Annotated in this window: 46 protein-coding genes (2 of these 46 only partly in view); 24 read left to right on the forward strand and 22 right to left on the reverse strand. The window is 63.3% G+C overall.

The features are described 5' to 3' along the window. Positions 1-28, forward strand: the final stretch of a protein-coding gene (locus tag SC318_RS10685) for an alkene reductase (protein WP_320430751.1). The gene continues 1,100 nt to the left of window position 1, outside the view; the window shows 28 of its 1,128 coding nt (coding positions 1,101-1,128); its start codon lies off the left edge, out of view; its stop codon occupies positions 26-28. Positions 29-113: 85 nt separating this feature from the next. Here SC318_RS10685 and SC318_RS10690 read toward each other — a convergent pair whose 3' ends face one another. Further along, complete coding sequence (locus SC318_RS10690; protein WP_320430752.1) at positions 114-1,112, reverse strand: NAD(P)H-quinone oxidoreductase; 999 nt, start codon at positions 1,110-1,112, stop codon at positions 114-116. Continuing rightward, positions 1,109-2,338: a YbfB/YjiJ family MFS transporter gene (locus tag SC318_RS10695; protein ID WP_320430753.1), complete on the reverse strand. Its 1,230-nt coding sequence runs from the start codon at positions 2,336-2,338 to the stop codon at positions 1,109-1,111. Before SC318_RS10695 ends, SC318_RS10690 begins: the two co-directional genes overlap by 4 nt. 111 nt (positions 2,339-2,449) lie before the next feature. Between SC318_RS10695 and SC318_RS10700 the strand changes: the two genes are divergently transcribed. After that, positions 2,450-3,325 (forward strand): LysR family transcriptional regulator, encoded by an 876-nt coding sequence (locus SC318_RS10700; RefSeq protein WP_320431214.1) that lies wholly within the window; start codon positions 2,450-2,452, stop codon positions 3,323-3,325. Between the two features lie 80 nt (positions 3,326-3,405). Then, a complete protein-coding gene (locus tag SC318_RS10705) occupies positions 3,406-3,792 on the forward strand; it encodes a DoxX family protein (protein ID WP_320430754.1) in 387 nt (128 codons plus the stop codon). Between the two features lie 154 nt (positions 3,793-3,946). Here SC318_RS10705 and SC318_RS10710 read toward each other — a convergent pair whose 3' ends face one another. The 3 genes from SC318_RS10710 to SC318_RS10720 all read right to left on the reverse strand — a co-directional run bounded on the left by SC318_RS10710 (position 3,947) and on the right by SC318_RS10720 (position 7,159). Further along, complete coding sequence (locus SC318_RS10710; protein WP_320430755.1) at positions 3,947-4,765, reverse strand: alpha/beta fold hydrolase; 819 nt, start codon at positions 4,763-4,765, stop codon at positions 3,947-3,949. Between the two features lie 109 nt (positions 4,766-4,874). Beyond that, the gene (locus tag SC318_RS10715) at positions 4,875-6,266 is read right to left on the reverse strand and encodes an alginate export family protein (protein ID WP_320430756.1); all 1,392 of its coding nucleotides are present in this window, start codon (positions 6,264-6,266) and stop codon (positions 4,875-4,877) included. Then, positions 6,263-7,159 carry a VOC family protein gene (locus SC318_RS10720; protein ID WP_320430757.1) on the reverse strand — a complete coding sequence of 299 codons (897 nt, stop codon included), beginning with the start codon at positions 7,157-7,159 and terminating at the stop codon, positions 6,263-6,265. The genes SC318_RS10715 and SC318_RS10720 overlap by 4 nt, the downstream gene beginning before the upstream one ends. 147 nt (positions 7,160-7,306) lie before the next feature. Between SC318_RS10720 and SC318_RS10725 the strand changes: the two genes are divergently transcribed. After that, positions 7,307-8,374, forward strand: a complete 1,068-nt coding sequence (locus SC318_RS10725; protein ID WP_320431215.1) for an NAD(P)-dependent alcohol dehydrogenase — start codon at positions 7,307-7,309, stop codon at positions 8,372-8,374. 810 nt (positions 8,375-9,184) lie between these two features. Here SC318_RS10725 and SC318_RS10730 read toward each other — a convergent pair. Continuing rightward, positions 9,185-9,757 carry a LuxR C-terminal-related transcriptional regulator gene (locus SC318_RS10730; RefSeq protein ID WP_320430758.1) on the reverse strand — a complete coding sequence of 191 codons (573 nt, stop codon included), beginning with the start codon at positions 9,755-9,757 and terminating at the stop codon, positions 9,185-9,187. Between the two features lie 130 nt (positions 9,758-9,887). On the opposite strand from SC318_RS10730, the gene SC318_RS10735 reads away from it, so the two are divergent. The 6 genes from SC318_RS10735 to SC318_RS10760 all read left to right on the forward strand — a co-directional run bounded on the left by SC318_RS10735 (position 9,888) and on the right by SC318_RS10760 (position 16,110). Then, positions 9,888-11,066: an acetyl-CoA acetyltransferase gene (locus SC318_RS10735; RefSeq protein ID WP_320430759.1), complete on the forward strand. Its 1,179-nt coding sequence runs from the start codon at positions 9,888-9,890 to the stop codon at positions 11,064-11,066. 3 nt (positions 11,067-11,069) lie between these two features. Then, positions 11,070-12,599, forward strand: a complete 1,530-nt coding sequence (locus tag SC318_RS10740; protein ID WP_320430760.1) for a class I adenylate-forming enzyme family protein — start codon at positions 11,070-11,072, stop codon at positions 12,597-12,599. Positions 12,600-12,632: 33 nt separating this feature from the next. After that, positions 12,633-13,952, forward strand: a complete 1,320-nt coding sequence (locus tag SC318_RS10745; protein WP_320430761.1) for an MFS transporter — start codon at positions 12,633-12,635, stop codon at positions 13,950-13,952. 70 nt (positions 13,953-14,022) lie between these two features. Further along, positions 14,023-14,613: a histidine phosphatase family protein gene (locus tag SC318_RS10750; protein WP_320430762.1), complete on the forward strand. Its 591-nt coding sequence runs from the start codon at positions 14,023-14,025 to the stop codon at positions 14,611-14,613. Positions 14,614-14,622: 9 nt separating this feature from the next. Then, positions 14,623-15,378, forward strand: coding sequence for a precorrin-6A synthase (deacetylating) (gene cobF / locus SC318_RS10755; RefSeq protein WP_320430763.1), 756 nt, complete (start codon positions 14,623-14,625; stop codon positions 15,376-15,378). Positions 15,379-15,390: 12 nt separating this feature from the next. Next, complete coding sequence (locus SC318_RS10760) at positions 15,391-16,110, forward strand: alpha/beta hydrolase (protein ID WP_320430764.1); 720 nt, start codon at positions 15,391-15,393, stop codon at positions 16,108-16,110. Between the two features lie 131 nt (positions 16,111-16,241). Here the strand turns inward: SC318_RS10760 and SC318_RS10765 are convergent, their stop codons facing one another. After that, positions 16,242-16,796, reverse strand: coding sequence for a DcrB/PsbP domain-containing protein (locus tag SC318_RS10765; RefSeq protein WP_320430765.1), 555 nt, complete (start codon positions 16,794-16,796; stop codon positions 16,242-16,244). Between the two features lie 72 nt (positions 16,797-16,868). Beyond that, positions 16,869-18,677, reverse strand: coding sequence for a monovalent cation:proton antiporter-2 (CPA2) family protein (locus tag SC318_RS10770; protein WP_320430766.1), 1,809 nt, complete (start codon positions 18,675-18,677; stop codon positions 16,869-16,871). 267 nt (positions 18,678-18,944) lie between these two features. On the opposite strand from SC318_RS10770, the gene SC318_RS10775 reads away from it, so the two are divergent. Further along, positions 18,945-20,501 (forward strand): DUF726 domain-containing protein, encoded by a 1,557-nt coding sequence (locus tag SC318_RS10775; protein ID WP_320430767.1) that lies wholly within the window; start codon positions 18,945-18,947, stop codon positions 20,499-20,501. Positions 20,502-20,537: 36 nt separating this feature from the next. Beyond that, positions 20,538-21,857: an Nramp family divalent metal transporter gene (locus SC318_RS10780; RefSeq protein ID WP_320430768.1), complete on the forward strand. Its 1,320-nt coding sequence runs from the start codon at positions 20,538-20,540 to the stop codon at positions 21,855-21,857. A 1-nt stretch (position 21,858) separates the two neighbouring features. Here SC318_RS10780 and SC318_RS10785 read toward each other — a convergent pair whose 3' ends face one another. After that, positions 21,859-22,791 (reverse strand): LysR family transcriptional regulator, encoded by a 933-nt coding sequence (locus SC318_RS10785; RefSeq protein ID WP_320430769.1) that lies wholly within the window; start codon positions 22,789-22,791, stop codon positions 21,859-21,861. 115 nt (positions 22,792-22,906) lie between these two features. Here SC318_RS10785 and SC318_RS10790 point away from each other — a divergent pair, with 115 nt between their 5' ends. From SC318_RS10790 to SC318_RS10800, 3 genes are all read left to right on the forward strand, one after another. Then, entirely contained in the window at positions 22,907-23,395 is a 489-nt protein-coding gene (locus SC318_RS10790; protein WP_320430770.1) for a DMT family transporter, read from the forward strand. 4 nt (positions 23,396-23,399) lie between these two features. Further along, positions 23,400-23,855, forward strand: coding sequence for a DMT family transporter (locus SC318_RS10795; RefSeq protein ID WP_320430771.1), 456 nt, complete (start codon positions 23,400-23,402; stop codon positions 23,853-23,855). An 89-nt stretch (positions 23,856-23,944) separates the two neighbouring features. Next, positions 23,945-24,121, forward strand: coding sequence for a metallothionein (locus SC318_RS10800; RefSeq protein WP_320430772.1), 177 nt, complete (start codon positions 23,945-23,947; stop codon positions 24,119-24,121). Between the two features lie 505 nt (positions 24,122-24,626). Here the strand turns inward: SC318_RS10800 and SC318_RS10805 are convergent. The 3 genes from SC318_RS10805 to SC318_RS10815 all read right to left on the reverse strand — a co-directional run bounded on the left by SC318_RS10805 (position 24,627) and on the right by SC318_RS10815 (position 27,698). Further along, positions 24,627-25,655: a purine-nucleoside phosphorylase gene (locus tag SC318_RS10805; protein ID WP_320430773.1), complete on the reverse strand. Its 1,029-nt coding sequence runs from the start codon at positions 25,653-25,655 to the stop codon at positions 24,627-24,629. A 14-nt stretch (positions 25,656-25,669) separates the two neighbouring features. Beyond that, on the reverse strand, positions 25,670-26,620 hold the full coding sequence (locus SC318_RS10810; RefSeq protein WP_320430774.1) for a nucleoside-specific channel-forming protein Tsx: 951 nt from the start codon (positions 26,618-26,620) through the stop codon (positions 25,670-25,672). 154 nt (positions 26,621-26,774) lie between these two features. After that, a complete protein-coding gene (locus SC318_RS10815) occupies positions 26,775-27,698 on the reverse strand; it encodes a helix-turn-helix domain-containing protein (RefSeq protein WP_320430775.1) in 924 nt (307 codons plus the stop codon). A gap of 209 nt (positions 27,699-27,907) precedes the next feature. Here SC318_RS10815 and SC318_RS10820 point away from each other — a divergent pair, with 209 nt between their 5' ends. Together SC318_RS10820 and SC318_RS10825 are read left to right on the forward strand one after the other, a co-directional pair. After that, positions 27,908-29,230, forward strand: coding sequence for an ABC transporter substrate-binding protein (locus SC318_RS10820; RefSeq protein ID WP_320430776.1), 1,323 nt, complete (start codon positions 27,908-27,910; stop codon positions 29,228-29,230). Positions 29,231-29,247: 17 nt separating this feature from the next. Then, positions 29,248-30,021: an L-iditol 2-dehydrogenase gene (locus tag SC318_RS10825; RefSeq protein WP_320430777.1), complete on the forward strand. Its 774-nt coding sequence runs from the start codon at positions 29,248-29,250 to the stop codon at positions 30,019-30,021. A gap of 103 nt (positions 30,022-30,124) precedes the next feature. On the opposite strand, the gene SC318_RS10830 is transcribed toward SC318_RS10825, so the two are convergent. Continuing rightward, the gene (locus SC318_RS10830) at positions 30,125-30,817 is read right to left on the reverse strand and encodes an NUDIX hydrolase (RefSeq protein WP_320430778.1); all 693 of its coding nucleotides are present in this window, start codon (positions 30,815-30,817) and stop codon (positions 30,125-30,127) included. Between the two features lie 144 nt (positions 30,818-30,961). On the opposite strand from SC318_RS10830, the gene SC318_RS10835 reads away from it, so the two are divergent. From SC318_RS10835 to nadE, 3 genes are read left to right on the forward strand one after another with little or no spacing between them, the layout of a single operon-like run. After that, positions 30,962-31,609, forward strand: coding sequence for a nicotinamidase (locus SC318_RS10835; RefSeq protein WP_320430779.1), 648 nt, complete (start codon positions 30,962-30,964; stop codon positions 31,607-31,609). Between the two features lie 11 nt (positions 31,610-31,620). Beyond that, entirely contained in the window at positions 31,621-32,838 is a 1,218-nt protein-coding gene (gene pncB / locus SC318_RS10840; protein WP_320430780.1) for a nicotinate phosphoribosyltransferase, read from the forward strand. Between the two features lies 1 nt (position 32,839). After that, the gene (gene nadE / locus SC318_RS10845) at positions 32,840-33,655 is read left to right on the forward strand and encodes an NAD(+) synthase (protein WP_320430781.1); all 816 of its coding nucleotides are present in this window, start codon (positions 32,840-32,842) and stop codon (positions 33,653-33,655) included. On the opposite strand, the gene SC318_RS10850 is transcribed toward nadE, so the two are convergent. Genes SC318_RS10850 through SC318_RS10880 form a run of 7 tightly spaced genes read right to left on the reverse strand, consistent with a single transcriptional unit; the run spans position 33,656 to position 40,094 of the window. Beyond that, the gene (locus SC318_RS10850; RefSeq protein WP_320430782.1) at positions 33,656-34,687 is read right to left on the reverse strand and encodes an ABC transporter substrate-binding protein; all 1,032 of its coding nucleotides are present in this window, start codon (positions 34,685-34,687) and stop codon (positions 33,656-33,658) included. A 13-nt stretch (positions 34,688-34,700) separates the two neighbouring features. Next, positions 34,701-35,780, reverse strand: coding sequence for an NAD(P)/FAD-dependent oxidoreductase (locus tag SC318_RS10855; protein ID WP_320431216.1), 1,080 nt, complete (start codon positions 35,778-35,780; stop codon positions 34,701-34,703). Between the two features lie 14 nt (positions 35,781-35,794). Next, entirely contained in the window at positions 35,795-37,138 is a 1,344-nt protein-coding gene (locus SC318_RS10860) for an FAD/NAD(P)-dependent oxidoreductase (RefSeq protein ID WP_320430783.1), read from the reverse strand. Further along, positions 37,135-37,425, reverse strand: a complete 291-nt coding sequence (locus tag SC318_RS10865) for a (2Fe-2S)-binding protein (RefSeq protein ID WP_320430784.1) — start codon at positions 37,423-37,425, stop codon at positions 37,135-37,137. Before SC318_RS10865 ends, SC318_RS10860 begins: the two co-directional genes overlap by 4 nt. Then, positions 37,425-38,219, reverse strand: a complete 795-nt coding sequence (locus SC318_RS10870) for an ABC transporter permease (protein WP_306492660.1) — start codon at positions 38,217-38,219, stop codon at positions 37,425-37,427. Before SC318_RS10870 ends, SC318_RS10865 begins: the two co-directional genes overlap by 1 nt. A 4-nt stretch (positions 38,220-38,223) precedes the next feature. Continuing rightward, positions 38,224-39,069 (reverse strand): ABC transporter permease, encoded by an 846-nt coding sequence (locus SC318_RS10875; RefSeq protein ID WP_306492661.1) that lies wholly within the window; start codon positions 39,067-39,069, stop codon positions 38,224-38,226. After that, entirely contained in the window at positions 39,066-40,094 is a 1,029-nt protein-coding gene (locus tag SC318_RS10880) for an ABC transporter ATP-binding protein (RefSeq protein WP_320430785.1), read from the reverse strand. The genes SC318_RS10875 and SC318_RS10880 overlap by 4 nt, the downstream gene beginning before the upstream one ends. 238 nt (positions 40,095-40,332) lie before the next feature. Here SC318_RS10880 and SC318_RS10885 point away from each other — a divergent pair, with 238 nt between their 5' ends. The 3 genes from SC318_RS10885 to SC318_RS10895 all read left to right on the forward strand — a co-directional run bounded on the left by SC318_RS10885 (position 40,333) and on the right by SC318_RS10895 (position 43,973). Further along, entirely contained in the window at positions 40,333-41,166 is an 834-nt protein-coding gene (locus SC318_RS10885; protein ID WP_320430786.1) for an IclR family transcriptional regulator, read from the forward strand. A gap of 239 nt (positions 41,167-41,405) precedes the next feature. After that, a complete protein-coding gene (locus SC318_RS10890; RefSeq protein ID WP_320430787.1) occupies positions 41,406-42,761 on the forward strand; it encodes an MATE family efflux transporter in 1,356 nt (451 codons plus the stop codon). A gap of 39 nt (positions 42,762-42,800) precedes the next feature. Beyond that, positions 42,801-43,973: an MFS transporter gene (locus SC318_RS10895; RefSeq protein WP_320430788.1), complete on the forward strand. Its 1,173-nt coding sequence runs from the start codon at positions 42,801-42,803 to the stop codon at positions 43,971-43,973. Here SC318_RS10895 and SC318_RS10900 read toward each other — a convergent pair whose 3' ends face one another. Together SC318_RS10900 and SC318_RS10905 are read right to left on the reverse strand one after the other, a co-directional pair. Then, positions 43,974-44,339, reverse strand: coding sequence for a type II toxin-antitoxin system HicB family antitoxin (locus tag SC318_RS10900; protein ID WP_306492667.1), 366 nt, complete (start codon positions 44,337-44,339; stop codon positions 43,974-43,976). It abuts the gene before it with no gap. Next, the gene (locus SC318_RS10905) at positions 44,336-44,587 is read right to left on the reverse strand and encodes a type II toxin-antitoxin system HicA family toxin (protein ID WP_306492668.1); all 252 of its coding nucleotides are present in this window, start codon (positions 44,585-44,587) and stop codon (positions 44,336-44,338) included. The genes SC318_RS10900 and SC318_RS10905 overlap by 4 nt, the downstream gene beginning before the upstream one ends. A 209-nt stretch (positions 44,588-44,796) precedes the next feature. Here SC318_RS10905 and SC318_RS10910 point away from each other — a divergent pair, with 209 nt between their 5' ends. Further along, positions 44,797-57,671, forward strand: the 5' portion of a protein-coding gene (locus tag SC318_RS10910; protein WP_320430789.1) for a non-ribosomal peptide synthase/polyketide synthase. Its footprint extends 1,162 nt past the window's final position; the window shows 12,875 of its 14,037 coding nt (coding positions 1-12,875); its start codon is at positions 44,797-44,799; its stop codon lies off the right edge, out of view.

Below are 57,671 nucleotides of genomic sequence, written 5' to 3' on the forward strand. Positions count from 1 at the left end.
CTATCCGGAATATGCCCAACCAAACTGAGCGCAAACGCTACCCCTGTGACGGATGTGGGAGGGCTTCGCCCTCCAGCGGGAGCAAGCTCCCTCGCCACAGGGGCAGGCGTGTTTTATTCCACCCGCAACACAATCTTGCCGATATGATCGCCACCTTCCATCCGCGCGTGCGCCTGGGCCGCGTCGGTGTATTCATACACCTTGTCGATGATCGGCAGGCAGCGCCCTTCGCTCAACACCGGCCATACATGCTCACGCAACTGATCGGCAATCGCAGCCTTTTCTTCGCGGGTGCGGGCGCGCAACAGCGAACCTGTGATCACCGCGCGTTTGCCGAGAATGGTCAGCAGGTCGACATCATTGGCCTTGCCGCCACCCAGGAAGCCCAGCATTACCAGGTGGCCGTCCATGCCCAGGGCCTTGAGGTTGTTGTTGAGGTACGAGGCACCCATGATGTCGAGGATCACATCGACGCCCTGGCCGTCGGTTTGCTCGGCGATGACCTCGGCAAAATCCTGTTCACGGTAATTGATCGGCTGCGCCCCGAGCTTGGCAATCGCCGCGCATTTCTCGGCGCTGCCGGCGGTGGCGAATGCCTGGATGCCGAATTCCTGGCAGAGCATCAAGGCGGTGGTACCGATGCCGCTGGTGCCGCCGTGGATCAGGGCGCGTTCGCCGTTACAGGCGCCGCCGAGACCGAACAGGTTGGCCCAGACGGTGAAAAAGGTTTCCGGCACGGCAGCGGCTTGAATCCAGTCCATGCCTTCGGGAATCGGCAACGCCTGGCTGGCCGGCACCGCGCAGAACTGGGCATAGCCGCCACCATTGGTCAGGGCGCAGACCTTGTCGCCAAGCGCGTATAGATCCACGCCTTCGCCCAGCGCCACCACTTCACCGGCCACTTCCAGGCCCGGAATCGGGCTCATGCCGGGTTTCATCGGGTACTTGCCGGCCCGTTGCAGGGCGTCAGGGCGGTTGACCCCGGCCGCATGCACGCGAATCAGGATCTCGCCCGGGCCGGCCACCGGTACGTCGGCGCGACGCGGTTGCAGCACGTCGGGGCCGCCAGGGGCGGTGATTTCGATCAGGGTCATTTCTTGTGGCAAGGTCATGAATGGGTTCCTGTAGCAATGAGCGTATGGGTTGGGACCGTGGCGAGCGGTCGACGGTTCAGCCAGATCATGCCCGCTTCCAGCAGCAGTGCAACCACAATGGCGCCCGCCGCGATCAGGAACAACAGCACATGCTGACCGCCAGTGCCGTTGAACAGCGCCGAGTAGGCAAAACCTGCGAGCGCCTGGAAGGTGGCAAAGGACACCGTCGCCCGGCTCCACGCAATCTGTTGCGGGTGATGCTGGGGGATCAATTCGTGGACCCGCGCCAGTGCCAGCGGCACGATGCCTGGGGGGAACGAGCCGAGGATCAGTGCCAACCCGGCGAGGGCAGTGAAGGAGCTCGAGACCGCCAGCAAACCCAGGGCCATCGCCTGTATCACCAGCACGACGCGAATACTCAAGCGGGCGCCGAGCGTGTCGGCAAGAAAACCGTAGGTCACCGGCCCGGCAATGGCGCCCAGCCCATACATAACCCAGACCATCGCCCCGACGTGTGACCCGGCACCCAGGCCGCGTGCCACGTAGTCCAACAGGAATACCATGGCCGGCACCAGACCGGCAGCCATGAAGGCGTATTGCGCGAACAGCAGGTACACCGCTGACGGTGTCGGCGTTTTAACCGTCGGCGGCGCTGCTTCCTGCACCGTGCCGTTGGGCCAGGCGAACCAGCTGGCGGCGGTCAGCACCAGGGCCAGCAGGCCCAGGCCGAACCAGGTCTGCTGCAGGCCCAGGCTCAGCAACGGCGGCACGATCGTGCCGGAGCCGGCGATGCCCAGGCCGATGCCGAGGAAAATCGCACCACTGGCCAAGCCACGGCGCGCGGCCGGAACATGCGGCAGCACGGTCGCCGCTACCAGCACCATGATCGCGCCGCCGGCGATGCCCGAGAGCAAGCGCCAAGCGAAGAACCACACCACCGACAAGGGAAAGCCACAAGCGAAAAACGCCAGGGTCACCGCCACCAGCATCAGGCGCAGGGCCGTCTTGTTGGAGGTGGCTCGGGCGATGGGCCGGCCGATCAGTGCACCGACCAGGTAACCCACCAGGTTCGCAGCGCCGAGGTAGACCACGTCGCTGGCGGAAAACCATTGGGCCTGGATGAGTGAGGGAATCAGTGGCGTATAGGCAAAGCGCGCCAGGCCGATGCTGACCAGGCTGGCGCAGAGCCCGGCGAAGATCGCTAACCAGACGGCGTTTCGGGATGAAGCCTGCGTGTGCTGCATGATGGCGGTCCTGAGTATTTTTCTCTGGCGGCCAGCATAGCGAGGATTGATGATGCAATAATGCAGCGAATTTGCGGCGTATCGATGCGTTTATGCAGCGGGGGGGTGATGATGAATTGGGACGATGCGCGAGTGTTTCTGGCGGTGTGCCGTGAAACCACCTTACGTGGCGCGGCGCGGGTGTTGGGTGTGGATCAGGCGACGGTCGGTCGGCGGGTCAATGCACTGGAAAAATCCCTGGGCGCGACGTTATTCCTGCGCACTTCCGAGGGTTATGCACTGACCGCCGTGGGCGAAGCTGCGTTGCTTTCGGTAGAAAAGATGGAACGCTCGGCCTTGGAGTTGCAGCGTCAGATACAAGGCCTGGATGAACGCCTCACAGGCATCGTGCGCGTCAGCACCACCGACTCCCTGGCTATCGATTTCCTGATCCCGGCCATTGCGCGCCTGCATGAGCAGCACCCGGACGTGCGCGTGCAACTGGACGCCTCCACCCAATTCCTCAGCCTGGCCAAGCGTGAAACCGACATCGCCGTGCGCAACATCCGCCCGGACAACCCGGACCTGATCGCACGGCGCATCGCCCGCTGGCCGGTGGGGCTGTTCGCGGCGCAGTCCTATATCGACCGCCACGGCCTGCCGGAACCGGGCAGCCTGTTCGAAGGCCACGACCTGGTGGTGTACCAACCCTACCTGCAAAATCAGAAAGACCTGACGTTGGCCAGCGAACCCCTGGGACGCGGGCGGATTGTCGCGACGTTGAGCTCCAGCCTGCTGGTACGCCGCGCGATCGCCGCCGGCATCGGCATTGGCGAGATCCCGGTATACACCGGCGAACGCGACGGCCTGGTCCGCCTGTGGCCGCAGCGCACGCGGCCATTGCCCTATGACGTCTGGCTGGTGACCCATGCAGACCTGCGTCATACCGCGCGGGTGCGGGTGGTGATCGATGAAATCGTTGCGGGTTTTTCAGCGTCCTCGGTGTGAGGACAGCACACCCCTGCAAGCCCGTCGTTGCGGCCAGGGCCACACTGGCAGTCAGTCATTTCGACGGACACAGGTGGCGTATGAGCGAAGCAAGAAGACAAGATATCGGGCTGTTGTTTCTGCGGGTCAGCGGGGCGCTGTTTCTGCTGTGGGTGCATGGTTTGCCCAAGCTGCTGCACTACGGCGAGCAACTGAAGCTGATCGAAGACCCGTTTCACTTGGGGGCGCCGGTCACTTTGCTGCTGGCGATATTTGCCGAGGTGCTGTGCCCGCTGCTGATCATCGCGGGGGTTTGGGCGCGCCTGGCCTGCCTGCCGATCCTGGCGGTGCTGGTGATCGCGCTGTTGGTGGTGCATCCGGAGTGGACGCTGTTCGAAGGGCAGTTTGGCTGGCTGTTGATGATCATCTTCAGCAGCATCCTCATCGCGGGGCGGGGGAGTCTGCGGCTGGGACGGCGGTTGGCCTGAGTAAGAAGGTCGGGCAAACCCTGATGCCAGTCATCCAGGGTTTTTTTTGTAGGAGCGAGCTTGCTCGCGAAGAACTCAGAGCCGCCGCGTTTATCCAGAATGAACGCGTTGCCTGGGCGTTTTTCGCGAGCAAGCTCGCTCCTACAGGGAGTACTCAGCGGTTCAGGAACGCCAGCAGGTCTTCATTGAGTGCTTGGGCGTGGGTCACGGCAAACCCGTGCGGCGCGTCCTTGTACACCTTCAGTTCGGCGCCCTTGATCATCTGGGCGGCAACCTTGCCGGTGGTTTCGAACGGCACGATCTGGTCGCCGTCACCGTGGATGACCAGGGTCGGCACGTCGATCTTGGCCATGTCCGGGCGGAAGTCGGTCTGGGAGAACGCGGTCACGCAGTCCACGGTGGATTTGAGCGAGGCTTGCAGTGCGATCTGCAGGGTCTGAGTGAGCACACCCTCCGAGACTGTCTGGCCCTGGTTGATACCAAAGAACGGCGTGTTGAAGTCGCTGATGAATTGCGCACGGTCCTTGAGCAGGCCGGCCTTGATGCCGTCGAATACGTCGTTGGGCACGCCCTGTGGGTAGTCGGGTTTCTGGCCGAAGATCGGCGTCACCGCACCGAGCAGTACCAGCGCGGCGACCCGTGCGCTGCCATGGCGCGCGATGTAGCGGGCCACATCACCGCCGCCCATGGAGAAGCCCACCAGGGTCACGTCCTTGAGGTCCAGGTGTTCGATCAACTGGGCGATATCGTCGGCGAAGGTGTCGTAGTCGTTGCCGGTCCACGGCTGGTCCGAGCGGCCAAAGCCTCGGCGGTCGAACGCAATGGTGCGAAAGCCGCGGCTGCTCAGGTATTCCATCTGGTATTCCCACATGTCGGCATCCAGCGGCCAGCCGTGGCTGAACAGCACGGGCTTGCCGCTGCCCCAATCCTTGAAATAGATCTGGGTACCGTCTTTGGCAACGAATGTGCTCATCTGAAACTCCTTTGTGCATGAACGATGGGGTGAAAAATCCGCCTTACTGCATCGAGAAAAGCCTGCGCCAAAAGCCGCCGCCCGGCTTGTATCGGTGTGCTCGGCTGAGTTACCAACTGAACTTGAGTTCCATGCCCAGGTAATTGCTATCGTGCCCGCCGGCATCGCGCAGGGTCTGGCCGACCGCGTAGTGCACGGCCTCGACCGCCCCGGTCAGGTTCGAGGTGAAAGCGTAGTCGGTGCGCAGCTGACCGTAGGCGCCGGTCCAGCGTTCACCCTGGCCCGCGGTGCCGGCGACCTGCAGGTTGGGTTGGGTGTAAACCGCGTCCGCAGTGGTTTGCCGCCACAACAAGCCGACGGCGGTTTGCACGCTGAGCTTGGCGATGGGCTTGACGGTGATCGACGGCTTGACGTGAATCAGGTTGCTGTAGCCGGTATAGCCCGCCAGGGAAAAGTAGTAGCCGTTGGGGAACAGCGGGTTGAAGGTGCCCACGGTTCCATCACCGGTTTTGCGGTCGCCGGAGGCGATGTCCAGTTGCAAGCCGAGGCGCGGTTTCCACGCCAGGCTGTCGAACGTGTAGCCGGTGCGGCTGCCGCCGGCCCAGGCGCGGATAGCCTTGTTGCCCACCGAGCCATTTTGCAGCATGGCTTCGATGTCCCAGTCGAAGCCCTGCGCCGCGCCGCCCAGGCGTGCATCGAAGAACTGGCGCGTTTCGTCGCCGTCAGCGTCCAGATAGTGCGCCGCGCTGCGCTCATACACGCCGTAGTAGGCCGACAGCTCATTCGTACCGCCCACCAGGCGCTCGACCCGCAGCAGGTGAAAGCGCGCGTCACTGTTGGACTTGTCATCGAAATGCCGGCCGTCCTGGTACTGCACCGGTTGGCTGGCAATCCCGATAAAGCGCCAATTCGACGTTTCCCAGTCGGCCCACAACGCATCGAACGACTGCCGCACATTCGGGCCGTCCCGTGACGAAATGAAGCGCTGCAAGTCGAAGGCAAAATCCTGACGGCCGATACGGCTCTTGAATGTGCCGTTGCTGAAGGTGTTCACGTACTCGGCAAAGGCCAGGCGCACATCCACGCGGTTCTGATCGGCGCCACCGACGGTGGTCTTGTCGTAGGCGCGCACGTCTTCGAGCTGGGTGAACACGCGCCAGTGCTCATTCAAGTGCAGGTCGGCGTGAACCTGGAAGCGCTGGATCAGGTAGCGATCACGGGCCACGTTCTTCACGCCGAAACCGCTGGCGTCATTCATCTCGAAGCGCTCGCGCAAGGTCGCGCCCAGGGACAGGTAGGTGAACGGGTTGGCGCCCGACAACGGGATGTACTTGAGGTTATCCAGCGGCTGCGTGCGCAGCGCCGGATCCTTGAGCACCGACCAGTCTTCCTGCCAGCGATTGGCCTTGATCGCCGGTCGGCTCGGTTGATCGTCGGCATGGACGCTACCGACGAGCAGCGGCCACAGCACGGCCAGGCTCCAGCCTGTGTGACGAATCATTTTGCCGCGGTGAGCTGGTGAATTTCCGCGACATAACCGCCGGGGAATTCGACCAGTGCACTGCGCCGGCCTTTGCTGTCGAACGCCGGCACCAGCACCTTGGCCCCTGAAGCGTTGGCCTTGCCTAGGGTGGCGGCCAGGTCGCTGACCTGATAACCGGTGGTGTCGTGGCCGAACGGGTAGGGCAGTTGGCCGTTGGTGACCAGCACCGCCATGCGCCCGAAGGCTGACTCGATCTCGACGCGACGATAATTGCCGTTCGCCTGGCCCACATCGGCCGCAGGGGCGTGCTTGTCGTCGCTCACGATTTTGCCGTGGGAGAAACCGAGAAACGCCTTGATAAAGCGCTCGGCGCTGTCGTTGGACACGTACACGCGGTTTTCCGGAACGGTCTCGAACGCCGCGTAATCCGGAGTCTTGGTGTGCCAGTAGAGCTGCATGTTCACACCGCCCGGCCACTGCACCACGGCGTCACGGCCGATGGGGTCGGGAAAATCGCTGACGATCACATCGGCGCCATTGTCCCGCGCCGCCTTGAGGGCCACGTCCATGTCCTTGACCAGATAGCCGTTGCGCTCCTGGCCGAACGGGTGTGGCACGGGCGTGGTAAAGCCGAACAGCGAAACCGTGCCCGCCGGGGTCTGCAGCAATTGCGAGGTGGTGCTGCTCGGCACCGGCAGCACATTCACCACCACCTGGGGCGTGCTCTTGCCGCCGAACGTGGCCAGGAAGCTCTGGGCGAAACGGTCGACATCGGCCGGCGCGACATACACATGGCTGGTGTCGTATTGCGGCGCGACCGCTACGCTTGGGGTGGCAGCCAAAGCGCTGTTCATCACTGCGCTTGCCAACAGCGTCAATGCCACGGATATCTTGATTGCTTTGTTACGCATGCCCATTCTCCAGCGCTTCTGCGGGTTCGAAAGCCGTGAGGTTAGGGCGCAGGAGGCAGTGGGAATTGTATGGACGTGCTCGGTTGAACGTTTCAGCGGCCAGGCATGTCCACCGAACTCTTCCGTCAGATCACACAGGTGAACGAAATGGCCAAGACTTACAGCTATGCCGCTCGGGACTCCAAGGATTCGCTCAAACCCTTTACTTTCGAGCGCCGTGCCCCCGGCTCGGATGACGTACAGATCGACATTCTGTATTGCGGCGTGTGCCATTCAGACCTGCACACGGCCCGTAACGAGTGGAACAACACCCTTTACCCGTCGGTGCCCGGCCATGAAATTGTCGGCCGCGTGACGGCAGTGGGCGCCAATGTGAAGAAATTCAAGGTGGGTGACCTGGCGGGCGTTGGCTGCATGGTCGACAGCTGCCAGCACTGCGCATCCTGCGCCGAGGGCGAGGAGCAGTATTGCGAGAACGGCTTTACCGGGACCTATAACGGGCCTCTGTTCGGTGGCGAGAACACCTACGGCGGCTATTCGGACAACATTGTGGTCAAGGAGCAGTTCGTACTGCGTATTTCCCACGATGACTCGAACCTGGCGGCGGTGGCGCCGTTGCTGTGTGCCGGGATTACCACGTATTCGCCGCTGCATCACTGGAAGGTTGGGCCGGGCAAGAAGGTTGGGGTGGTCGGGCTTGGGGGGCTTGGGCACATGGCGGTGAAGATTGCTCATGCGATGGGGGCGCATGTGACGTTGTTTACCACGTCGCCGAACAAGCGTGAGGATGGGTTGCGCTTGGGGGCTGATCAGGTGGTGGTGTCGAAGAATGCCGACGAGATGGCCAAGGTGGTCAACAGCCTGGACTTTATTCTCAATACGGTGGCTGCGCCGCATGATCTTGATGCGTTTGTCAGTTTGCTCAAGCGGGATGGGACGATGACGTTGGTGGGGGCGCCGGACAGTCCGCATCCTTCGCCTGCGGTGTTCAACTTGATCTTCAAACGTCGCAGTTTGGCGGGGTCTCTGATTGGTGGGATTCAGGAGACTCAGGAGATGCTGGATTTTTGCGCTGAGCATGGGATTGTTTCGGATGTTGAGATGATTGATATCCAGGGGATCAATGAGGCGTATGAGCGGATGCTGAAGGGGGATGTGAAGTATCGGTTTGTGATTGATATGGAGAGTTTGAAGAGGGAGAGTCGGGTGGCTTGATCCAGTTGGGTTGGATTGAGTACATATCCGTTGCTGCGGTAATGGCGGCTTATGGTTCCGCTCTTACAGCGGGTCACTTTGGAAAAGCCCCAAAGTAACCAAAGGGCTTTTGCCCCACCACTCGGCACCTCGCCCAGGCTCGGTGTGCCCGAACGCGGGCTTGAATCCGTGGGCCGCCGCCATGCGCCATCCATGGCGCAGGGCGGCTAACCCGGCGTCCTGCCGGGTTACCCACGAATTCAAGCCCGCGTTCGGCCAGCGTGGTTTAACGGGGCGACCGAGATCAAAAGCAAAAGCAACAGCGACTCGCTGCGCATCGTAGATAGGTAAGAATCAGCGCCGTACTGTGGCGAGGGAGCTTGCTCCCGCTGGGGCGCGAAGCGGCCCTCGCTCTTCAAGACTGGGCCTGCTCCGCAGTCCAGCGGGAGCAAGCTCCCTCACCACAGGTTATTTGATTGGCTGAGCGGTCGCGCACCCTCCACTGACCAGGTCGGCTCTAAGGCCGCCTTGCTTTTGCTTTTGATCTTAAGCGCCCCGTTAAACCACGCTGGCCGGAATACGACAGTGATTTGGGGGGTAAACCGGCAGGACGCCGGTTTAGCCGCCCCGCGCCATGGATGGCGCGTGGCGGCGGCCCCCCAAATCACTGTCGGATTACGGGCACACCGAGCGTGAGCGAGGTGCCGAGTGGTGGGGCAAGAGCCCTTTGGTTACTTTGGGGCTTTTCCAAAGTGACCCGCTGTAAGAGCGGAACCCTAAGCCGCCGTTACCTAAATAACGGATATGTACCCGATCAACTCCAATCCAACATCAGGCCACCATGATGATCTTGGACACCAACTCCACCACCGTCTTGGCCTGCAACTTCCTCATCAATCGCGCCCGATGCACCTCCACCGTCCGGTGCGAAATCCCCAGCCGCAGCGCAATCTCCTTGGACTTGAGCCCATTGACAATGTGCATGGCAATTTCCCGCTCCCGCGGCGTAAGGTCCCCCGTGCCCTGATGGGTACGGTCCAGCCGCTCAAAATGCCAGATCATCAGTTTGAACGGATCCCTGGGCGTAAGCGTGTAGCCATGGGACTTGGCCCAGAACACCTCACCGTTGCGATGCTGCATAAAACGCTCGTCGGAATAAAACCCGTTGTCGCTGTCGAGCAACCAATCATGGCTGCGCTTGCCGATGGCCTGGTAGTCGGCCTGGGACGGGTAGATCAGCAGGGTCAAGTGATTGAGCAACGTCTCGCGGGTGTAGCCGAACAGATTGAGGAACGCGTCGTTGCAGTCGAGCATCACGCGGTTGCTGGTGACCAGCTGCGGAGCGGGGGACAGCTTGAACGCCAGGCGTTCGAGGTCTTGGAGGGGCTGGGTAAACACGGTCATGGGGCATCCTGCCTCGTTGTTCAACTCACTGGCAGACTACTTATCCATGTAAGTAGTTACACGAATTGGCGCGCGACCAGAGGTGAGTCATTGTAGGGAAAATCCGGTTCAAGAACAGAAGAAACTGATTATGCCTGCTGATTGCGTGTCTATCGTTGCCGCTGGTCATTCGCGTTTTGGTCGCCTGGAAGGCACCACGCTGGAGGATCTGATTGTCCAGGTCACGCGCGAGGCCCTCAGCGATGCCGCCCTCGATGCGTCGCAGATCGACGCGCTGTTCCTCGGTCATTTTAATTCCGGGCTGGTGCCCGATGGGTTTGCCGCTTCGTTGCTGCTGCAGGCCGACCCAGGGTTGCGCTTCAAGCCGGCCACGCGCTGTGAGAACGCTTGTGCGTCCGGTTCGGCGGCGATCCAGGCCGGGGTCAATGCGATCCTGTCCGGCAGTGCCGAGTTGGTGCTGGTGGTGGGGGCCGAGAAAATGACCCACACCTCAACGGCCGCCGTCACCCAGGCGCTGGCCGGTGCTGGTTACCAGAACGATGCGGCCGAAGCCGGCTTGAGTTTCCCGCAGTTGTTCGGCCGCGCCGCTCGCCAATATGCCGAGCGTTACCACTGCCCGCTGGGCTCGATGGCGGCGATTGCCACCAAGAACCACTCCAATGCCATGGCCAACCCGTTGGCGCAGATGCACCGGGAGATGAATTTCGAACACTGCAACAACGTGTCCCAGAGCAATCCTTTCGTGGCCGAGTCGCTGCGCCTCACTGATTGTTCGTTGATCAGCGATGGTGCGGCGGCGATTGTGTTGGCCTCGCCCAAGCGCGCGCGGGCGTTCCGCCGCGATGTGCAGATCCGTGCGATGACCCAGGTCAACGACACCTTGCCCATCGCCCAGCGCGACATCCTGGCGTTTGAGGGGCCGCAGCGGGCGATTCATTCGGCGTTGCGCGGGGCGAATGTGACCCTGGCGGACCTGAGCTTCGCCGAGGTGCACGATTGCTTCACCATCGCCGAATTGCTGATCTATGAAGCCATGGGCCTGGCGCCCAAGGGCGAGGGGCACCGTGTGCTCGACAGTGGCGTGGTGCGCGCTGGCGGGCGCCTGCCGGTGAACCTTTCCGGCGGACTCAAGGCCAAGGGCCATCCCGTCGGCGCCACCGGTGTGTCGATGCATGCCCTGGCGTTCCGGCAGTTGACCGGCGAGCCGATTGGTCTGGCGGTGCCCAATGCGGAGTTCGGGCTGGTGTTCAACATGGGCGGCATGGCGGTGGCCAACTACGCCTCGGTCCTGCATGCGCGCCGGTACTGAGCCATGAACATCGCCAACTGGCTGCACGATACCCAGCGTCGAGCCCCGCAACGCCCGGCCCTGTTCGAGGGCGTCCGGCAAGTGGCCGACTACGCCACCTTCACCGCCCATGTGCGCCAGCGCGCCGCGCACCTGGTGGACCAGCACGGCTTGCAGCCAGGCGATGCGGTGGCGGTGCTGATGAAAAACAGCTGCGACTACCTGGAATTGCTCTACGCCATCTGGTGGATGGGCGCGGTAGCGGTTCCGATCAACGCCAAACTGCACCCGACCGAAGCGGCGTGGATCGCCGATAACGCCGAGGCCCGCTTGATCTTTACCGATGGCGGGCGGGTATTTTCATCGCGGGATCTGCCGGTGCGCTGCACTGAACGGGATGGTCACGTGCTGCCGCCGAACCGCGGCTGGCCGACCCTGGAGCAACCGGTGCCGCGCCGGGACCACGACCTTGCCTGGCTGTTCTACACCTCCGGCACCACCGGACGTTCCAAAGGCGTGATGCTGTCCCATGGCAACCTGATCGCGATGTCGTTGTGTTACGCCACCGATGTCGACCCGGTCAGCGCCGACGATGCCGCGCTGTACGCCGCGCCGATGTCCCATGGCGCCGGGCTCTACAACTTCATTCATGTACGCTGCGGCGCGCGGCATGTGGTGCCTGCGTCAAACGGCTTTGACGCCGCCGAACTGTTTGGCCTGGCGGCCGAACTGGGCCGTGTTTCATTGTTTGCCGCGCCCACCATGGTCAAGCGCATGGTCGAGCAGGCGCGACGTCAGGACTATGCCGGCGAAGGCATCAAGACCATCGTCTACGGCGGCGGCCCGATGTACCTGGCCGACTTGCGCGACGCCGTCGACACGTTCGGCGCCCGCCTGGTGCAGATCTACGGCCAGGGCGAGAGCCCGATGACCATCAGCGTGCTGCCCCGTGACCTGATCGCCGACCGCCAGCGCCCCGACTGGGCAACCCTGGCGGCGTCGGTGGGCTACGCGCAGGCCTGCGTGGACATCCGCATCCTGGATACCCACCACCAACCGTTGCCGACCGGCGAGCGCGGTGAAATCGCGGTGCGCGGCGCCACGGTGATGCAGGGTTATTGGCGTAACCCGCAGGCCACCGCTCAAACCCTGGTCGATGGCTGGCTGCTCACCGGCGATATCGGGTTTCTCGACTCCGCCGGCTACCTGACCCTCACGGATCGCTCCAAGGACGTGATCATCAGCGGCGGCAGCAATGTGTACCCGCGTGAGGTCGAGGAAGTGCTGGCCCAGCATCCGGAGGTGTTTGAGGTATGCGTGGTGGGTGAGCCGGACCCGCAATGGGGCGAGTCGGTGGTCGCGTTCGTGGTGACGCGCAGTGGCGAGCCCCTCGACGAAGGCGATCTTACGGCCTGGTTTCTGTCGCGCATGGCGTCGTTCAAGAAACCGAAGAAATATGTATGGCGCAGCGATTTGCCCAAGAACAGCTACGGCAAGGTGCTCAAGACCGACTTGCGGCAGTGGTTAAAAGCAGCGACTATCGCCGCGCTTTAACATGGATCGACAAACAGACAAGGAGTCCCCTCGATGGGCAATCACGCGCAAGACACCGTCCGCAAGCGCCGCCGCGCGTTTCTCGGTGCCACCTCCGGCCACTTGATCGAGTGGTACGACTACGGCGTCTACGGCTTTCTTGCCGTGTATATCGGCCAGGCGTTCTTCGTCTCCGACGACCCCACCACCAGCCTGCTGGCCAGTTTTGCCGCGTTCGCCCTGAGCTTCTTCATCCGCCCGTTGGGCGGGCTGTTCTTCGGCCCGCTGGCGGACAAGATCGGCCGACGCAAAACCCTGATCATGGCGCTGGTGATGATGACCGGCTCCACGGTGATGCTGGGCTTGCTGCCGACCTACGCCACCCTGGGCATCGCCGCCCCGATCCTGCTGATCCTGGTGCGCTGTGTGCAAGGCTTCTCGGCCGGCGGTGAGATCGGTACGGCAACCAGCTTCATTTCCGAATACGCCGGCCCCGGCCGACGTGGCTTTGCCACCTGCTGGCTGATGGTCACGGCCGTGCTTGGCCTGTTGCTGGGCGGCGCCGTGGCCAACGGCATGACTTGGGTGCTGGGCGCCGACGTCATGCAGGAATGGGCCTGGCGCGTGCCGTTCCTGATCGCCGCGCCCCTGGGCTTCATCTCCATGTACATCCGCCTCAAGCTCGAAGACAGCCCTGAGTTCCTCGCCTTGCAGCGCGCCGGGCAAACTTCCCGTGCACCGCTGCGTGAAGTCTGGCAGTGGAAGCGCGCCATCGCTCTGGTGTTCTTCATCATCACCTTGCACAGCTCGATCTTCTACCTGGTGCTGACCTTCGCCTCGACTTACATGGCCAAGATCCTCAAGTTCGACAGCGGTACCACCTTGCTTTACGTCTTCGTCGCCAGTTTCTCGGCTGCCTTCGTCATGCCGTTCGGCGGCGCGTTCACCGATAAGTACGGGCGCAAGCCGTTCCTGATGGTGATCGGCGCACTGGCGACCCTGGCGATGTTCTGGCTGTTCAAGATGGCCCCGACCGCCACGCCGGCGACGTTCTTTGCGCCACTGATGGCGGTGGCGATCCTGTTCGGCCTGTACGCCTCGTCCACCTACGCACTGATGAGCGAACTGCTGCCCACGCGCATCCGTTCCACCGGAATCGCCGTGGCCTACAACGTGCCGGTTGCGGTGTTTGGCGGCAGCGCGCCGCTGATCTCCACCTGGCTGATCAAGGTGACCGATGACATCACCTCGCCGTGGTACTTCTATGTGGCGACCGGGGTGGTGTCGCTCATCGCCTTGGTGTTGCTGCGCAAGGAGGACTTTGTGGCCAGCGGCACTCCGGTGCCAGTGCCTGCGGGGGCGGCATTGGCCTAACGGGTGGGGCGTTGCATCGGCGCTCCAACTGCGCCAGGCTTGGTAGCCTCATCCTTTCGGAATGATTTGCGTGCAGGCTACCCGTTTGACCCTGATCTGCCATGCGGCCACGCCGTCGCTGAAACACGCGCGCTTTGCCGATGACGAGTCGCTGCTGATGGACTGGCAAGGCGCGGCGTTGTCTTTATCGGGCCGATATCCCGCGTCCGCGCATCTGCTGTGCGGGCCGGAGGCGCGAACGCGGCAGACGGCCGGTTTGTTCGGTGAACAGCCGCGCATCGAACCGGCCCTGCGCGACGTGGACCTGGGGCGCTGGAAAGGCCAGGCTCTGCGCGACCTCGATAGCGGCGAACTGAACGCCTGGCTCACCGACAGCGCCCATGCGCCCCATGGCGGCGAGTCGGTGGAGCAGCTGTGCACGCGGGTCGGGCTTTGGATGAAGTCCCTTGAGAGCGAGCCTGGTCATGTACTGGCGGTGACCCACCCGTTCGTGATCCGCGCCGCGCTGCTCTACGTCATGCAGTGCCCGATCTCGATGTTCTCCCTGATCGACGTGGAACCGCTGTCGCGCACCGAACTGCGCTTCAACGCGGTGTGGCGCCTGCGCCTGGAGACTCACGCCTTGGACCCTGATCATGGCAAAATTCACGCCCCGCACTGAGAGCAACCCATGAAACGCATCCTGATCATCGGCATTGGCGCCGGCAACCCTGACTACATCACGATGCAGGCCGTGAAGGCGCTGAACCGCACCGACGTGTTTTTCCTGATGGACAAGGGCCAGAGCAAGGACAAGCTGATCGACCTGCGCCGCGAAATCTGCGAAACCTACATCACCGAACCCGGCTATCGCTTCGTTGAGGCGGACTGCCCTGAGCGCGTGCGCGGCGACATCGACTACACCACCGCCGTGCGCGACCTGAACCGCGACAAGCAGCACACCTTCGAACGCATGATCAACGAGGAAATGGCCGACGGCGAAGTAGGGGCGTTTCTGGCCTGGGGCGACCCGGCGTTGTATGACAGCACCATCCGCATTTTGCAGGCGATCCTTGCCGAGGGCCGCTGTGAATTCGAATTCGAGGTGATCCCCGGTATCACCAGTGTGCAGGCGCTGGCGGCGCAGCATAAGGTGGTGTTGAACCGTATCGGCAAGTCCGTTGAGATCACCACCGGGCGCCGCCTGGCGGCGGGGCAGGCGAGTGATGCCGACACCCTGGTGGTGATGCTCGATGCCGAAGACTCCTACCGCAGCGTGGCGGATCAGGACATGGATATCTATTGGGGCGCCTACCTGGGCACGCCGGACGAGATTCTCATCAGCGGCAAAGTCGCTGAGGTCGCCGAACACATCCAACGCGTGCGCAAGGCTGCGCGGCTCGCCAATGGCTGGATCATGGACACCTATATGTTGCGCAAACCCTGAGGGAGGGTTCCTATGTTCAAACTGCTCGCGCTCGCGCTGACCTTGCTGGCCGGCGTCGCCCATGCCGATTCCGACCTGCATACCGACCTGCCGCTGTCGTACCTGGAGCAGACCCAGGGCGATGCACGCAACCAACCGCTGGTGATTTTCCTGCATGGTTTTGGCAGCAACGAAGAGGACCTGTTCGGCATCAAGGATGCGCTGCCTTCGACCTGGACCTACCTGTCGGTGCGTGCGCCGATGCCGGTGGAGCCGCGCGGCTATCGCTGGTTTACCAAGACCCCCGGTGACGGTGATTACGATGGGGTGACGGCCGATCTGCAAAGCAGCGCCAGGCTGATTGAAGACTTTGTCGGCAAGGCCACCGCCAAGTACCACACCCAAAGTGATCGGGTGTTCCTGGTGGGGTTCAGCCAGGGGGCGATCATGTCCTATGAGGTGGGCTTGCGCAGGCCCGAGCTGCTGCGCGGGATTGCGGCGCTGAGCGGCAGCGTGTTGCCGGTGCTCAAGGCTGAGCTCAAGCCGAATGAGGCGCTGGGGAAGCTGGCGATCTTCATCGGGCACGGCACCTTGGACCAGGCGCTGCCGTATGCGTCAGGGACGCGGGCCAATGAGGTGCTGCAAGGGATTGGCTTGAAGCCGCAGTTTCATGGTTATCCGGGGATGAACCATACGATCAGCGAGGCGGAAATCCAGGACCTGAAGGCCTGGCTGGAAGAAAGCCTCAAATAAGCACGGTATGAAAATGTGGGAGGGGGCTTGCCCCCGATGGCGGTATTTCAGTCGCAGATGTATCGACTGATCCACCGCTATCGGGGGCAAGCCCCCTCCCACATTGGTTTTATGTCGCTTGGAAGATTGGCTTACTTGCCGCCGGTAATCTGCTTGACCAGTGCCGCATGGCCCTTCACATCGTCGGCCCGGGAAATCGCCTGGATCACCAGCAGGTGATTGCCCGAACCACCGAGAAAGGTGGAGTTCAAGGTCTTGCCACCGCCTTGCGTGGCGGTGCTGTCGACCTGGCGCAGGCCAAGGCCCTTGAAGGTCAGTTTTTTCTCGTTCAGTTTCTTGAAGTCGGGCAGGGCGGCGCTCTGGTTCTTGACGAAATCGTTCACCGCGCCATCAAGAAATTTTGCGTCGTTATCCTGGATCGTGACCCCGTCGTTGCGCACGGTTTCGGCGACGATCACCACACTTTTCGTGGTGGCGTTGGCGTACAGGGTGCCTTGGGTATCGGCGGTGCCGTCTTCAGCCTTGCCGGAAGGCAGGGCATCGGCGGTGTAGGCCTTGGGCAAGCTGAAGGTGAACTTGCCGCCCAGGGTAGAGAGGGTTTGCGTGGCCGGTTTGGCGGCGGCAAGTACGCTGCCGGCGGTCAGCGCGAGGGCCAGCAGGACTGCAGTCTTGGTGAAAGTGGCCATGAAGCGCTCCAGAGATGAACGAAATTGCGGCGTATTCTGTCAGAAAATTCGCAATATCGTTCATCTGCAACCTCACACCTTGTCGGACTCTTCCTGAAGCCGATCCATCTCAAACAACCGCGCCAGTTCCGTACGGGCTTCCTGGGCGCTCTGCATAAGTTTGGCCGCATCGTCGTATACCGCGTGCTGCGCGGCGAGGACTTGCTGGTCGTGGGTTTTGAAGCGGTCGATGCGCGCGTCGGCCTGGGCCTGGCTCAAACCGAGACCGACCAGGGTGCGACGGCTCATTTCCAGGCTGGAGTAAAAGGTTTCCCGCACCGGTGAGGCGTCCAGGTCCACCAGGCGGTGTACGTGCTGGCGGTTACGCGCGCGGGCGATGATCTTCATGTGCGGGTAGAGGTTGCGCACCAGCTCGGCGGTCTTGATGTTGATTTCCGGATCATCCATGGCGATCACGAAGAATTCCGCCTGGTCGACCTTAGCCGCATGCAGGATTTCCGGGCGTTGCGGGTCACCGTAGAACACGGGCATGCCGCCAAAGCTGCGGGTCAGTTCGATGGTTTCTACCGAGGTATCAAGGGCGATGAACGAGATGTTCTGCGCGCGCAGGATTCGCGCGACGATCTGGCCCATCCGGCCCATGCCGGCAATCACCACCCGCGGTGCGTCGCTTTCGATGGTGCGGTATTCCTCGGGCACTTCCACCGGCTTGGCCTTGGACCTGAACAGCTTCGGGCACACCAACAGCAGCAGCGGAGTCACGGCCATGGACAGGGTGATGGTCAGCACCAGCACATCGTAAAGGTGCGGTTCGAACAGGCCCTGGTCGCGGCCGATCTTGAACACCACGAAGGCAAATTCACCGCCCGCCGCCAGCACCACGCCCAGACGCAGGGCGCTTTCACGGTTGAGCTCACCGGCCATGCGGCCCACGGCGTACAGCAGCGGCAATTTCAATCCGATCAGCAGCAAGGTCAGCCCGATCACCACCAGCGGTGCGCTGAGCAGCAGGCTGAGGTTGGCGCCCATGCCCACGCTCATGAAAAACAGCCCCAGCAGCAGGCCCTTGAACGGTTCGATCTGGGATTCCAGTTCGTGGCGGTATTCGGAGTCCGCCAGCAGCAGCCCGGCAAGGAAGGCGCCGAGGGCCATGGACACGCCCACCAGCTCCATCAGCCAGGCGGTGCCGATCACCACCAGCAGCGCGGTGGCCGTGGACACTTCGCGCAGGCCGGTCTTGGCGACGATACGAAACACCGGGCGCAACAGATAGCGCCCACCGATGATCACCACGGCGATGCTGCCGAGGATCTGCAGCACGTGCTGTACGCCCTGGGCTTCGGTGGTGGGATGATCGCTGCCGGCCAGCAGCGGCACCATGGCGATCAACGGGATCGCCGCGATGTCCTGGAACAGCAGGATCGCAAAGGCCAGGCGCCCATGGGGCTGGTTAAGTTCCTTGCGCTCGGCCAGGCTTTGCAAGCCAAACGCGGTGGAGGAGAGCGCCAGGCCCAGGCCCAGCACAATCGCGCTGTTCCATGACTGGCCAAACAGCCACAGCGCCACCGCGCCCATCACCAGCCCGGTGAGCAGCACCTGGGCCAGGCCGACACCGAATACCGCCTTGCGCATCACCCATAACCGCTTGGGCGAAAGCTCAAGGCCAATGATGAACAGCAACAGCACCACGCCCAATTCAGAAAACTGCGCCACGCTTTGCGGGTTGCGCACCAGGCCCAACACCGAGGGGCCGATGATCACGCCGGCGAACAGATAGCCCAGCACCGCGCCCAGTTGCAGGCGCTTGGCCAACGGCACGGTGAGCACGGCGGCGAAGAGGAACACCACGGCTACTTGTAACAGGTTGCCTTCATGGGGCATTGAGAACTCCATTGTTTGCTTGGATCAGATGCTGATGCTTTCAGGGCGAGGCGGGTGTGGCCTCGGTCCCTGGGAAAGGGCGCTATTAGAGCGCGTTTTCACATTTTGAAACTTGTATTTCTGATGCAACGTTTCCCGATGGCCAGGTAAAAATCGACAACTTCGCTCGCTGAAGAACCCTTGTAGGGCGATGCACAGTGTTTTCATCTCGGCTTGATTGGCTCTTTGTTACCATGGCCGTCCCTTGTCACCCGGAGTCACCGGCCCATGCAGCACCAGTGGGATGAAATGCACCGCACCCGCAAGCCTACGTTCGTTCTGTGTGGCGAGCCTCAGGGGGACGTGCTCAATCTCTACGTTCACGGTTATTCGGCGTTTTTCAGCCAACAGCAACTGGCGGGCTTCAAGCAGCAACTGGCCGGCATCGAAGGCTCGACCAACCTGATGTTGTTCTGGCCGGCGGGGCATTTCCTGGAAAACCTCTTCGCACCGTTCAAGGAAGTGATCGCCTCGATGCTCGGCGGGGGCGGCCTGGGCGCGGCGACGGTGGGCGTGGGCAAGGCGATTGCCTACTTTCTTGACCATTACAAAAGTGTCGAGGCGCGGGTCGATGAAGTGGCCAGGACTTTGTTGCCTGAGCTGGCAAGCTACCTGCACGCCGAATCACTCCAGGTGCGTCAAATCAATCTGATCGGTCACTCCCTTGGCGCCCGGATTCTGGTCAAGAGTCTGCTGGCCAGCCCTGAAGTCGCTGCTGAACTGCCGTTGAACAATGCGCTGCTGATGGGCGGGGCGATCTGTACGTCGAGCCCTTGGGAAGCGGTGTCGGCACCGCTCAAAGGGCGGCTGATCAATTGCCACTCAAGCAAGGACTGGGCGCTGGCGATGAAGCCGGACACCGAGCGTTGTATCGGCCGCTATCCCATCGCGGTGACGCCGGCACTCAAGGCCAAGGTGTCCAACGTGCATCTGGCCAGCTTCGATCACGCCGCCTACTGGCCGCAGCTGAAAACCGTGGTGCAGTACACCGACCTGCTGCAGGAGCGCCGTGGTCTGATCCGCGCCGACCTGCGCAACAGTGAAACGCGTTTTGCCGAAGAAGACGCGGATCTGCTTCCCATGCTGATGCAGGCGCGGCCGGATGAACTGAAGTTTCTCGCCGAATTGATGGCACAAAAGCGCAGTGCCTCCATTGATGCCGGTGTGCGCGATCCGCTCAAGCTTGCCATCGATTTGCAGCGCATGGGCGGCGACAGTTTCATGAACCTGGCCCGTGGCCACGGCGTGGCCTATCGCCAGATCGCCGAAGCGGTGGCGCAACGCCTGGGCATCAAGTTCGACGCTGCAATCGCCAGCGTGGCCCTGGCGGACATCGAAGGGCAGGTCGCGGAAAAACTCATCGAGCAGTACCAGGACAAACTCAGCGGGGCCGACCGACAGGCGTTCGACGCCGAACTCAAGGCCGCCATGCAAAAAGAGCAAGGCTTGTTCGCCCGTCTCGACCTTGGTCGTTCGGCCACCACCGCCTTGAGCGGCACGGCACTGGCGGGGCTCACCGGCTTCATGCTGCGGCGCGGCGCCGCCACGGCGATTCCGGTGGTAGGCCAGGCATTGGCGGCGGCGATGTTGCTGGTCAGCGGCGTACGGGCGTTTTCCGGCCCGGCGTATTCGATCACCACCCTGGCGGTGCTGGTGGTCGGTGTGATTCGCCAGCGCCTGGAACGTGAGGCGCTGAACCAGGAACTGGACCTGGTGGTGCAAGTGGTCGAGGCGTTTGATCTGCCCCGGGAGACGGTGATGCGCACGGTCGCGTCCGACTGCTAAGCTGGTGTCCTGACTTGTGTTTGCTTGGAATCGCGCGTGAAATTCAGCCTGCCGAAAATTGCTACCGCCCCGTTCTGCCCGCCGGAAGTGGCCGGCTCCGTTGCCGTCGACCCCAAGGCATCGTTTTTCAAACGTGTGTTGATGTTCGCCGGCCCCGGCCTGCTGATTTCCATCGGTTACATGGACCCCGGCAACTGGGCAACCGCCATCGAGGCCGGTTCGCGCTATGGCTACAGCCTGTTATTCGTGGTGTTGCTGGCCAGTCTGGCGGGGATGGCGGTGCAGTGCCTGTGCTCGCGGCTGGGGATCGCCACCGGTAAAGACCTGGCGCAACTGTGCCGCGAGCGCTACAGCAAGCGCTCCGCGCGTACCCAATGGGTGTTGGCGGAAATTTCCATCATCGCCACCGACCTTGCCGAAGTGCTCGGCTGCGCCCTGGCGTTTCACCTGCTGCTGGGTGTATCGCTGACCACCGGTATCGTCATCACTGCCTTCGACACCTTGTTGATCCTGGCCCTGCAGAACCGAGGCTTCCGCCGCCTGGAAGCAATCATGCTGGCGCTGGTCGCGACCATCGGCGTGTGTTTCTTTATCGAACTGGTGCTGATCAAACCCTACTGGCCGGACGTGTTCAGTGGCTTCACCCCATCCCTGTCGGCCATCAGCGACGCCGCGCCGCTGTACCTGGCCATCGGCATCCTCGGTGCGACCGTGATGCCGCATAACCTCTACCTGCACAGCTCGATTGTGCAGACCCGCCTGATCGGCAAGGACCTGGCCAGCAAACAGGACGCGGTCAAGCTTGCGCGCATCGACACCATTGGCTCCCTGGCCCTGGCCCTGTTGGTCAACGCGGCGATCCTGGTGCTGGCCGCCGCAGCGTTCCACAAGACCGGCCATACCGATGTGGTGGAGATCCAGGACGCCTATCACCTGCTCGACCCGCTGGTGGGTGGCGCGTTTGCCAGCATCCTGTTCGGCATCGCCTTGCTGGCCTCGGGCCAGAGTTCGACCTTTACCGGCACGATCGCCGGGCAGGTGATCATGGAGGGTTACCTCAACCTGCGCATACCCTGCTGGCAGCGGCGCCTGATTACCCGTGGGCTGGCGCTGATCCCGGCGTTTCTCGGGGTGTGGCTGATGGGCGACGACGCCATCGGCAAGCTGCTGATTCTCAGCCAGGTGGTCCTGAGCCTGCAGTTGCCCTTCGCGCTATATCCGTTGATCCGTATGACCGGCGACAAGCAACTGATGGGGCCCTTCGTTAACCGACTGCCGACGCGGGTGCTGGCGTGGTTTCTGTTTGCGGTGATCAGTGGGGCGAATGCGTGGTTGATCGGGCAGTGGCTGTTCTGACTCATCGATCCCAATAGGGCACCGTCCCGAAACACTCAACAAAATAATCAATCACGGTGCGCACCTTCAGCGACAGCCTGCGGCTACCCGGCCACAACGCGGCGATCTGCTGGGGTTCCAGGGTGGTCGCCACTTCGTACTCGCTGAGCACCGCTTGCAAGGTGCCGGCGCGCAGGCCTTCGCCAATCAGCCAGGACGGAAACACCACCAGCCCCAGGCCCTGTTCGGCGGCGTGGGTCAGAGTGTCGGCGTGGTTGCCGGTGATCGGGCCCTTGACGCTGTAGGCGCTCCAGTCGCCCTGGTCGCGGCGGAAGAACCAGCGTTCCTGGCCTTTGATGCCCTTGTAGGCCAGGCATTGGTGGTTGATCAGCTCGTCGGGGTGGCGCGGCGTGCCGTGCTGCGCCAGGTAAGCGGGGCTGGCGGCGAGGCGGAAGCGTTGTGGCGCGAAGATCCGCGCCTGCATGCTGGAATCATTGAGCACGCCAATGCGAAACAGCAGGTCGGTGCCGTCCTGCAGCGGGTCGACGAAGGTATCGGTTTGCTGGATATCCAGTTGAAGTTTCGGATAGCGCCGGCACAGCTCCCCCAGCCACGGCGCCAGGTGACGCTGGCCGAATACCATCGGTGCGTTGATGCGTACCAGGCCGCTGGGTTCGCTGTCCTGTTCCTGCAGCGCTTGGCTGGCGGTTTCCAGTTGCTCCAGCATCAAGCGCGCGTGGCGCCCGAGCAGGCGTCCGGCTTCGGTGGGGCTCACAGCGCGGGTATGGCGGTACAGCAACTGCTGGCCGAGGGCCTGCTCCATCAGCTGGATCTGCCGGGAAATGGACGACGGCGCGAGGCCTTCGCGGCGCGCCACCTCGGAAAAACTGCCATGGTCCAGCACCGCGACGAACAGGCGCAGCGCCTTGAAACTCAGCTCATTGAAACCCTGCATCCTGGCTCCTGGTTGTGCGTTTTGCGCAAAGGTGTTGTCGGCATGCTGCCATTTATCGCAAAGCCAGGCCACTGGATAATGCGCGCCATGTTTCTTCTTCAAGCGCAGGTGATGTATGCAGGCACGTTCTATTGAGGGTACGGCGCAGGCCAGGCCGAAGCGCAACATTCTTCGGCTGCTGTTGCTGCCGCTGGTGATCCTGGCAGGCATGGGGCTGTCGGTCGAAGCCGGTCTGCTTGGGCCGTTGGGCGTGCAGGTCGGGCATTTATGGGCGACCTTGAGCATCTTCGGCGTTGGCTCGGCGATCCTGTTTCTGCTGTTGCTGTTCAGCGGCCCGCAAAAGGGCCCGGCCTTCACGCAACTGCCGCGCTGGCAGCTGATCGGCGGCTTCCTGGGGCCGATGTACGTGGTGGTGCTGACCCTGGCCACGCCCCATATCGGTGTGGCGATGACGATGATTGCGATCCTGTCCGGGCAGGTGGGCAAAAGTGTGCTGATCGACCATTTCGGCTGGTTCGGCACGGCGCGCAAGCGCGTCAATGTGGAGCGCTGGATAGCCCTGGCGTTGATTGTGGCGGCACTTGTTCTGATTGCACGAGGGTAAGGCGATGAATCTGATTCTGTTGTTGGTGTTGGTGGTCGCCGCAGGTGCGGTATTGAGCGTTCAGGCAGCCATCAACGGTCGCCTGGGTCAGACCGTCGGGGTGTTGCGCAGCAGCTTGCTGACCTTTGCGGTGGGCGCGCTCACCACTGCGCTGCTGATCTTTTTCTTCGAGCCCGCCCAGGCGGTGAGTTTGCTGGAGGTGCCGAAGTGGCAGCTGACCGGCGCCTTGTTCGGCGTGGTGTACATGATGGTGATGGTTGGCGCGGTGCCGGTGGTCGGTACGGCAGTCGCCACGGTGGCGGTGATCGTGGGGCAGTTGGGCATGGGCATGCTGATCGACAACTTCGGCTGGCTGGGCAACCCGGCGATCGAACTGTCCGGCAGCCGCATCGTGGCGATGCTGTGCCTGGCCCTGGCGCTGGTGTTCATGTACCGCAGCAATACGCGCCAGGCTGACTGATGACGCTGAACCTTGGCGCCGCGCCGGCAGTCACTGCTTAAGGTGTGGCGTTCGCTGCGCCTTGACGACCACGAAGAAGGAGTCTGACCATGCCGGATCCAACCTGTGCTTGCCCACACTGCAAATGCGTACTGGGCGTCGACGCGGTCATGAAGGAGGGTAAGGGCTATTGCTGTCAGGGTTGCGCCGAACATCACGCGCACGGTGAGCCCTGCGCTGCGGCAAACGACCGCGAATGCGCCAAGTCGGCTGCCAACGCCAGCTAAACCATCCAATGTGGGAGGGGGCTTGCCCCCGATGGCGGAGTGTCAGTCACTGCATCTGTGCCTGAAACACCGCCATCGGGGCATAGGTATCTACACAACTTTGTAGCAGCCTACGGTAACCACGATGCGAAGCGAGCCGCTCTTGATCTTGCTCTTGATCTTAGGCGCCCCGTTAAACCACGCTGGCCGGAATTCGACAGTGATTTGGAGGGTAAACCGGCAGGGATGCCGGTTTAGCCGCCCCGCGCAATGGATGGCGCGTGGCGGCGGCCCTCCAAATCAATGTCGGATTACGGGCACACCGAGCGTGAGCGAGGTGCCGAGTGGTGGGGCAGGAGCCCTTTTGGTTACTTTTGGGGCTCTTTTCCAAAAGTAACCCGCCGTAAGGGCGGAACCCTAAGCCGCCGTTACCGCAGCAACGGATATGTACTCGCTCTGATCCAACATCATTGTCGACTGTCAGGCCGCCATCGGGGGCAAGCCCCCTCCCACATGTTGATAGGCGTCAGGCCTCGGGAACGCCTTTTTCCCAGGCTGACCAGTTGTTCAGAATCGCCTGCACCAGCGGATTTCCCGCACGGTACAAGTTCTCCAGCGCCGGCACGAAGCCGCCCTGATCAGCGTACTTGAGCAGGTTGTCCACTTCACTGTAGCCCGGGTACGGGCGATCAAAGTCCGAACCTGCCCGCACTACCGCCAGGCGTTGAATATCCACCAGGCCTTCGTGACTGGCGCGCAGCAGCGCTTCGTAGGTGGAGTTGTCTTCCTGCTGGGTGGTGCAGTATTCGCCTTTGTTGTCGGTGAGCAGTTTGGTCCATACCTCGGCGCGCTCGCTCAGGCGCGTGCCGGAGAACCAGGTGTTGCCCGCCAGGGTGTCGCAGCGGGTGACCTGGGGCGGCTGGTTGGCCGGCGCGGCGGGGTAGTGCTTGCGCCAGGCGGCGGATTCCTTGCTTTCCGTCAGCTCCACCTTGTGCGACAGGGCAAACGCCTTGGCTTGCAGCTTGGGGTTGAGCTCGAACACTTCGGTCTTGTAGTCCAGCGGCGGTTTTTCGTTGGGCCCCTTGGTGTTGATGCCGATATAGCCCGTCGGCCAATCCTTGGGCGCGTCGCGTGAATCCAGCTCCCACTGTGTGCCGAATTCCACCAGGTAATGCGCCCAGGCGGCAGTGCCGATGGTGCCGTATTTTGGACTGATACCGGCAATCCCGGCGATCAGGAAATAGCTCTGGCGCAAGTCGAACTTGGGCGACAGGGCCAGCGCCAGGGTCGAGGCGGCGGCGTTGGTCTGGCCCATGCCGGTTACCAGCAGGCACACGTCCTGGGTGTTGCAGCGAATCGCCGGGTATTCGGCGGACAGGCCCGGCACGCGCACCTGCTGGGTGAGTTGCAGGCGATCGATCCAGGTTTGCGCCTCGGGGGCGAACATGGTGATGAGCATTACCTTGGGTTTGATCGGCGCGGCGTTGTCTGCCAGCACCACGTGGGGCAGCAGGGCCAGGCCAATGGCCATTGAAAGACGGGTAAGGGTATTCATCTGCAGCTCCTTGATCAGAATTGGTAGCCCACGCCGGCGTAGTAACCCCAGCCATCGGAGCGGGCGCGGAAGTTGCCTTCGCCGAAATTCAACTCGCTGCCATCTTCCCAGTTGCCGCCGTTGTGGAAGTAACGGCCGACCAAGGTAAAGCGCAGGTGGGTGAACGAGTACAGCAACACGTTGGTCGCCACCAGGGAATTGGCGGTGCGCGCCGGGTTGTCCTTGTGCAGGTCCGAGCCGAAATCATAGTTGGTGAAGCCGATGTAGGTCAGCGAGGCACCGTTGTCGAACTTGCCGATGGGCACGATGTATTTCATCTGCGCGCGGTAGCCGTCCCATGAATACTCGTTACTGGCGCCGTAGTTTTCCCACTGGTAGCGCCCGTAGAAGTTGGCCGACAGGTTGACCCGCGAGTGGGTGTCGATGTCGGTGCCAAGGCCGCTGTACAGGGTGTTGGCGCGGTTCGCCTTGTTGCTGCCGTGGTCGTAGATCCAGTCGAACGCCACATACCATTCCTTGAACGGTCCGATCGCCAGGCTGCGGCCGGCGAGGTAGTCGATGGAAATACGTGGCTCATGCTCCATGAACACCGGCGAGCCGTGGTCCCACGCGCCTTTGTCGTTGCTGTTACCGATGCCGAGGATCTTTGGCACATCAATGTAGCCGTACAGCTCGAACGGACCCTTGCGACCGAAATACTCGTATTCCAGGTACACGTCATCCTGGGGCTTGGGGCCGAAGCTGATGTCCTTGCTGCCGATCAGCGTCAGGTCCTGGTTGAACCACTGCGACAGGTAAGCGCCTTTTTTCGCCGGCGGGCTCGCCTCGGGGCTGAGGGTTTCGCCCTGTGCTGAGTCATCGGCGGGTTTGTCCTGCGCCAAAATGGGTGCACTGAGTACTCCCGTAACGGCGGCCAGTAGCAAGGAAACACCAAAGCAAGCGCGAGGCGTTGAGGTGGGGTGCATTGAAAATCCCTATTCGTACGCGGTTTGACCCGATTTCTTCGGGTGGAGTGAACCTGGCTGCCAAGTTCGTTCCGCAAACGTTTGCACAGGCTGTACCAACTTTGCTCAATCGCCTGAAAGGGCTGCAAAAAAGCCTGATTAGTCGGCCTGTTGGTCAGAAATGACTGGGTGTCATTTTTTCGAGGTGATTGCCGGTCTCGCGCCGGTACTCGCTCGGCGTCTGGTTCATCTCGATACGAAAGTGGCGGTTGAAGTTGGACAGGTTGGCGTAGCCGACTTCGAAGCAGATATCTGCCACCGACCTATCGCTTTGCAGCAACAGCCGGCAGGCACGCTGCACGCGGAATTTGCGCATCAGCTCGATAAACCCATGGCCGGTATTGCGTTTGAAGAAGCGCGAGAAACCCGGTTCGCTCATGTCCAGTTGCCGGGCGATGTCTGACAGGCGCACGTCGCCGCTCAGTTCACGCATCAAATAATCGAAGGCCTTGTTGATACGTTCGGCGCTGCGCGGGTCCAGGGTCGGCGCGTAGCGCGGGCTGGCCAGCACCTTGAGCTGTCGGGGCGGGGCGTTCTTGAGGGTGTCGAGCAATTGCAGAAACAGGATCAGGCGTTGCAGGCCCTGGGCACTGCCAATGGCTTGCATCAAGTGCGCCGCTCGAATGGCGGTTTCGCCGGTGAACTCAAGGCCGCGTCGTGCCTGTTCGAACAGCGGCTGCAGGTCGCCGAGTTCCGGCAGGGATTCGCGCAGGGCGAGGAGGGCGGTGCCGTCAAATTGCAGCACCACGTCGCGACCGCTCAGGCACTCGCCGGGCGCCAGGTCGCCAATCCAGTCGTGGGGCAGGTCGGGGCCGATCAAGGCGACATGCCCGGCACTGAACGCACCGATATAGTCGCCCGCCACCAGCTTGCCGCTGCCGTGGCGAATCAGGTGGATTTCAAACTCAGGGTGATGGTTCCAGCGCGCAAGCTCCACCGGGTAGTCGTGTTCGAACCAGCGAAAGCAGTGCTCCGGTTCGGGCAGGATGACTTCACGTTCGGCCGGCCGATGCTCGAACAGGATGGCGCGGATGGGCATGCTGCTGCCTCTTGTGCGTTGGATAAGCGCCAAAATACCCGCCTCGGCAGGTGCGGCGCTACCCCTGGCGACGCCCGACGCTGATACTTTTTTGCGCCTGGCACAGCGGTTAAAAAAGTATCGGTGGAGCATCCGTCAGGGGTTTGTGAGACGCCGGCCCAAGCTGCTGTAATCGGCGCTCAACAACAAGAAAAACGGTGGAAACCGCCATGCCCTCAATCCGCAAAGCCGCACTTGCCCCTGCGCTGCTGCTGTCCGGCCTCGCCGTGACCCAGCCCAGCCAGGCCGCCGACACCGTGACCATCGCCACGGTCAATAACAGCGACATGATCCGCATGCAGCGCCTGTCCAAGGTGTTCGAAGCGCAGCATCCGGACATCCGCCTCAACTGGGTGGTGCTCGAAGAAAACGTGCTGCGCCAGCGCCTAACCACCGATATCGCCACCCAGGGTGGGCAGTTCGACGTGCTGACCATCGGCACCTACGAAACCCCGCTGTGGGGCGCCAAGCACTGGCTGGAGCCGCTGACCGAACTGCCGGCCGACTACGATGCCGGGGATATCTTCCCCGCGGTGCGCCAGGGCCTGTCGGTCAACGGCACGCTCTACGCCTTGCCGTTCTACGGCGAAAGCACCGTGACCTATTACCGCACCGACCTGTTCAAGCAAGCCGGCCTGAGCATGCCCGCGCAGCCCACCTGGACCCAGCTCGGCGAGTTCGCGGCCAAGCTGACCGTCAAGGACAAGGACCAGTATGGTCTGTGCCTGCGCGGCAAGGCCGGTTGGGGCGAGAACATTGCGTTGCTGAGCACCATGGCCAATGCCTTCGGCGCGCGCTGGTTCGATGAGCAGTGGAAGCCCGAACTGACCAGCCCCGAGTGGACGGCCGCGGCCAATTTCTACGTCAACAGCCTCAAGCAATACGGCCCGCCGGGCGTGTCAAGCAACGGCTTCAACGAAACCCTGGCACTGTTCAACAGCGGCAAGTGTGCGATCTGGGTCGATGCCAGCGTCGCTGGCTCCTTCACCACCGACACCCGCCAGAGCAAAGTCGCTGACCGCGTGGGCTTCGCCGCAGCGCCCACGGAGGTCACCGACAAGGGCTCTTCCTGGCTCTACGCCTGGTCGCTGGCCATCCCGGCCACCTCCAGGCACAAGGACGCGGCCAAAGCCTTTATCAGCTGGGCGACATCCAAAGACTACATCCAACTGGTCGCGGATAAAGAGGGCATCACCAACGTACCGCCTGGCACGCGGCAATCGACCTACAGCGAGGCATACCTGAACGCGGCGCCGTTTGCCCAAGTCACCCTGCAGATGATGAAGCACGCCGACCCGGCCCATCCCTCGGCCAAACCGGTGCCGTACGTGGGCATCCAGTACGTGACGATTCCCGAGTTCCAGGCCATCGGCACCTCTGTCGGCAAGCTGTTTTCGGCGGCGCTCACCGGCGGCATGTCGGTGGACCAGGCGTTGCAGCAGGCGCAGTCCACCACTGAGCGCGAGATGAAGCGTGCCGGTTATCCCAAGTAATGCCACAGGACACCTCGATGAAACGACTTGAAGGAAAGAGCGCGCTGATCACCGGATCGGCGCGCGGGATCGGCCGTGCGTTCGCCCAGGCCTATATCCAGGAAGGCGCCACCGTCGCCATCGCCGATATCAACCTGCAGCGCGCCCAGCAGACGGCCGCCGAACTGGGCCCCCAGGCGTATGCGATAGCGATGGACGTCACCGATCAGGCCTCGATTGACGCGGCAATGGCCGCCGTGGTCGCCCATGCCGGCAAGTTGGATATCCTGGTCAATAACGCTGCATTGTTCGACTTGGCGCCCATCGTCGACATCACCCGCGACAGCTATGAACGGCTATTTTCGATCAACGTCGCCGGTACGCTGTTCACTTTGCAGGCCGCCGCGCGGCAGATGATTGAGCAGGGCCATGGCGGCAAGATCATCAACATGGCCAGCCAGGCCGGACGACGCGGCGAGGCGCTGGTGGCGGTGTATTGCGCGACCAAGGCGGCGGTGATCAGCCTGACGCAATCGGCGGGGCTGAATCTGATCAAGCAGGGCATCAACGTCAATGCCATCGCTCCGGGTGTGGTGGACGGTGAACACTGGGATGGGGTGGATGCGCTGTTTGCCCGGCACGAAGGCCTGGCGCCGGGCGAGAAGAAGAAGCGGGTAGGGGATGAGGTGCCTTATGGGCGGATGGGCACGGCGCAGGACCTGACCGGCATGGCGATCTTCCTGGCTTCAAAAGAGGCGGATTATGTGGTTGCACAGACCTATAACGTCGATGGCGGCAACTGGATGAGCTAGTGAGCTTGCTCCCATGGCGAGCTGACAGGCGAAGTGGGCTGTCAGGCCGCCATCGGGGGCATCAGGTGGATAGGCGTCGGCTTCCTTGGATCAGGACGCCCGGTCACTCGGCAAAACTGCGGTCGAAGAAGTAAATTTCTCCTGGCTTCAACAGCTCCAGCGTCGCCTGTGGCCTGCCGCCTTCACCCTGCTTCTTGCGCCCCGTCTCACGTAGGTATCCCGCCTCCGTCAGCTTCAGCAATCGCTGGCGAATACTGGTCTTGAGCACCGGCCGCGCCAGCACCAGGGAAAAAATGGTGGTCGCTTGCGGCGCACTGAATTCCTTGCCCAGAAACATCAGCGGCAAGCTGCTGTACAGCGACTTGGACAGCAGCCGTTCCTGCACCGCCGCGACGATCAGGTTGTGATCGAAGGGCAACTTGATACTGCCGTCCGCCACTGCGTTCAGTGAAAACCAGGCCTGATGCTCAGCCAGTGTCACCTCATCCGCCACAATTGCCAGGTAGTGAGTGGACGACGACCAGCAGCGCGGGTCACGGAACGCATCCCCCACCGTGCCAACCTGCTCGCTCCAGGCCAGGTCCAGGCCGACTTTGTCACTGGTGCGCAGCCGTTCCACGGCATCCTTGAGGCTCAAGTCCGGTACATCCCCGTTCACCACCACGCCCGGCAGCGCCCAATGCCCGGCGAAGGGCTCGGCCTCGCGTTTGTTCAACAACAGTTTGAGTTCGCCCGAGGCGCGGCAATAAAACAGTACGCACAGGTCGACGGTGTGGAGGTAGGCACTAGGTGGCATGTGAAGTCCTTCTGAACGGCTATCGGCACAGTCTAGCGAAACGAGCGGCGATGTCATGTACTTTCCTGGGCGCAATTTTCTAAAAGTCTATTGCAATAAAAGTACATGACGTGTACTTTTGTTTCAGGCCACCGGAGAATCACTATGACCCTCACGAAAACTGCCATCGCTTCCTTCGATGTCGATGCCCAGAAAAGTTTCACGCCGCTGTGCCCCGACGAGTTGCCCGTAGCCGGCGGTGATCTGATCGGTGCCGAGCTCAATTACATGGCCAGCCTTGCCGGGCATCGCATCGGCAGCAAGGACGCCCACACCCCGCACGCGCCCTGGGTGGTCGCGCAGCACAGCCAGATGCTGCAACCCACCGGCCTGGCCCACGCCGATGTCACTTGGGTCAGCCACTGCGTACCCGGTACCGAGGGCTTCGCCTTGCTGGATGAGCTGCCCACCCCGTACGACTACGACTACTTCATCTGGAAGGGTGTCGAACCCGACCTGCACCCCTACGGCGCCTGTTACCACGACCTGCACGACAAGTTGTCGACGGGCGTCATCGAATACCTCAAGGCCCACGGTATCGTTCGCGTCATCGTCGGTGGCCTGGCCCTGGACTACTGCGTCAAGACCACCGCCTTGCAACTGCTCAACGCTGGGTTGCAGGTGGTGCTGCACCTGCCGGCGTGTCGAGCGATCACCGAGGAGGGCGCTGTTCAGGCCGTCAATGAGTTGCTCAAGGCCGGTGCTGTCATCAGCAGTACCCGCGAAGAACTGGCCGTGATGGCCCTGCGTTAAGGAGATGCCCCATGGAAAGCGCCTATAACGACGAATCCCCGGTAATCCAGGGCTTGCTCGACACCGACTACTACACCTTCACCATGATGCAGGCGGTGCTGCACCAGCATCCCAACGTGGACGTGGAGTACAACTTCATCGTCCGCTCCAGGGAAAAACTCGGCCACCTGATCCCTGCGCTGCGAACCGAGCTGGAAAAACTTGCCGACCTGCAGATGCGTGAAGGTGAGCTGCGCTTCCTGTTCAACCCGCGTTTTCGCGAATACCTCACGCCGGATTACGAGCGTTTTCTCGGCCTGTTTCGCTTCGACCTGCGCTATATCCACGTGAGTGAAGTGGACGGTCAACTGAACATCCGCGTGATCGGCCCGATGCTGCACTGCATCATGTTCGAACAACCGATATTGGCGCTGGTCAGTGAACTGCGCAATCGCGAAAAATACCCCGACGTGACCCTTGAAGACGTCACCCGCAAGCTCTATCAGAAGTTCGATTGGCTGGAGAAAAACCTCAGCCGCGAAGAACTCGCCGACCTGCGCGTATCCGACTTCTCCACCCGCCGGCGCCTGTCATTCAAGGCACAGCGCGAAGTGGTAGACATCATGCGCCGCGACTTTCCCGGCCAATTCCTCGGTACCAGCAACGCGCATCTGGCCTACGAATTCGACTTGCCACTCATCGGCACCATGGCCCACCAATGGCTGATGGTGCACCAGCAACTGGGCCGTCTGCGCGAAAGCCAGAATGCCGCTCTGGAAAACTGGGTGCGTGAGTACCGTGGCCGCCTGGGGGTCGCCCTGACCGACTGCATCAGCACCGACTTTTTCCTAAAGGATTTCGACCTGTACTTCGCCAAGCTCTACGACGGCCTGCGCCAGGACTCCGGTGACCCTATCGCCTGGGCCGACAAAGTCCTGACCAGATATAAGGAACTCGGCATTGACCCCATGACCAAAGACCTTATGTTCTCCGATGGTCTGAATTTCGAAAAATGCCTGCCGATCCTGCGCCACATTCGTGGCAAGGCCCGGTTCGGCTTCGGCATGGGCACCAGCCTGGCCTGCGATGTGGACGGTGTCGAGCCGCTGAGCATTGTGATGAAGCTGGTACGGGTACACGGTGAGCCGGTGGTGAAATTCTCCGATGACCCGGTCAAGAACGTCTGCGAAGACCCGTCGTTTTTGCAGTACGCGGCACAGGTATTCAACGTTGGTAGCGTGGAGGAATGACATGCACACTCAAGAACGGATCGCCCATGAGCTGAACGTCGACCGCTCGCTGGTCAAAGGCCGCGAGACCCAGGAAATTCAACGGCGCATCGATTTCATCAAGGCCACCTTGCGCAATTCAGGCTGCAAGGCCCTGGTGCTGGGTATCAGCGGCGGCGTCGACTCCCTGGTGGCCGGGCGGCTGTGCCAGTTGGCGGTGGAGCAACTGCGCGATGACGATTATCCCGCGCGTTTCATTGCCATGCGCCTGCCCTACAAGAGCCAGGCGGATGAGCATGATGCGAGCGCCTCCCTGGACTTTATCCAGCCCGACCAGACCGAAACCCTGAACATCGCCGCCGGTGTCGATGGGCTGATGTCCAGCCTGGCCGTGTCGGATGTCAGTGCCGAACGCGTGGATTTCATCAAAGGCAACGTCAAGGCGCGGGCTCGGATGATCGCCCAGTACGCGGTGGCCAATTTGCATAACGGCCTGGTGGTGGGCACCGATCAGGGCGCCGAGGCCTTGATGGGGTTTTTCACCAAATTCGGTGATGGCGCCTGCGACCTCGCACCGCTGTCCGGCTTGACCAAGACCCAGGTGCGCCTGCTGGGCGCGGGCCTCGGCGCGCCGGCCAGGCTGGTTGGCAAACTGCCCACCGCCGACCTGGAAGAATTGGCACCGGGCAAGGCTGACGAGCTGGCCTACGGCTGCACTTATGCAGAGATCGACGCCTACCTGATGGGCGAGCCGGTCAGTGAGCGGGTGAGGACGATCGTCGAGGAGGCGTACCGCAAGACAGCGCACAAACGCGCGCTGCCTTTTGTGCCCGCTTGATCAACGCTCGATCGACCGACTCCAGCGCGCGTTCCACTCCGGCCGCGCTTGGTTGACCTGGTCCCAGTCAATCGAAATCGCCGTCTGCAGATAACCTTGCATCGCTTCCACACGGGCGCGGGTTTTATCGGTGGTCGGCGTGGTCGGGTTCGACGGGATCTGGTCGCCTTCCTCCAACGCCGGCGCCTGGGCCTCGGCGGTCAGCAGGAACGCGGCGAGTTTCTGTGCCAGTTCCGGCCGGTCATTGCGCGCGATCACGCACTCGGCCACGTTCAGCACCACCGCGCCTTCCTTGGGCTGGGCATATTCCATGGGCACGCCGAGCAGTTTCTGGGTCGCTACCTGAGTCGGGGTGAGAGGGAAAATCGCGGCCTCGTCGGTCTGTACCATCTCGGAAATCTTCGCCGAGCTGGCGATGTATTCCAGCACATTGGGGCCGACGGTTTTTGGCCAGGCCTTGAAGCCCGGTTCCACGTTGGTCTCGTCGCCGCCCTGGATGCGGTTGAACATCAGGAAGCCATGCAGGCCGAAGGTGGAGGAGGCCAGCGACTGGAACACCACTTTGTCCTTGAAGCGCGGGTCGGCCAGGTCCATCCATGAGGTCGGCGCCGCCCAGCCTTGTTCCTTGAACATCTTGGCGTTGTAGCCAAGGCCTGTGACGCCGAGCGTTACGGCCACGGCCTGGTCCTTGATTTTCGCCTTGGCCGGGATCTGCTCCAGAGGCGGGCTGGGCGCGAGTGTGTCGCACAGGCCCATGGAAATGGCGCGGTACATGATGCCGTCGTCGAGGAACATCACGTGCATCTGCGGGTTGTCTTTGTTGGCCTGGACCTTGGCGAGAATGTCTGACGAGGTGCCCGGCACGATGACCACCTTGACGTTGTTGGCCTTTTCGAAGGCGGGCAGCACTTTATCGGCGTAGACCCGTTCCATGGTGCCGCCGTTCATGCCCAGGTACAGCGTGGGCGCGGCATGGGCACTGGTGGCGAGCAGGGCGAGGGATAAGCAGGACAGCGCACTACGTGGGTTCATGGGGTTTTTCCTCTCAGGCTTGGAAACGACGGATGGAAAACGCTTCAATGGGCTGGCGGCTGACGCCTGTGCAGACGATCTCTGCCAGGGCTTCACCCACCGCAGGCCCGAGCTGGAACCCGGCACCGGCAAAACCGAAACCGTGGAGCAGGCCAGGCTGGGTGCTGCTGGGGCCGATCACCGGTTCGTGATCGGGTAGATAACCTTCGGTGCCGCTCCAGGTACGGATGGCCTGGGCGCCTTGCAGGAACGGGTACAGCTCACCGGCGTTGCGCAGAATCTCCAGCACCGCCGCCTGGCCGGGCCTGGCCTTCTGAGGCCCAAGGGCGAAGCCGCGACCACCGCCGAGGATGCAGTTGCCGCGTGCCACTTGCCGCGCATAGATTCCGCCGCCTTCGACGCCGGTGCTCACGTCCATCACTAGGGGCAACGGCTCGGTCACCAGCATCGCCGGGTGGGCCGAGACCATCGGCACCGGCTCGCCAAATTGCGCCGCGACACTGCCGGCCCACGCGCCGGCGCAGTTGAGCAGCCAGGGCGCCTGCAGCTGCAGGCCGTTGGCGCAATGCACCTGGAACCGCCGGCCGTCATGTTCGATCCGGCTCACCGGTGCCTGTTCATACACCGCTGCGCCACAGCGCTGCGCCGCGCGGGCGAAGGCCGGCGATACCAGGCGTGGATTGGCGTGGCCGTCCTCGGGGCAGAACGAAGCGCCCACGGCGATATCGCCCACCCACGCAAATCGCTGGCGCAATTGGGTGTAATCGAGCAATTGCAGGTTCAGGCCAAAGCCACGGGTGTGCGCGGCATAGGCTTGCAACGCGGCGAAGTCATCATGACTGCGCGCCAGTTTCAGATGCCCGGAGCGCACGTATTCGCCGTCGATGCCGATCAAGCTCGGCAGGTCAGACCACAATTGATGGGCGCGCTGTGACAGCGGCAACTGATGCAAGGGCCGCCCTTGGCGCCGCACTCCGCCGTAATTGACGCCGCTGGAATGCGAGCCACAGAAGTCCCGCTCCACCAGCGCCACCCGCTGACCCTGGCGCGCCAGCATCAAGGCCGCCGACGCGCCGACGATGCCGCCGCCCATCACAATCACGTCGATCACGGCTGCACCTGCACGCCAAACGGCAGCGGCTTGATCGGCGCCTGGCCACGCAGGCGCCCGACCTGTTCGATGCTCCGCCCGCTGCGCTCGGCGACAATCTCCGCCGCCGCCAGCCCGCACATGCGCCCCTGGCAGCGGCCCATGCCAACGCGGCAATGGGCTTTGACCCGGTTAATCTCCCAATGGCCTTCGTCCACCACCGCGCGCACCTCGCCGACACTGACTTCTTCGCAGCGGCACAGGGTCAACTCATCCGGCGCCTGGGCGGCCCACTGTGCAGGGAAGGGGAACGCGGTTTCCAGGCCCTGGCGAAAGCGCTGAATGTTCGCCAGTTGCTGTTCCAGCCGGGTGATGCGACGTTGATCGACTACCCTGCCGATGTCTTCCAGTACGGCCAGCGCTGCGCGCTCACCGGCCCATTGCGCCGCGTCGGCGCCCATGATGCCGGCCCCATCGCCCGCCAGATAAACCTGCGCGACGCTGCTGCGCCCGGCGCTGTCGCGCTGCGGCAGCCAGGCACGGTTGAGATCGTTCCAGGCAAACTCGCAACCGAGCAGGTCGGCCAGTTGCGTCTCACTGCGCAGCGCATGGGCGAAGGCCACTGCGTCGCACGCGAGGGTGTGTTCGCCCCAGCGAATACCGCTGACCCGCTGTGTGCCGTCAATCTGCCGCAGCATTGCGCCCTGATGCACGGCAACCCCGTGGGCTGTCAGCCAGGCGCGGTAGTACAGGCCCTTGGCCAGGGTCAACGGCTGCCCGAGCAGTGCCGGCAATGCGCGGCATTGGGCGCTGAACGGCGCGCTGTCGAGCACCGCCACGACCTTGGCGCCGGCCTTGGCATATTGGTAGGCGACCAGATACAGCAATGGCCCCGAACCACAGAACGCGACACGCTCACCGATCGCGCAGCCCTGGTATTTCAGCGCAATCTGCGCGGCCCCCAGGCTGTAGACGCCGGGCAAGGTCCAGCCTGGCACCGGCAGGATACGGTCGGTGGCGCCGGTGGCAACGATGACCCGTGAGTACTCGACGCTCTCGGCGCGGCCATCGGTGAGTGTGTCCAGGCGTGCATCTTCGGCATTCCACACCAGGGTATCGGGGCGGTAATCGATCACCGCTGCCAGTTCGTCCAAGGTGCGATGCACGGCTTGCGCCTTGCCCGCTTCAAAGCCGTAAAGCTGCTTGGCCGAGCGTTGAAAATTCACTGGTTGACGCCGGTAGATCTGCCCGCCGCCGCGCAGACTTTCGTCGATCAGGCAAGGCGTGATGCCGTGTTCGAGCAGCGTTCGCGCCGCCGTGATGCCTGCCGGGCCCGCGCCCACGATCACAATAGGTTTCATGCGCGGCGCCCCGGTTCACGGCTGATCGCCTGGCCTTCTTCCAGCAGCGTCGAACAGGCGCGCACCCGTCGCCCGTCTTCAAGGCGCACCCAGCAGTCCTGACAGGCGCCCATCAGGCAGAAGCCGGCACGGCGCTCAGCGCTGAAATCGCTGCCACGCAGGTGCTCGGCGCAGGTCAGAATGGCCGTCAGCAGGGTGTCGCCGAGCAGGCCCTGCGCCGGTTGGCCATCCAGGGTGAACGCCAGGGCAGGGCGCCGCGTTTCAGCCAGTCGCTTGAACAGTGCCATCAGTGTTTCCCCACCAGCACGCGATCCAGGCCGTAAACCCGGTCGAGCAGAATCATGGTCGCCGCGGTCAGCGCGATCACCAGCGCCGAGACCGCCGCCATCATCGGGTCGATGGATTCGGTGGCGTACACGTACATGCGCACCGGCAGGGTTTGGGTCGCCGGCGAGCTGACGAAAATCGACAGGGTCACTTCATCGAAACTGTTGATAAACGCCAGCAGCCAGCCACCGGCCACGCCCGGCAGAATCATCGGCAGCGTGATCTGACGAAACAGCGTGAAGCGGCTGGCGCCGAGGGATTCGGCGGCCTGCTCGGCGCTGCGATCAATCCCGATGGCGGCCGCCAGCACCAGGCGCAGCACGTAAGGCGTGATGATCACCACGTGCGCGAGCATCAGCCAGGTGAAGCTGCCATTCACCCCCATCAGCGCAAACAGGCGCAACAGAGCGACGCCCAGCACCAGGTGCGGAATGATGATCGGCGACAGGAACAACGCACTGAAAAAATTACGCCCAGGGAATGCATAACGGCTGATCGCCAACGCCGCCGGCACCGCGATCAGCGTGGCCAGCGTCGCGGCGGTGAAGGCCAGGACCAGGCTGTTATAGAACGCCTGGATAAAGTCGGCGCGCTCGAACACCGCGCGAAACCAGCGCAGGGAGAAGCCCGACGTCGGTAGGCTCAGGGTGTTCTCCGGGGTGAAGGCCACCAGGCACACCACCACCAGCGGCGCCATCATGAACACCACCACCAGGGCGTGGAAGCCGAGGGCCAACGGACCGTTTCTGGACATGCGCTTAAACCCCCAGGGACTTTTTGTAGCGACCTTCGAGCATGCGGTTCCAGCTCAGCATGATCAGCAGATTGACCAACAGCAGCACCACGGCGATGGTCGCGCCCATGGGCCAGTTGAGTTCCGAGAGGTATTGGTCGTACACCACCGTGGCGACCATTTTCAGACGGCGTCCGCCGAGCAGGCCGGGGATCGCAAACGAGCTGGCGGCCAGGCCGAACACGATCAGGGTGCCGGACAGCACGCCGGGCATCACCTGGGGCAAGACGATCTTGCGCATCACCGTGGCCTGGCTGGCCCCAAGCGACAACGCGGCCTGTTCAGCCGAGGGGTCGAGCTTCTGCAAGGACGTCCATACCGGGATGATCATGAACGGCAGCATCACATGCACCAGCGCGATGATCACCGCAAAGGGCGTATACAGCAGCTTCACCGGGCGACCACCGAGCCATTGAATGGTCTGGTTGACCAGCCCGTCGGCGCCCAGCAACAGGCTCCAGCCAAAAGCGCGCACCACCACCGAAATCAGCAACGGCGTGAGGATCAGAATCAGAAAGATCGAGCGCCACGGCGTGCCCATGCGGCTGAGGATATAGGCCTCCGGCACGCCGATCACCACGCACAGCAGGGTCACCAGCGCGCTGATCCAGAAGGTGCGCCAGAAGATCTCGTAGAAGTAACTGTCGCTGAACAACGACAGGTAATGGGCCAGGGTCCACTCGTCGGCCTTCACGCCCACCTGGTAGTCGAATACGTTGAACGACAGCACCAGGGTAAGGCCCAGCGGCAGGATCAGCAGCCCGGCAAACAGCACCAGGGCCGGCAGCGAGAGTAAGTAGCCGCGACTCATGGGCGCACCTCGTCCGCCGCCAATACGCGCAGCAGGTCCGCTTGCCAATCCAGGCCCACTGGCGCGCCGTTGCCCAGCGGTGCGCTGCCGTCGTTGCTGCGCACCACGGTGAGTTCGCCGAGGTCGGTATGCACGCGGTACAGCCACTGGCTGCCGAAGAAGTAGCGGTCCAGCACCTTGCCCTGCAGGCGGCCGGCGCCTGCGCCCAGCAACTGGATTTTCTCCGGGCGCAGGCTCAGGGTCAGCTCGCCATCGCCGCCAGCCTGGCGCACTTGCGGGATGCCCAGGGCATCGTAGTCGCCGGCGAGCAGGTTGGCCTTGCCGACAAAGTCCGAGATAAACCGTGTGCGCGGGTGCTCGTAGAGCGTGTAGGGCGCATCGATCTGGGTCACGCGCCCGGCCTGCATCACCACCACGCGGTCGCTGATTGACAGCGCCTCGGCCTGGTCGTGGGTGACCATCAAGGTGGTGATGCCCACCGCGCATTGGATGCGGCGGATTTCAAACTGCATTTCTTCGCGCAGGTTGGCGTCGAGGTTGGACAACGGCTCATCGAGCAGCAGTACCGGCGGCTCGATCACCAGCGCCCGTGCCAGGGCCACGCGCTGGCGCTGGCCACCGGACAGCTCCCGAGGGTAGCGCTCGGCATGTGGGGCCAGGCGCACCAGCTCCAGTACGGTTTTGACTCTGGCGGCGATCTCGCTGGCGGGTACCTTGCGCATCTTCAGGCCGAAGGCGACGTTGTCGCGCACCGTCATGTGCGGAAACAGCGCGTAGCTCTGGAACACCACGCCCAGGCCTCGGCTGGCGGGCTTGGCATGGGTGATGTCGCGACCGTCGAGCAGGATCTGCCCGCCGCTCACGTCAACGAAACCGGCGATCATCTGCAAGGTCGTGGTCTTGCCGCAACCCGAAGGGCCGAGCAGGGAAACGAACTCGCCTTGTTCTACCGCAAGGTCGGTGGCGACCACCGCATCGACGGCGCCATAGCGTTTGCTCAAGGCACGGAGTTGGAGAAATGCCATGTCTGCGTTCCACCTTATTGAGTCGCGTCTAAACGCGCTTTTTTGTTTTGGGCAGATGCGAAAGAACTGTTTCGGGTGCGCTGGCGCTCGATCTCAAGTCGGCTGCCGGTTGTTGTTCATTTCGCCCCTGTGGACGCAGATTAGGACGAAGACTAGAGTGGGCGGAAGATGGTATTTCACTGAATGGATAACTATTTTCGATTTTATTCATTCAATAGAATTTGAGTGGAGAAGAAGCGTGAAAGATTCCACTGAGCGGAATAGCGAGGCCCGTGAGGTTGGGGCAGGGGGCGTCTCTCGCCTGTTCGCACTGTTGCGCACCCTGGGCCAAGCGCCTGAAGGCGGTGAGCGGGTTACCCAGCTCGCGCAACAGGTCGGCCTCTCGCAACCCACCACCCACCGGCTGCTGCGCAGCCTGATGGACGAAGGCATGGTCGAGCAGGACGCGCGCAGTAAACGCTACCGGCTGAGCCTGGAGCTGTTTGCCCTGGCGGCGAATGCCGGCAATACCGGCAACCTGCGCGATCTGGTGCGGCCAAGCCTGTTGCGTCTGAGTGCCTCGCTGGGGGACTCGCTGTTCCTGCTGGCCCGCAGTGGCTTCGACGCGATCTGCCTGGATCGCAGCGAAGGTCCGTATCCGATTCGCACCTTCACCGGCGATATCGGTGGGCGCGTGGCATTGGGCGTAGGGCAGGGCAGCCTGGCGATCCTGGCGTTCCTGCCCGAGGAAGAGCGCGAAACGGTGATTGGCTACAACCTGCCGCGGCTCAAGGATTTTCACCTGTACGATGAGGTGCTGTTGCGTTCGGAGGTGCAGAACGTGCGCAGCCTCGGCTACGCCGCGCGCAACACGGGCGTGCTGGAAGGCATGGCGGGACTGGCGGTGCCGATCCTGAACCGCGACGGGCATGCGGTAGCGGCACTGAGCGTGGCGACCATCAGTGATCGTCTGGGGCCCAGCCGTCTGCCGATGGTGGTCGAGTTGTTGAAGCGGGAGGCGGCGGCAATCGGGCCGCGGATCAATCCGTTTGATCCTACATTGCGCCGGCCTTCGCAGGCGTTTGGTGGGTAGTCCTTTCTGATGCGTACGCGAGCGTAATCCTGACGCTGGCGCCTTTGCTGGAAATTTCTGGGCGTGTGCGGGTGGGTGATATCAACTGATCGCCCACGGCGGCTTGCGTTTATTCAGGCAGCAGCCGTCGGTGCCCGTAGCTGGTAGAGGCGGATGGTCACCCAGGCGTATCATTCGCGGCTGAGCACCAATAGACTCAAGGCATTGACGACCACCTGCAACCAGGGCCTCGAATCACTATGCAAGTCATCCAACAACGGCCGTTGTGGCAGATCTACCTGTTCTTTCTGGCACCGATGGTGCTCTCCAATTTTCTGCAAAGCTTCTCCGGCACCCTCAACGGCATCTACGTCGGGCAGATGCTGGGCACCCACGCGCTGGCGGCGGTGTCAGGCATGTTTCCCATCGTGTTTTTCTTCATTGCCCTGGTGATTGGCCTGGGGGCTGGCGCCTCGGTGTTGATCGGCCAGGCCTGGGGCGCTCGCGAGACGGCAATGGTCAAGGTGATCACCGGCGCCACGCTGACCCTCGGCGCGCTGGTGGGCCTGATCGCCGCCATACTCGGCAGCCTGTTTGCCCGCCCGGCGTTGCAGGCGTTGGGCACCCCTGTCGATGTGCTCGACGATGCGGTGGGCTATGCACGGGTGATGATGCTGATCATGCCGCTGTTGCTGGTATTCATTCTGTACACCCAAGTGCTGCGCAGTGTCAGCGATACCGTTTCGCCGCTCCTGGCCTTGATGGTTTCAACCTCGGTGGGCTTGTTGCTGACGCCCGCGTTGATTGGCGGTTGGCTCGGCCTGCCGCCTATGGGCATCCAGAGTGCGGCGTACGCGGGGCTGACGGGTAATGCCTTGGCGATGCTGTTTTTGATCTTGCGCCTGCGCCACAAGAACCACGTCATGGCGCCGGATCGCGCCATGCTCGCCGCCTTGCGCCTGGATCGGGTCATCCTCGGCAAGGTCCTGCGTATCGGCCTGCCGACGGGCCTGCAGATGGTGGTGCTGTCGTTGTCCGAACTGGTCATTCTGGCGCTGGTCAACGGCCACGGCTCCCAGGCCACGGCGGCGTACGGCGCGGTGACCCAAATCGTCAACTACGTACAGTTTCCGGCGCTGTCGATTGCCATCACCGCCTCGATCCTCGGGGCTCAGGCAATTGGCGCCGGGCGCCTGGAGCGCATCGGGCCGATCCTGCGCACCGGGCTGCTGATCAACACCGTTCTCACCGGCGGCCTGATCGTGCTCGGCTATGGGCTGTCGCACTGGCTGCTGGGGCTGTTCATCACTGACCCTGCCGCGCGGGTCAACGCTGAGCACCTGTTGCACATCATGCTGTGGAGCATTCTGGTGTTTGGCTTCCAGGCCGTAGTCGGCGGGATCATGCGTGCCAGCGGTGTGGTATTGATGCCGGTCGCCATCTCGATTTTCTGCGTGCTGTGCGTGGAGTTGCCAGTGGCCTACCTGTTGAATGCGCACTTTGGCCTCGAAGGCGTGTGGATGGCGTTTCCGGTGACTTACCTGGCGATGCTGGTGCTGCAGACGGCGTATTACCGGTTGGTATGGCGGCACAAGCAGATCAAGCGGCTGGTGTGATAAAAGGTTGCCCACTCAAGGAAAGAAGGCGCTTTATCCATGGCAAACCCCTACGCCGAGTTGTTCCAGGTGCCCGGCGCTCGCGCTTTTGTGCTGGCTGGCATGCTGGCACGCATGCCCATATCCATGACCGGGATTGGCCTGATCACCATGCTCTCGCAGGTGCATGGCGGTTATGGGCTGGCGGGCTCGGTCGCGGCGGTATTCGCGCTGGCCACTGCGTTTTGCGCACCGCAGGTGTCGCGCCTGGTGGACCGCTACAGCCAGGGCAAGGTGCTGCCCATCGCCGCGTTGATCGGTGGCGGCGCGTTGTTGATGGTGCTGCTGTGTACGCGTCTGCAAGCGCCAGGCTGGACGCTGTTCCTGTTTGCCGCACTGGCCGGTTGCATGCCCAATATGTCGGCGATGGTGCGGGCGCGCTGGACCGAGCTGTACCGCGGCCAACCCAAGCTGCAAACCGCGTTTGCCCTGGAGTCGGTGCTCGATGAGGTGTGCTTCATCGTCGGCCCGCCCGTTTCGGTCGGCCTCAGCGTGGTGCTGTTCCCCGAAGCCGGCCCCCTGGTGGCGGCGGTGTTGCTGGCGGTCGGCGTGACCACGTTCGTGCTGCAACGCTCCACCGAACCGCCGGTGCATGCCCGTCACGATCATCATGAACGCTGGTTGATCGCCTCGCCTGCGGTGCAAATCCTGATGACCCTGCTGCTGGCCATGGGCGTGATTGTGGGTGTGGTGGACGTGGTCAGCGTCGCATTCGCCCAATATGCGGGCCATCCGACGGCCGCGAGTATCGTGTTGTCGGTCTATGCGATTGGCTCCTGCCTGGCGGGCTTGGCCTTCGGCATGCTCAAGCTCAAGGCGCCATTGCCCCGGCAGTTTCTGTTCTGCGGCGTGGCCACTGCGGTGACGACCTTGCCGTTGCTGCTGGTCACCGACATTCCGGGGCTGGCCGTGGCGATCTTCATCTCCGGCCTGTTCTTCGCCCCGACCCTGATCGTGTCCATGGCGTTGGTGGAACGGGTGGTCCCACCGAGCCGCCTCACTGAAGGCATGACCTGGCTGATCACCGGCCTGAGCATTGGCGTGGCCATCGGCGCCGCCAGCTCCGGCTGGATGATTGACCACTTCGGCGCCACCAGCGGGTTCTGGGTGGCGCTGGTGGCGGGGGCAGTCGTATTGGCTTCGGCCGTGCTGGGCTACCGGCGGTTGGGCTAGTCAGCCGATGGCCGCGCAAGGCTCTGGGAAGTGATGTTGTAGAAACTCATCCAGCGCCTGGCGTGTCAGATCGTTCAGCGTGACTTTCTTGCGGGTCGCCGCCAACGCCGCGGCCAGGTGCAGGTCATGGCCGACGCGTACATTGAACGAGCCCTTGCAGGGCTTTTCAGGAATCTGCCCGAGCGACTGGCAGGTGGAGAGGTAATCGTCCACCGCCTCCTGGAAGGCTGCGTCCAACTCCGCGACGGTCTTGCCTTCGTAGCTCACCAGGGCCTTGATGAACAGGATTTTGCCGAACAGGCAGTTGTCTTCCAGGCTGGCTTCGATCGAGCCGATGTAGCCTTTGTGTTTCAGTTGGTTGTTCACTGAATCAGTTCTCCTGATTTCAATTGTTCGATGACTTGGCGCCGAATGTAGTGTTTCAACTCATTGCCGGGGTGAGGCTTGTGCAAGGTGATCATTGCACTTGGATCGCCGATATCGAATTTGACCCGGCTTCCAGCCCCTTCAATCTGTGTGTAACCCAGTCGACGCAACAGCGTTACGAGCTCGGACCAGGTGAATGCCATGTGCTCATTGAGCAGTTTGGCGAGCAGCTTTTCATTTTTGGACACGGCGTTCCCTGCGTGTAACTAAATCTAGTTGCAAAATGTGGTGTGAGTCAATGCTAGCTCGGCTTGCCCAGTCTTTCCCGACATTGATGTAACCCCTGATGACACCTCGCTTGCAGCCCCCCATTCCTCGCTAATTTTTCCCTTCGCGGTTCGTTTTATAGGGACGACGTGCCTTTGTGCTTCCTGCCTATTGCTCCGGACTCCAACACATGAATGCTGAAGACTCCTTGAAACTTGCTCGCCGGTTTATCGGGTTGCCCCTGGAAAAGCGCCAATTGTTCCTGCAGGCCTTGCAGAAAGAAGGCGTGGATTTTTCCCGGTTTCCGATTCCGGCGGGGGTGGAGGTTGAGGATCGCCAGGCGCTGTCCTACGCGCAGCAGCGCATGTGGTTTCTCTGGCAGCTGGATCCGGCCAGCGGCGCCTACAACCTGCCCGGCGCGGTGCGCTTGAAAGGCGCGCTCAGCCTCGACGCTCTGGAACGAGCGTTCGCCAGCCTGGTGGCACGCCATGAAACCCTGCGCACGGTGTTTCAGCGTCAGGCGGACGAGCGTTTGGCGCAGGTTGCAATCGAGCCGTCGCTGGCCGTCGAGCATTTGGATTTGAGCAGCCTGTCGCCCATCGACCGTGAGCAGGCAGTCAACGCGGCGGCGACGCGTCAATCGCTATTGCCCTTCGACCTGGAACAGGGCCCGCTGCTGCGCGTGCAACTGCTCAGGCTCGACGAACAGGAGCACGTGCTGCTGCTGACCCTGCACCACATCGTCTCCGACGGTTGGTCGATGAATGTGCTGATCGACGAATTCATCCGCTTCTATGACGCCCACGAGCGTAACGAGGCGCCGCAGTTGCCGGCCCTGGCGATCCAGTACAGCGACTACGCGCTGTGGCAGCGCCGTTGGCTGGAGGCCGGCGAGCAGGCGCGCCAGTTGGCGTATTGGCAGGCGCGCCTGGGCGATGAGCATCCGGTGCTGGAGCTGCCGACCGACCGTCCACGGCCGGCCATGCCGAGTTTCCAGGGCACGCGCCATACCTTCGAGATCGACCCCGCACTGGTCACCCAACTGCGCCTGTGTGCGCAAAAGCACAACGTCACCTTGTTCATGTTGCTGCTTGGCGCCTTCAACGTGCTGCTGCATCGCTACACGGGGCAGGGCGATATCCGCGTCGGCGTGCCCATCGCCAACCGCAACCGCACTGAAGTCGAAGGCTTGATCGGTTTCTTCGTCAACACCCAGGTACTGCGCACCGAGCTGACCGGGCAGACCCGCGTTGCCGAACTGCTGCAAGGCATCAAGGAGCACGCCCTGGGCGCCCAGGCTCATCAGGAATTGCCTTTCGAGCGCTTGGTGGAAGCCTTGAAAGTCGAGCGCAGCTTGAGCCATACGCCGCTGTTCCAGGTGATGTACAACCATCAACCGGTGGTGGCGGACATCGCCTCCGTGAGTACCGCCTCCGGCCTGGAACTGGCCCTGGTGCAATGGCAAGGCCGCACTACCCAGTTCGACCTGACCCTCGACACCTATGAAAAGTCCGGCACCCTGCATGCCGCGCTGACCTACGCCAACGACCTGTTCGACGCACCCTCCATCCAGCGTATGGCGCGCCACTGGGTCAGCTTGTTGCAAGCCATGGTGACCGACGGCGAACAGCGCATCGGCGAGTTGCCGATGCTGAGTGCGGACGAGCAACGGGTGCTGGTCAAGGCCTGGAACCACACGGCTGAGCCATACCCGACCGAACGCGCCATCCACCACTTGATTGAAGACCAGGCGCGCCGCACGCCTGACGCACCCGCGCTGGTCTTCGGTGAGCTGACCCTCACCTATGCCCAGCTTGAGGCACGCGCCAACCGGCTGGCCCATGCGTTGCGTGAGCAAGGCGTCGGCGCCGACGTGCTGGTGGGTATCTGTGTCGAGCGTTCCGTCGAGATGGTCGTGGGGTTGCTGGCCATCCTCAAGGCCGGTGGTGCCTACGTCCCGCTGGACCCGGAATACCCCGAAGAACGCCTGGCGTACATGATCGAGGACAGCGGCATCACACTGCTGCTCAGCCAGCAAAGCCTGATGGAGCGCCTGCCCACCGAAGGGATCCAGGTGATTGCCCTGGATCAGCCGGCGAGTTGGCTCGACGGCTACAGCACTGCGGCCCCCAACGTCACCCTCCATGGGTTGAACCTGGCCTACGTGATCTACACCTCCGGCTCCACCGGCAAACCCAAGGGCGCCGGAAACAGCCACCGTGCGCTGGTCAATCGCCTGTGCTGGATGCAACAGGCCTACGCCCTTGATGTCGGCGACGCGGTGTTGCAGAAAACCCCGTTCAGCTTCGACGTTTCGGTGTGGGAATTTTTCTGGCCGTTGATCACCGGCGCACGCCTGGTGGTCGCCGCGCCTGGCGAACACCGTGAACCGGCACGCCTGATCGCGACCATCAACCGGCACGCCATCACCACCGCGCACTTCGTGCCGTCGATGTTGCAGGCGTTTATCCATGAGCCCGGTGTAGAAGCCTGCGCCAGCCTCAAGCGGATTGTCTGCAGTGGCGAAGCCTTGCCGTTGGACGCGCAACACCAGGTGTTCGCCAAGCTGGCGAACACGGCCCTGTACAACCTCTATGGCCCGACCGAAGCCGCGATCGACGTGACCCACTGGACCTGCCTCGACGAAGGCGCCGACAGCGTGCCCATCGGCCGGCCGATCGCCAACCTCGCCACCTACGTGCTCGATGCCCAGCTCAACCCGGTTGCCGCGGGGATCTCGGGCGAGCTGTACCTGGGTGGAACCGGCCTGGCACGCAGCTACCACCGGCGCCCGGCGCTGACGGCCGAGCGTTTTGTGCCAAGCCCCTTTGTGGCCGGCGAGCGCCTGTATCGCACCGGCGACCGTGTGCGCCAGCGCGCCGATGGGGTGATCGAATACCTCGGTCGCCTCGATCATCAGGTCAAGTTGCGCGGCTTGCGCATCGAATTGGGCGAGATCGAAACGCGCCTGATGCAGCATCCGGCAGTGCGCGAAGCCGTAGTGCTGGTACATGGCGGCAAGCAATTGGTGGCTTACCTGGTGCTTGAAAACGAAGCAGCGGCCGACCTCAAGGCATGGCTGCTGGGCAGCCTGCCGGAATACATGGTGCCCACCCACTTCATCACGCTTGCCAGGCTGCCGGTGACCGCCAACGGCAAGCTCGACCGCAAGGCGCTGCCATTGCCCGACGCCGCGTCGCAGCAGGCTTTTGCCGCGCCGGAAAACGCCCTGCAACAAGCCTTGGCCGCGATCTGGTGCGACGTCTTGGGTATCGAGGCCGTCGGCCTGGACGATAACTTCTTCGAGCTGGGCGGCGATTCGATCATCTCCATCCAGGTGGTCAGCCGCGCCCGCCAGGCCGGGATCCGCCTGAGCCCGCGCGACCTGTTCCAATACCAGAGTGTGCGCAGCCTCGCGCTGGTGGCGGGCTTCGACGCGCTGAGCGTGGTCGATCAAGGGCCGGTCAGCGGCGAAGTCATCCTGACCCCGGTGCAGCAAGGGTTTTTCGCCCAGGCCATCCCGGCGCGCCAGCATTGGAATCAGTCATTGCTGCTGACCCCGCGTGAAGCACTGGAGCCTGCTCGGCTTGACGCGGCGTTGATGCAGTTGATCCGGCATCACGATGCCCTGCGCCTGCGCTTCGTGGCGCAGGCCGAGGGGTGGCAACAACTCCACGCCGCGCCGGGCGACGCCTCGGTACTGTGGCAGACCCGTGCCGACACCGACGCCCAATTGGCCGCGCTCTGCGATGAGGCCCAGCGCAGCCTCGACCTGGCGCAAGGCCCGCTGCTGCGCGCCGCCCTGGTCGACATGGCCGATGGCACCCAGCGCTTGCTGCTGGTGGTCCACCACCTGGTGGTCGATGGCGTGTCCTGGCGCATCCTGCTCGAAGACCTGCAGCAGGCGTATCGCGGGCAGACGCTGCCGGCCAAGACCAGCGCCTATCAGCATTGGGCGCGACAACTGCAAGACCACGCGCAGGCGCTCGACCCTCAACTGGCGTACTGGCAGGCGCAATCGGTCGATGCCGAGTTGCCGTGTGATCACCCTGAAGGCGGCCAGCAAAACCGCCTGGGCGCCAAGCTTGAAACACGCCTTGATGCCGAACACACGCGCCAACTGCTGCAAGCGGCGCCGGCGGCCTATCGCACCCAGGTCAACGACCTGCTGCTCACCGCCCTGGCACGCGTGATCAGCCGTTGGAGCGGGCAGCCCGCCGCGCTGATCCAGCTGGAAGGGCATGGCCGCGAAGACGTGTTCGATGGCATCGACCTGACCCGCACCGTCGGCTGGTTCACCAGCCTGTTTCCGGTACGCCTGCAAGCCGACGGCGAACTGTCCGACGCGATCAAGGCAGTCAAGGAGCAACTGCGCGCCGTGCCCGACAAGGGCCTGGGCTATGGCGTGCTGCGCTATCTCGGCGCGCCTGAAGCCCGCGAATCCCTGGCCGGCCTGGCCGCGCCGCGCGTTACGTTCAACTACCTGGGGCAGTTCGACCGTCAGTTCGATGAGTCCGCGCTGTTCGTGCCGGCCGCCGAGGGCAGCGGCCAGGCCCAGGACCCCGAGGCGCCGCTGGCCAACTGGCTGACGGTGGAAGGGCAGGTGTATGGCGGTGAGCTGGCGTTGCAGTGGGGCTTCAGTTGCGAGATGTTCGAGGCTTCGACCATCCAGCGCCTGGCCGATGAGTACGCCGTTGAGCTCAAGGCCCTGATCGAGCATTGCTGTGCCACGCCGGCCGGGCAGGTCACGCCATCGGACTTCCCCCTGGCCCGTCTCAGCCAGACGCAGCTGGATGGATTGCCGCTGGCCGGGCCGGCCATTGCCGACCTTTACCCGCTGTCGCCGATGCAGCAGGGCATGTTGTTCCACACCCTCTTGGAGCCCGAAGCCCAGGCGTATATCAACCAGTTGCGCCTGGACATCGACGGCCTCGACCTGCTCGCATTCGGGCGCGCCTGGCAAGCCGCGCTGGACCGTCACGACATCCTGCGCAGCAGCTTTCATTGGCTGGGCCTGGACAGCGCGCATCAAGTGATCCAGCGTCAGGTCGACCTGCAATTGCAGGTGATCGAAGACCCGAGTGCCGATCTCGAGGCCCTGGCCTGCAGCGAGCGTGAACGCGGCCTCGAACTCAATGCCGCGCCGCTGTTTCGCCTGATGCTGGTACGCGGTGCGGGCGCGGCCTGGCACCTGATCTTCACCAGCCACCACATCCTCATGGATGGCTGGAGCAACGCCCAGTTGCTCGGCGAAGTGCTTGCCCATTACGCCGGCCAGGCGGTGCCTGCGCCGCTCGGGCAGTTCCGCGATTACCTGGGCTGGCTGCAACGACAAGGCAACGGCGAAGCCTTCTGGAAAGCCGAGCTGGCGCCCTTGCAAGCACCGACTTTGCTCGCCCAAGCGCTGCGCGCCCCGGTCGCGGGGGCCGGTACCGCTGAACATCAGGTCGTGCTGGGCAGTGACTTCAGCCACCGCCTCGGTGAGTTCGCCCGCCAGCACAAGGTCACCCTCAACACCCTGATGCAAGGCGCCTGGAGCCTGCTGCTGCAACGCTACACCGGCCAGGCGTGCGTGGCCTTCGGCGCCACCGTGGCGGGGCGTTCCGCGCCATTGCCGGGGATCGAGCAACAGTTGGGCCTGTTCATCAACACGCTGCCGATCATCAGCGCCGCCTCGCCGGCGCAATCGGCCGTCAGCTGGCTCAGCGAGTTGCAGGCGTTGAACCTCAGCCTGCGTGATCACGAGCACGTGCCGCTCTATGACATCCAGAGCTGGGCTGGCCAGCAAGGCGCTGCGCTGTTCGACACCCTGCTGGTGTTCGAAAACTTCCCCGTGGCCGAAGCCCTCAAACAAGGGGCGCCGGCCGGCCTGACGTTCGGCCGGTTGCACAACCATGAGCGCACCCATTACCCGCTGACCCTGGGCATCGAACTGGGTGCCAGCCTGCGCCTGGAGTTCAGCTACGACTGCGCGCATTTCAGCCAATCCCAGATCATTCGCCTGAGCGACAACCTGCAGTATCTGCTTGAACAATTGCTCGTCGATGCGCAAAGCCCCCTGGGCAACCTGCGCCTGCTCGACGCCACCGCACAGCGCAATGTGCTTGCCCTCAGCCAGTTGCCCATGGCAACTGCGCGTCAGGAGCACGCCCACCAGCGCATCGCTGCCCAGGCACAGGCCACGCCGGACGCACTGGCGGTGCAGGCCGGCAGCGAACGCCTGAGCTATGCCCAGCTCAACGCACGCGCCAACCGTCTGGCTCATCGCCTGCTGGAACTGGGCGTCGGCCCCGGGCAACGCGTGGGTCTGGCGTCCCGTCGTGGCCCGCAACTGATCGTCAGCTTGCTGGCGGTGCTCAAAAGCGGCGCGGCCTACGTGCCACTGGACCCGAAATACCCGGCCGAGCGCCTGGCCTACATGCTCGCCGACAGCCGGCTGGACCTTTTGCTCAGCGAAACCGGCTTGCTCACCGAGTTGCCGTTGCCGGCGGGGCTGAGCCGTGTCGACTTCAGCGCAGGCGGTGACGAATTGGCCGGTTACCCCGCGACCAACCCACTCAACCACGCGGCAGCGGCGGACCTGGCCTATGTGATCTACACCTCCGGCTCCACCGGCCAGCCCAAAGGCGTGGCCATCGACCATGCCGCCCTCGGCCAGTTCTGCGACAGCGCCGTGGTGTACAGCCAACTGAGCGCCCAGGACCGCGTGCTGCAATTTGCCACCTTCAGCTTCGACGGCTTTGTCGAGCAGTGCTACCCGCCGCTGTGCGTGGGCGCGGCGCTGATCATGCGCGGCGATGAATTGTGGGACGCCGGGCAACTGGCGCGCGAGATCGTTGACCAGGGCGTGACCCTGGCCGACTTGCCCGCCGCTTACTGGTACCTGCTGGCCAAGGAGTGCGCCGTGGACCGCCGCGCCCTGGGCAAGCTGCGCCAGGTGCATGTGGGTGGTGAGGCGATGTCGGTGGAAGGCCTGCGCGCCTGGCATGCGGCCGGCCTGGGCGGTGTGCGGCTGGTCAACACGTACGGGCCGACCGAGGCGACGGTGGTCTCCAGCGTGCATGATTGCCAGTTGACGGATGCCAACGACGCGTTCGGTGTGCCGATTGGGCGTGCCATCGCAGGGCGCTCGCTCTACGTGCTCGACAGCGCTTTCGAGCTGCTGGCCAACCAGGGCGTGGGCGAATTGTGCATTGGCGCGCAGGCCGGTCTGGCCCAAGGTTATTTCGACCGCCCGGCACTGACCGCCGAGCGCTTTCTGCCCGACCCGTTTTCCGCAGTACCCGGTGCGCGGCTCTATCGCAGCGGCGACCTGGCTCGTTACAACGAGGCAGGCGCGCTGGAATACGTCGGGCGTATCGACCATCAGGTGAAGATTCGCGGCTTGCGTATCGAAATGGGCGAAATCGAGGCCAGCCTGCAAGCCTTACCGTCGGTGCGCGAGGCTGCAGTGCTGGCTGTGCCGGGCGCCACCGGCACGCAATTGGTTGCGTACGTGGTTTCCGCCGAGGGCCACACGCTGGAAACCCAAACCCTGGCGGCCCGTTTGCGCCAGTCGCTGCCGGACTACATGGTGCCTGGGCAGTGGGTGGTGCTCGATGCGTTGCCACTGAACAACAGCGGCAAGCTCGACCGCCGCGCGCTGCCGGCGCCGGACCTGAACCTGCACGCCCAAGCCTACGTGGCGCCCCACAGCCCGCTGCAGATCCAGCTGGCGGCGATCTGGCAAGCGGTATTGCAGGTTGAACAGGTCGGCCTGGCCGATCACTTTTTCGAACGCGGCGGGCACTCGTTGCTGGCCACCCAGGTCATTTCCCGCGTGCGGCATGCGCTCAACCTGGAAGTGCCGCTGCGCACGCTGTTCGAACAGCCGACCCTGCACGCATTCGCCGATGTTTGTGCGGCGTTGCAGGTGAACACGGCGCAGCCGCTGCAGGCGCTCGAGCGCGACCAGCCACTGGCGCTGTCCTTCGCCCAGGAGCGCCAATGGTTCCTCTGGCAACTGGACCCGACCAGCGCGGCCTATCACGTGCCGACCGCCCTGCACCTGCGCGGTCAGCTCGACATCGCTGCCCTGGAACAGGCGTTCCAGGCGCTGGTGCAGCGTCACGAGCCGCTGCGCACCACCTTTGTGGAGCACGGCGAGCAGACCCTGCAAGTCATCCATCCAGGCCTTTCGCTGAGCATCGAGCGCCAGCCCGTCGATGCCTCGGCTATCGAACAGGCGGTGGCCGAGGAAATCCAGCGCCCGTTCGACCTGCGCAGTGGCCCGCTGATGCGGGTCAAATTGCTCGACGTTGCGCCGCAGCATCATGTGCTGGTAATCACCCAGCACCACATCATCTCCGACGGTTGGTCGATGCAGGTGATGGTCGATGAGCTGGTGGCGCTGTACCAGGGCGAAAGCGCGTTGCCAGCGCTGCCGATCCAGTACGCCGACTATGCCCAGTGGCAGCGCGACTGGATGGCGGCCGGGGAAACACAGCGCCAACTCGATTACTGGTGCGCGCGTCTGGGCACTGAGCACCCGGTGCTGGAGCTGCCACTGGACCACCCACGCCCAGCGGTGCAAAGCCATCGAGGCGCGCGTCGGCAGATCCATCTGGACGGCGCGCTGGTGGCCGAACTCAAGGTGTTGGCCCAGCGTGAGGGAGTGACCTTGTTCATGCTCCTGCTGGCCTCGTTCCAGACCTTGCTGCATCGCTACAGCGGCCAGGCCGAGATCCGTGTCGGCGTGCCGATTGCCAACCGCACCCGCCTGGAAACCGAGCGGCTGGTGGGCTTCTTCGTCAACACCCAGGTGCTGCAGGCGCAGTTGCACGGGCAAATGCCGTTCGCGCAGTTACTCGCCCAGGTCAAGCAACGCGCCCTGGAGGCCCAGGCCCATCAGGACCTGCCGTTCGAGCAACTGGTGCACGTGCTGCAGCCCGAGCGCAGCCTGAGCCACAACCCGCTGTTCCAAGTGATGTTCAACCATCAGGACAACCTGCGCGCCGGCCCTGTTAACTTGCCGGGCCTGGCGTTGCAGGCGCTGGACTGGGCCGGCCACACCACCCAGTTCGACCTGAGCCTGGAAACCGAAGAATCCGCCGACGGCCTTTGGGCGTCACTGACGTACGCCACCGACCTGTTCGAAGCGGCGACCCTGGAACGCCTGGCCGGGCATTGGCATAACCTGCTGCGCGCCGTGGTGCGCGATGCCTCGCAGGCGCTCGATGAACTGTCGATGCTCAGCGCGCCGCAATGGCAGCAGACGGTGCACGACTGGAACCACACGCCCTTTGACTATCCACGCGAGCGCTGCGTACACCAGCTGTTCGAAGCCCAAGCCCTGACCCAGCCGCACGCCGTTGCGCTGCGTTTCAATGGCGACAGCCTGAGCTACGCCGAGCTCAATCGCCGGGCCAATCGCCTGGCGCACCGCTTGATCACGGCGGGCGTGGGGCCCGATGTGCTGGTGGCGGTGCACGTGGAGCGTTCGCTGGACATGGCGGTCAGTCTGCTGGCAACCCTCAAGGCCGGTGCCGCCTACGTGCCGCTCGACCCGCAATTCCCGGCGGAGCGCCTGGCGTTCATGCTGCAAGACAGCGGCGCCCGGGTGCTGCTGACTCAGGCGCGGTTGGACGGCCGCCTGGCACAGCCCGAAGGCCTGCACGTGCTGCTGGTCGAAGATCAACAGGGTCAAGAGCACAACCCGCAGGTCGCGGTCACGCCAGAACATCTGGCCTACGTGATCTACACCTCCGGCTCCACCGGCAAGCCCAAGGGTGTGATGGTGCGGCACCAGGCGCTGTGCAGTTTCACCTGCGCCATGGCCGACACCTTGTCCATCGACGCCGATGCACGCCTGTTGTCGTTGACCACCTTCTCGTTCGATATCTTCGCCCTTGAGCTGTACGTGCCGCTGAGTGTCGGCGCGACGGTGCTGTTGAGCGAGCAGGCCATGGCACTGGACCCGGAAGCCATTATCGACCTGGCCCACAGCCAGGCGGCCAGCGTGCTGCAGGCCACACCGTCGACCTGGCGCATGCTGCTCGACAGCCCGCGCGCGCACTTGTTGCGCGGCATCCAGTGCCTGTGCGGCGGCGAAGCACTGCCGGCAGACCTGGCCCAGCGCCTGCTCGATCTGCAAGGCCCGGTGTGGAACCTCTACGGGCCGACGGAAACCACCATCTGGTCGGCGGCCCATCGATTGCACGAGGCGCAGCCTCTGGTCGGGCGGCCCATCGCCAACACATCGCTGTTCATCCTCAGTGCCGGGCTCACCCCCTGCCCGCAAGGCGCGACCGGTGAGCTGCTGATTGGCGGGGTCGGCCTGGCGCGGGGTTATCACGCTCGTCCGGCGCTCACCGCCGAGCGTTTTGTGCCGGACCCGTTTGGCGCACCCGGCGCACGCCTGTACCGCACCGGTGACCTGGCGCGTTACCGCGCAGGCGGTGTGGTCGAGTACATCGGGCGGGTCGATCATCAGGTCAAGGTGCGCGGTTTCCGCATCGAACTGGGTGAAATCGAAGCCTGCCTGCGCGAATATCCGGGCGTGCGCGAAGCCGTGGTGCTGGCCGATAACGACCGTTTGATCGCCTACCTGGTGACCTCCGAGCCGGCGCAGCAACAGGCCTACAAAACCGCCTTGCGCGAGCGCCTGCCGGACTACATGGTGCCGGCGCACCTGCTGTTCCTCGACCGTCTGCCGCTGACACCCAACGGCAAGCTCGACCGCAAGGCCTTGCCTACACTGGACGCGAGCCCGTTGCACACAAACCATCGGCTGCCCGTCACCCCGCGCGAACAACAGGTCGCGGCGATCTGGGCCGAGGTGCTGGAGCTGCCGCAGGTCGGTCTCGACGATCACTTTTTCGAGCTGGGCGGGCATTCCCTGTTGGCCACGCGAGTGGTGTCACGGGTGCGCCAGGCATTGGCCCTGGAAGTCGCGCTCAAGAGCCTGTTCGAACAGCCGCTGTTGGGGGATTTTGTGCGCGCACTGGGCGAGGAGGGCGTTACCGCGCCTGCGCTGCTCAAGGCCGACCGCACGCAACCGTTGCCGCTGTCCTACGCCCAGGAGCGTCAATGGATCCTGTGGCAACTGGACCCGCACAGCACCGCGTACCACATCCCCAGTGCCTTGCGTTTGCATGGCCCGTTGGACCCGGCCGCGCTGCAACGCAGTTTCGACACTTTGCTGGCGCGCCACGAGAGCCTGCGCACCCATGTGCGCCAGGAAGCCGCCGGCGCGGTGCAGGTCATCGAAGCGCTGGGCCTGATCGAGATCGACCTCGGCGCCTGCGACTATGCCGATCTGAAGGCCAGGGTCGCGGCCGAGGTCGCACGCCCGTTCGATTTACGGCGCGGGCCGCTGTTGCGAGTCAAGCTGTTGCGCCTGGCGCAGGATGACCATGTGCTGGTACTGGTGCAGCACCACATCGTCTCCGATGGCTGGTCGATGCAATTGATGGTCGAGGAGCTGGTGCAACTGTATGCCGCGTTCAGCCAGGGGCACACGCCGAACCTGCCGGCGTTGCCGATCCAGTACGCTGACTACGCGGTGTGGCAACGCCACTGGATGGAGGCCGGCGAGCAGGCGCGTCAACTGACCTACTGGCGTGAGCAACTGGGCGGTGAACAGCCGGTGCTGGCGCTGCCGTTCGACTACCCGCGCCCGGCGCTGCCAAGCCATCGCGGCGCACGCCTGGGCATCGAGCTGGCGCCGGGGTTGCTGGAAGGCTTGCGGGCCTTGGCGCGCAACGCTGGCGTCACGCTGCCGATGGTGCTGCTGGCGTCCTATCAGGCGCTGTTGCATCGCTACAGCGGCCAGGAAGACGTGCGCGTCGGCGTACCGGTTGCCAACCGTAACCGCCTGGAAACCGAGGGTTTGATTGGTTTCTTCGTCAACACCCAAGTGCTCAAGGCCGACCTGCACGGGCAGATGAGCGTCGAGCAACTGCTGCGCCAGGTGCGCCAGCGTTCCCTGGAGGCCCAGGCGCATCAGGACCTGCCGTTCGAGCAACTGGTGCAAGCCCTGCAACCGGAGCGCAGCCTGAGCCTGAGCCCGTTGTTCCAGGTGCTGTTCAACCATCGCGTAACGTCCGCCGAAAGCCGTCTGCAGCAGCTGACCGACCTGCACGTCGAAGTGCTGAGCTGGGATGAAGGCGTGGCCCAGTTCGACCTGGCGCTGGATGTGGAGGAAAGCCCGACGGCGCTGCATGCCTCCCTGAGCTATGCCACCGACCTGTTCGCGCCGGCCACCATCGCGCGCATGGCGGCGCATTGGCAGAACCTGTTGCTGGGCATGGTCGCCGACCCTCGGCAGCAGCTCGGCCAGTTGAGCCTGCTGGACGCCGCCGAGCAGCAGCACATCCTGCAGCTGTGGAACTGCACGGATTCGGGCTACTCGGCCCAGCGTCTGGTGCATGAATTGGTCGCTGACCGTGCGCGGGAAACCCCGGAGGCAGTGGCGGTGAAGTTCGATTCGCACACCCTCAGTTACGCTGAACTCAACGCTCAGGCCAACCGCCTGGCCCACGCGCTGATCGCCCGTGGCGTCGGTCCGGAAGTGCGGGTGGCCATCGCCATGCCGCGCAGCGCGCAGATAATGGTGGCCTTCCTTGCCGTGCTCAAGTCGGGCGGTGTGTACGTGCCACTGGACATCGAATACCCGCGTGACCGCTTGCTGTACATGATGCAGGACAGCCGCGCGCAACTGCTGCTCAGCCACACCCAGGCCTTGGCGCAATTGCCGCTTCCTGAGGGGCTGGAAACCCTGGCCATCGACTGCACCGAGCAATGGGCGCACTTGAGCGACAGCGCCCCAGACGTGGCGCTGGACGGCGACAACCTCGCCTACGTGATCTACACCTCCGGCTCCACCGGGATGCCCAAGGGCGTGGCGGTATCCCACGGGCCGTTGGTCGCGCACATCATCGCCACCGGCGAGCGCTATGAAACCAGCCCGGCCGATTGCGAACTGCATTTTATGTCGTTCGCCTTCGATGGCGCCCACGAAGGCTGGATGCACCCGCTGATCAACGGCGCCAGCGTGCTGATCCGTGACGACAGCCTGTGGCTGCC

It is taken from the genome of Pseudomonas sp. MUP55 (genome assembly GCF_034043515.1).
Classification (GTDB): domain Bacteria; phylum Pseudomonadota; class Gammaproteobacteria; order Pseudomonadales; family Pseudomonadaceae; genus Aquipseudomonas.

Coding starts and splice junctions, on each gene's coding strand:
- SC318_RS10720 (WP_320430757.1), bottom strand. CDS start 7,159: ATGCGTAACAAAGCAATCAAGATATCCGTGGCATTGACGCTGTTGGCA.
- SC318_RS10835 (WP_320430779.1), top strand. CDS start 30,962: ATGACCCTCACGAAAACTGCCATCGCTTCCTTCGATGTCGATGCCCAG.
- SC318_RS10795 (WP_320430771.1), top strand. CDS start 23,400: ATGAATCTGATTCTGTTGTTGGTGTTGGTGGTCGCCGCAGGTGCGGTA.
- cobF (WP_320430763.1), top strand. CDS start 14,623: ATGAAACGCATCCTGATCATCGGCATTGGCGCCGGCAACCCTGACTAC.
- pncB (WP_320430780.1), top strand. CDS start 31,621: ATGGAAAGCGCCTATAACGACGAATCCCCGGTAATCCAGGGCTTGCTC.
- SC318_RS10870 (WP_306492660.1), bottom strand. CDS start 38,219: ATGTCCAGAAACGGTCCGTTGGCCCTCGGCTTCCACGCCCTGGTGGTG.
- SC318_RS10715 (WP_320430756.1), bottom strand. CDS start 6,266: ATGATTCGTCACACAGGCTGGAGCCTGGCCGTGCTGTGGCCGCTGCTC.
- SC318_RS10775 (WP_320430767.1), top strand. CDS start 18,945: ATGCAGCACCAGTGGGATGAAATGCACCGCACCCGCAAGCCTACGTTC.
- SC318_RS10865 (WP_320430784.1), bottom strand. CDS start 37,425: ATGGCACTGTTCAAGCGACTGGCTGAAACGCGGCGCCCTGCCCTGGCG.
- SC318_RS10765 (WP_320430765.1), bottom strand. CDS start 16,796: ATGGCCACTTTCACCAAGACTGCAGTCCTGCTGGCCCTCGCGCTGACC.
- SC318_RS10725 (WP_320431215.1), top strand. CDS start 7,307: ATGGCCAAGACTTACAGCTATGCCGCTCGGGACTCCAAGGATTCGCTC.
- SC318_RS10895 (WP_320430788.1), top strand. CDS start 42,801: ATGGCAAACCCCTACGCCGAGTTGTTCCAGGTGCCCGGCGCTCGCGCT.
- SC318_RS10810 (WP_320430774.1), bottom strand. CDS start 26,620: ATGCACCCCACCTCAACGCCTCGCGCTTGCTTTGGTGTTTCCTTGCTA.
- SC318_RS10855 (WP_320431216.1), bottom strand. CDS start 35,780: ATGGGCGGCGGCATCGTCGGCGCGTCGGCGGCCTTGATGCTGGCGCGC.
- SC318_RS10760 (WP_320430764.1), top strand. CDS start 15,391: ATGTTCAAACTGCTCGCGCTCGCGCTGACCTTGCTGGCCGGCGTCGCC.
- SC318_RS10695 (WP_320430753.1), bottom strand. CDS start 2,338: ATGCAGCACACGCAGGCTTCATCCCGAAACGCCGTCTGGTTAGCGATC.
- SC318_RS10770 (WP_320430766.1), bottom strand. CDS start 18,677: ATGCCCCATGAAGGCAACCTGTTACAAGTAGCCGTGGTGTTCCTCTTC.
- SC318_RS10890 (WP_320430787.1), top strand. CDS start 41,406: ATGCAAGTCATCCAACAACGGCCGTTGTGGCAGATCTACCTGTTCTTT.
- SC318_RS10705 (WP_320430754.1), top strand. CDS start 3,406: ATGAGCGAAGCAAGAAGACAAGATATCGGGCTGTTGTTTCTGCGGGTC.
- SC318_RS10805 (WP_320430773.1), bottom strand. CDS start 25,655: ATGAATACCCTTACCCGTCTTTCAATGGCCATTGGCCTGGCCCTGCTG.
- SC318_RS10850 (WP_320430782.1), bottom strand. CDS start 34,687: ATGAACCCACGTAGTGCGCTGTCCTGCTTATCCCTCGCCCTGCTCGCC.
- SC318_RS10745 (WP_320430761.1), top strand. CDS start 12,633: ATGGGCAATCACGCGCAAGACACCGTCCGCAAGCGCCGCCGCGCGTTT.
- SC318_RS10790 (WP_320430770.1), top strand. CDS start 22,907: ATGCAGGCACGTTCTATTGAGGGTACGGCGCAGGCCAGGCCGAAGCGC.
- SC318_RS10815 (WP_320430775.1), bottom strand. CDS start 27,698: ATGCCCATCCGCGCCATCCTGTTCGAGCATCGGCCGGCCGAACGTGAA.
- SC318_RS10710 (WP_320430755.1), bottom strand. CDS start 4,765: ATGAGCACATTCGTTGCCAAAGACGGTACCCAGATCTATTTCAAGGAT.
- SC318_RS10785 (WP_320430769.1), bottom strand. CDS start 22,791: ATGCAGGGTTTCAATGAGCTGAGTTTCAAGGCGCTGCGCCTGTTCGTC.
- SC318_RS10730 (WP_320430758.1), bottom strand. CDS start 9,757: ATGACCGTGTTTACCCAGCCCCTCCAAGACCTCGAACGCCTGGCGTTC.
- SC318_RS10825 (WP_320430777.1), top strand. CDS start 29,248: ATGAAACGACTTGAAGGAAAGAGCGCGCTGATCACCGGATCGGCGCGC.
- SC318_RS10860 (WP_320430783.1), bottom strand. CDS start 37,138: ATGAAACCTATTGTGATCGTGGGCGCGGGCCCGGCAGGCATCACGGCG.
- SC318_RS10880 (WP_320430785.1), bottom strand. CDS start 40,094: ATGGCATTTCTCCAACTCCGTGCCTTGAGCAAACGCTATGGCGCCGTC.
- SC318_RS10800 (WP_320430772.1), top strand. CDS start 23,945: ATGCCGGATCCAACCTGTGCTTGCCCACACTGCAAATGCGTACTGGGC.
- SC318_RS10735 (WP_320430759.1), top strand. CDS start 9,888: ATGCCTGCTGATTGCGTGTCTATCGTTGCCGCTGGTCATTCGCGTTTT.
- SC318_RS10820 (WP_320430776.1), top strand. CDS start 27,908: ATGCCCTCAATCCGCAAAGCCGCACTTGCCCCTGCGCTGCTGCTGTCC.
- SC318_RS10690 (WP_320430752.1), bottom strand. CDS start 1,112: ATGACCTTGCCACAAGAAATGACCCTGATCGAAATCACCGCCCCTGGC.
- SC318_RS10830 (WP_320430778.1), bottom strand. CDS start 30,817: ATGCCACCTAGTGCCTACCTCCACACCGTCGACCTGTGCGTACTGTTT.
- SC318_RS10875 (WP_306492661.1), bottom strand. CDS start 39,069: ATGAGTCGCGGCTACTTACTCTCGCTGCCGGCCCTGGTGCTGTTTGCC.
- SC318_RS10700 (WP_320431214.1), top strand. CDS start 2,450: ATGAATTGGGACGATGCGCGAGTGTTTCTGGCGGTGTGCCGTGAAACC.
- nadE (WP_320430781.1), top strand. CDS start 32,840: ATGCACACTCAAGAACGGATCGCCCATGAGCTGAACGTCGACCGCTCG.
- SC318_RS10740 (WP_320430760.1), top strand. CDS start 11,070: ATGAACATCGCCAACTGGCTGCACGATACCCAGCGTCGAGCCCCGCAA.